The sequence below is a fragment of the Actinomycetes bacterium genome (assembly GCA_022396035.1).
Classification (GTDB): domain Bacteria; phylum Actinomycetota; class Humimicrobiia; order Humimicrobiales; family Humimicrobiaceae; genus Halolacustris.
This window is the reverse complement of record JAIOXO010000008.1, coordinates 1-57,671: the sequence shown is the minus strand read 5'-3', so window position 1 is coordinate 57,671 and position 57,671 is coordinate 1. Positions and strand designations below refer to the sequence as shown.

Annotated in this window: 63 protein-coding genes (1 of these 63 running past the window's edge); 9 read left to right on the top strand and 54 right to left on the bottom strand. The window is 40.2% G+C overall.

Going from position 1 to position 57,671, the window contains the following annotated elements; translation table 11 throughout:
* The 4 genes from K9H14_04140 to xylB form a co-directional block, all read left to right on the top strand.
* Positions 1-301: the end of an IS1634 family transposase gene (locus tag K9H14_04140; GenBank protein MCG9479383.1), read on the top strand. It extends 1,376 nt beyond the left edge of the window; 301 of the gene's 1,677 nt are visible here — the last part of the coding sequence; its start codon lies beyond the left edge, outside the window; its stop codon occupies positions 299-301.
* A gap of 744 nt (positions 302-1,045) precedes the next feature.
* Positions 1,046-1,441 (top strand): cupin domain-containing protein, encoded by a 396-nt coding sequence (locus K9H14_04135; protein ID MCG9479382.1) that lies wholly within the window; start codon positions 1,046-1,048, stop codon positions 1,439-1,441.
* Positions 1,442-1,476: 35 nt separating this feature from the next.
* On the top strand, positions 1,477-2,919 hold the full coding sequence (locus tag K9H14_04130) for an NAD-dependent succinate-semialdehyde dehydrogenase (GenBank protein ID MCG9479381.1): 1,443 nt from the start codon (positions 1,477-1,479) through the stop codon (positions 2,917-2,919).
* Between the two features lie 14 nt (positions 2,920-2,933).
* The gene (gene xylB / locus K9H14_04125; GenBank protein ID MCG9479380.1) at positions 2,934-4,475 is read left to right on the top strand and encodes a xylulokinase; all 1,542 of its coding nucleotides are present in this window, start codon (positions 2,934-2,936) and stop codon (positions 4,473-4,475) included.
* Positions 4,476-4,516: 41 nt separating this feature from the next.
* Here the strand turns inward: xylB and K9H14_04120 are convergent, their stop codons facing one another.
* The 32 genes from K9H14_04120 to K9H14_03965 all read right to left on the bottom strand — a co-directional run bounded on the left by K9H14_04120 (position 4,517) and on the right by K9H14_03965 (position 33,312).
* Complete coding sequence (locus K9H14_04120) at positions 4,517-5,038, bottom strand: hypothetical protein (GenBank protein MCG9479379.1); 522 nt, start codon at positions 5,036-5,038, stop codon at positions 4,517-4,519.
* A 2-nt stretch (positions 5,039-5,040) separates the two neighbouring features.
* The gene (locus tag K9H14_04115; GenBank protein MCG9479378.1) at positions 5,041-6,279 is read right to left on the bottom strand and encodes an HD-GYP domain-containing protein; all 1,239 of its coding nucleotides are present in this window, start codon (positions 6,277-6,279) and stop codon (positions 5,041-5,043) included.
* A gap of 452 nt (positions 6,280-6,731) precedes the next feature.
* Entirely contained in the window at positions 6,732-7,124 is a 393-nt protein-coding gene (locus K9H14_04110) for a helix-turn-helix domain-containing protein (protein MCG9479377.1), read from the bottom strand.
* Between the two features lies 1 nt (position 7,125).
* The gene (locus K9H14_04105; protein ID MCG9479376.1) at positions 7,126-8,025 is read right to left on the bottom strand and encodes an AAA family ATPase; all 900 of its coding nucleotides are present in this window, start codon (positions 8,023-8,025) and stop codon (positions 7,126-7,128) included.
* Positions 8,026-8,387: 362 nt separating this feature from the next.
* Positions 8,388-8,657: a DUF167 domain-containing protein gene (locus K9H14_04100; protein MCG9479375.1), complete on the bottom strand. Its 270-nt coding sequence runs from the start codon at positions 8,655-8,657 to the stop codon at positions 8,388-8,390.
* Positions 8,650-9,408 carry a DivIVA domain-containing protein gene (locus K9H14_04095; protein ID MCG9479374.1) on the bottom strand — a complete coding sequence of 253 codons (759 nt, stop codon included), beginning with the start codon at positions 9,406-9,408 and terminating at the stop codon, positions 8,650-8,652. Before K9H14_04095 ends, K9H14_04100 begins: the two co-directional genes overlap by 8 nt.
* Positions 9,409-9,422: 14 nt before the next feature.
* Entirely contained in the window at positions 9,423-9,710 is a 288-nt protein-coding gene (locus K9H14_04090; GenBank protein ID MCG9479373.1) for a YggT family protein, read from the bottom strand.
* A gap of 3 nt (positions 9,711-9,713) precedes the next feature.
* Positions 9,714-10,532 (bottom strand): pyrroline-5-carboxylate reductase, encoded by an 819-nt coding sequence (proC, locus tag K9H14_04085; protein MCG9479372.1) that lies wholly within the window; start codon positions 10,530-10,532, stop codon positions 9,714-9,716.
* Positions 10,533-10,547: 15 nt separating this feature from the next.
* Positions 10,548-11,018, bottom strand: a complete 471-nt coding sequence (locus tag K9H14_04080) for a cell division protein SepF (GenBank protein ID MCG9479371.1) — start codon at positions 11,016-11,018, stop codon at positions 10,548-10,550.
* Between the two features lie 13 nt (positions 11,019-11,031).
* Positions 11,032-11,706 (bottom strand): YggS family pyridoxal phosphate-dependent enzyme, encoded by a 675-nt coding sequence (locus K9H14_04075; GenBank protein ID MCG9479370.1) that lies wholly within the window; start codon positions 11,704-11,706, stop codon positions 11,032-11,034.
* 2 nt (positions 11,707-11,708) lie between these two features.
* A complete protein-coding gene (gene pgeF, locus K9H14_04070) occupies positions 11,709-12,464 on the bottom strand; it encodes a peptidoglycan editing factor PgeF (GenBank protein ID MCG9479369.1) in 756 nt (251 codons plus the stop codon).
* Positions 12,465-12,504: 40 nt separating this feature from the next.
* Positions 12,505-13,653, bottom strand: coding sequence for a cell division protein FtsZ (ftsZ, locus tag K9H14_04065; GenBank protein ID MCG9479368.1), 1,149 nt, complete (start codon positions 13,651-13,653; stop codon positions 12,505-12,507).
* Positions 13,654-13,670: 17 nt separating this feature from the next.
* Positions 13,671-14,915: a cell division protein FtsA gene (gene ftsA, locus K9H14_04060; protein ID MCG9479367.1), complete on the bottom strand. Its 1,245-nt coding sequence runs from the start codon at positions 14,913-14,915 to the stop codon at positions 13,671-13,673.
* 14 nt (positions 14,916-14,929) lie between these two features.
* The gene (locus K9H14_04055) at positions 14,930-15,580 is read right to left on the bottom strand and encodes an FtsQ-type POTRA domain-containing protein (protein MCG9479366.1); all 651 of its coding nucleotides are present in this window, start codon (positions 15,578-15,580) and stop codon (positions 14,930-14,932) included.
* Between the two features lie 126 nt (positions 15,581-15,706).
* Positions 15,707-16,681: a D-alanine--D-alanine ligase gene (locus K9H14_04050; GenBank protein ID MCG9479365.1), complete on the bottom strand. Its 975-nt coding sequence runs from the start codon at positions 16,679-16,681 to the stop codon at positions 15,707-15,709.
* A gap of 1 nt (position 16,682) precedes the next feature.
* A complete protein-coding gene (gene murB, locus K9H14_04045; GenBank protein ID MCG9479364.1) occupies positions 16,683-17,558 on the bottom strand; it encodes a UDP-N-acetylmuramate dehydrogenase in 876 nt (291 codons plus the stop codon).
* Positions 17,551-18,924: a UDP-N-acetylmuramate--L-alanine ligase gene (murC, locus tag K9H14_04040; protein MCG9479363.1), complete on the bottom strand. Its 1,374-nt coding sequence runs from the start codon at positions 18,922-18,924 to the stop codon at positions 17,551-17,553. Before murC ends, murB begins: the two co-directional genes overlap by 8 nt.
* A 1-nt stretch (position 18,925) precedes the next feature.
* On the bottom strand, positions 18,926-20,068 hold the full coding sequence (gene murG / locus K9H14_04035) for an undecaprenyldiphospho-muramoylpentapeptide beta-N-acetylglucosaminyltransferase (GenBank protein ID MCG9479362.1): 1,143 nt from the start codon (positions 20,066-20,068) through the stop codon (positions 18,926-18,928).
* On the bottom strand, positions 20,046-21,200 hold the full coding sequence (ftsW, locus tag K9H14_04030) for a putative lipid II flippase FtsW (protein ID MCG9479361.1): 1,155 nt from the start codon (positions 21,198-21,200) through the stop codon (positions 20,046-20,048). The genes murG and ftsW overlap by 23 nt, the downstream gene beginning before the upstream one ends.
* Positions 21,187-22,560: a UDP-N-acetylmuramoyl-L-alanine--D-glutamate ligase gene (murD, locus tag K9H14_04025; protein MCG9479360.1), complete on the bottom strand. Its 1,374-nt coding sequence runs from the start codon at positions 22,558-22,560 to the stop codon at positions 21,187-21,189. Before murD ends, ftsW begins: the two co-directional genes overlap by 14 nt.
* 9 nt (positions 22,561-22,569) lie before the next feature.
* The gene (gene mraY / locus K9H14_04020; GenBank protein ID MCG9479359.1) at positions 22,570-23,583 is read right to left on the bottom strand and encodes a phospho-N-acetylmuramoyl-pentapeptide-transferase; all 1,014 of its coding nucleotides are present in this window, start codon (positions 23,581-23,583) and stop codon (positions 22,570-22,572) included.
* 12 nt (positions 23,584-23,595) lie between these two features.
* Positions 23,596-24,975: a UDP-N-acetylmuramoyl-tripeptide--D-alanyl-D-alanine ligase gene (locus K9H14_04015; GenBank protein MCG9479358.1), complete on the bottom strand. Its 1,380-nt coding sequence runs from the start codon at positions 24,973-24,975 to the stop codon at positions 23,596-23,598.
* 7 nt (positions 24,976-24,982) lie between these two features.
* Positions 24,983-26,449: a UDP-N-acetylmuramoyl-L-alanyl-D-glutamate--2,6-diaminopimelate ligase gene (locus K9H14_04010; GenBank protein MCG9479357.1), complete on the bottom strand. Its 1,467-nt coding sequence runs from the start codon at positions 26,447-26,449 to the stop codon at positions 24,983-24,985.
* A gap of 56 nt (positions 26,450-26,505) precedes the next feature.
* Positions 26,506-28,224, bottom strand: a complete 1,719-nt coding sequence (locus tag K9H14_04005) for a penicillin-binding protein 2 (GenBank protein MCG9479356.1) — start codon at positions 28,222-28,224, stop codon at positions 26,506-26,508.
* Positions 28,225-28,232: 8 nt separating this feature from the next.
* Positions 28,233-28,763 (bottom strand): hypothetical protein, encoded by a 531-nt coding sequence (locus K9H14_04000; protein ID MCG9479355.1) that lies wholly within the window; start codon positions 28,761-28,763, stop codon positions 28,233-28,235.
* Positions 28,764-28,767: 4 nt separating this feature from the next.
* On the bottom strand, positions 28,768-29,706 hold the full coding sequence (rsmH, locus tag K9H14_03995; GenBank protein ID MCG9479354.1) for a 16S rRNA (cytosine(1402)-N(4))-methyltransferase RsmH: 939 nt from the start codon (positions 29,704-29,706) through the stop codon (positions 28,768-28,770).
* Between the two features lie 6 nt (positions 29,707-29,712).
* Entirely contained in the window at positions 29,713-30,147 is a 435-nt protein-coding gene (gene mraZ, locus K9H14_03990; protein ID MCG9479353.1) for a division/cell wall cluster transcriptional repressor MraZ, read from the bottom strand.
* Between the two features lie 182 nt (positions 30,148-30,329).
* Positions 30,330-30,569: an exodeoxyribonuclease VII small subunit gene (gene xseB / locus K9H14_03985; protein MCG9479352.1), complete on the bottom strand. Its 240-nt coding sequence runs from the start codon at positions 30,567-30,569 to the stop codon at positions 30,330-30,332.
* A gap of 1 nt (position 30,570) precedes the next feature.
* Positions 30,571-31,929, bottom strand: a complete 1,359-nt coding sequence (xseA, locus tag K9H14_03980; GenBank protein MCG9479351.1) for an exodeoxyribonuclease VII large subunit — start codon at positions 31,927-31,929, stop codon at positions 30,571-30,573.
* A gap of 6 nt (positions 31,930-31,935) precedes the next feature.
* Positions 31,936-32,496 carry a hypothetical protein gene (locus K9H14_03975; GenBank protein ID MCG9479350.1) on the bottom strand — a complete coding sequence of 187 codons (561 nt, stop codon included), beginning with the start codon at positions 32,494-32,496 and terminating at the stop codon, positions 31,936-31,938.
* Between the two features lie 3 nt (positions 32,497-32,499).
* Positions 32,500-32,967: a hypothetical protein gene (locus tag K9H14_03970; GenBank protein MCG9479349.1), complete on the bottom strand. Its 468-nt coding sequence runs from the start codon at positions 32,965-32,967 to the stop codon at positions 32,500-32,502.
* 45 nt (positions 32,968-33,012) lie between these two features.
* Positions 33,013-33,312 carry an FmdB family transcriptional regulator gene (locus K9H14_03965; protein MCG9479348.1) on the bottom strand — a complete coding sequence of 100 codons (300 nt, stop codon included), beginning with the start codon at positions 33,310-33,312 and terminating at the stop codon, positions 33,013-33,015.
* Between the two features lie 151 nt (positions 33,313-33,463).
* On the opposite strand from K9H14_03965, the gene K9H14_03960 reads away from it, so the two are divergent.
* Complete coding sequence (locus tag K9H14_03960) at positions 33,464-33,883, top strand: hypothetical protein (GenBank protein MCG9479347.1); 420 nt, start codon at positions 33,464-33,466, stop codon at positions 33,881-33,883.
* 3 nt (positions 33,884-33,886) lie between these two features.
* Here the strand turns inward: K9H14_03960 and K9H14_03955 are convergent, their stop codons facing one another.
* The 8 genes from K9H14_03955 to hisD all read right to left on the bottom strand — a co-directional run bounded on the left by K9H14_03955 (position 33,887) and on the right by hisD (position 42,633).
* Positions 33,887-34,819: a 2-phosphoglycerate kinase gene (locus K9H14_03955; protein ID MCG9479346.1), complete on the bottom strand. Its 933-nt coding sequence runs from the start codon at positions 34,817-34,819 to the stop codon at positions 33,887-33,889.
* A complete protein-coding gene (locus tag K9H14_03950) occupies positions 34,820-36,178 on the bottom strand; it encodes a 2,3-diphosphoglycerate synthetase (protein ID MCG9479345.1) in 1,359 nt (452 codons plus the stop codon).
* On the bottom strand, positions 36,141-36,947 hold the full coding sequence (locus K9H14_03945; GenBank protein ID MCG9479344.1) for a metallophosphoesterase: 807 nt from the start codon (positions 36,945-36,947) through the stop codon (positions 36,141-36,143). Before K9H14_03945 ends, K9H14_03950 begins: the two co-directional genes overlap by 38 nt.
* A gap of 35 nt (positions 36,948-36,982) precedes the next feature.
* Positions 36,983-38,113, bottom strand: coding sequence for a geranylgeranyl reductase family protein (locus K9H14_03940; protein MCG9479343.1), 1,131 nt, complete (start codon positions 38,111-38,113; stop codon positions 36,983-36,985).
* A gap of 81 nt (positions 38,114-38,194) precedes the next feature.
* Positions 38,195-39,292, bottom strand: a complete 1,098-nt coding sequence (ugpC, locus tag K9H14_03935; protein ID MCG9479342.1) for a sn-glycerol-3-phosphate ABC transporter ATP-binding protein UgpC — start codon at positions 39,290-39,292, stop codon at positions 38,195-38,197.
* A 56-nt stretch (positions 39,293-39,348) separates the two neighbouring features.
* Positions 39,349-40,188, bottom strand: coding sequence for a dihydropteroate synthase (locus tag K9H14_03930; GenBank protein MCG9479341.1), 840 nt, complete (start codon positions 40,186-40,188; stop codon positions 39,349-39,351).
* A 14-nt stretch (positions 40,189-40,202) separates the two neighbouring features.
* A complete protein-coding gene (gene hisC / locus K9H14_03925; protein ID MCG9479340.1) occupies positions 40,203-41,300 on the bottom strand; it encodes a histidinol-phosphate transaminase in 1,098 nt (365 codons plus the stop codon).
* A 1-nt stretch (position 41,301) separates the two neighbouring features.
* Positions 41,302-42,633, bottom strand: coding sequence for a histidinol dehydrogenase (gene hisD / locus K9H14_03920; protein MCG9479339.1), 1,332 nt, complete (start codon positions 42,631-42,633; stop codon positions 41,302-41,304).
* 70 nt (positions 42,634-42,703) lie between these two features.
* Between hisD and K9H14_03915 the strand changes: the two genes are divergently transcribed.
* On the top strand, positions 42,704-43,243 hold the full coding sequence (locus K9H14_03915) for an epoxyqueuosine reductase QueH (GenBank protein MCG9479338.1): 540 nt from the start codon (positions 42,704-42,706) through the stop codon (positions 43,241-43,243).
* A 4-nt stretch (positions 43,244-43,247) separates the two neighbouring features.
* On the opposite strand, the gene lgt is transcribed toward K9H14_03915, so the two are convergent.
* From lgt to K9H14_03870, 9 genes are all read right to left on the bottom strand, one after another.
* Positions 43,248-44,048 carry a prolipoprotein diacylglyceryl transferase gene (lgt, locus tag K9H14_03910; protein ID MCG9479337.1) on the bottom strand — a complete coding sequence of 267 codons (801 nt, stop codon included), beginning with the start codon at positions 44,046-44,048 and terminating at the stop codon, positions 43,248-43,250.
* Between the two features lie 54 nt (positions 44,049-44,102).
* Positions 44,103-44,837 (bottom strand): cytochrome c biogenesis protein CcdA, encoded by a 735-nt coding sequence (locus K9H14_03905; GenBank protein MCG9479336.1) that lies wholly within the window; start codon positions 44,835-44,837, stop codon positions 44,103-44,105.
* The gene (locus K9H14_03900; GenBank protein ID MCG9479335.1) at positions 44,837-45,337 is read right to left on the bottom strand and encodes a TlpA family protein disulfide reductase; all 501 of its coding nucleotides are present in this window, start codon (positions 45,335-45,337) and stop codon (positions 44,837-44,839) included. The genes K9H14_03905 and K9H14_03900 overlap by 1 nt, the downstream gene beginning before the upstream one ends.
* A 16-nt stretch (positions 45,338-45,353) precedes the next feature.
* Positions 45,354-45,962: a flavodoxin family protein gene (locus K9H14_03895; protein ID MCG9479334.1), complete on the bottom strand. Its 609-nt coding sequence runs from the start codon at positions 45,960-45,962 to the stop codon at positions 45,354-45,356.
* A gap of 7 nt (positions 45,963-45,969) precedes the next feature.
* Positions 45,970-46,647, bottom strand: coding sequence for a DUF1638 domain-containing protein (locus K9H14_03890; GenBank protein ID MCG9479333.1), 678 nt, complete (start codon positions 46,645-46,647; stop codon positions 45,970-45,972).
* Between the two features lie 17 nt (positions 46,648-46,664).
* Positions 46,665-48,326, bottom strand: coding sequence for an FAD-dependent oxidoreductase (locus K9H14_03885; GenBank protein MCG9479332.1), 1,662 nt, complete (start codon positions 48,324-48,326; stop codon positions 46,665-46,667).
* 13 nt (positions 48,327-48,339) lie between these two features.
* The gene (locus K9H14_03880) at positions 48,340-48,555 is read right to left on the bottom strand and encodes a cation transporter (protein ID MCG9479331.1); all 216 of its coding nucleotides are present in this window, start codon (positions 48,553-48,555) and stop codon (positions 48,340-48,342) included.
* Between the two features lie 10 nt (positions 48,556-48,565).
* Positions 48,566-48,769 carry a hypothetical protein gene (locus tag K9H14_03875; GenBank protein ID MCG9479330.1) on the bottom strand — a complete coding sequence of 68 codons (204 nt, stop codon included), beginning with the start codon at positions 48,767-48,769 and terminating at the stop codon, positions 48,566-48,568.
* Between the two features lie 104 nt (positions 48,770-48,873).
* Positions 48,874-49,194 (bottom strand): YtxH domain-containing protein, encoded by a 321-nt coding sequence (locus K9H14_03870; GenBank protein MCG9479329.1) that lies wholly within the window; start codon positions 49,192-49,194, stop codon positions 48,874-48,876.
* A gap of 212 nt (positions 49,195-49,406) precedes the next feature.
* On the opposite strand from K9H14_03870, the gene K9H14_03865 reads away from it, so the two are divergent.
* Positions 49,407-50,384 carry a lysophospholipase gene (locus K9H14_03865; protein ID MCG9479328.1) on the top strand — a complete coding sequence of 326 codons (978 nt, stop codon included), beginning with the start codon at positions 49,407-49,409 and terminating at the stop codon, positions 50,382-50,384.
* A 1-nt stretch (position 50,385) separates the two neighbouring features.
* Here the strand turns inward: K9H14_03865 and K9H14_03860 are convergent, their stop codons facing one another.
* Both K9H14_03860 and K9H14_03855 read right to left on the bottom strand, forming a co-directional pair.
* Entirely contained in the window at positions 50,386-51,576 is a 1,191-nt protein-coding gene (locus K9H14_03860) for a DUF362 domain-containing protein (protein ID MCG9479327.1), read from the bottom strand.
* 95 nt (positions 51,577-51,671) lie between these two features.
* Entirely contained in the window at positions 51,672-52,448 is a 777-nt protein-coding gene (locus K9H14_03855; GenBank protein ID MCG9479326.1) for a DUF362 domain-containing protein, read from the bottom strand.
* 179 nt (positions 52,449-52,627) lie between these two features.
* Here K9H14_03855 and K9H14_03850 point away from each other — a divergent pair, with 179 nt between their 5' ends.
* Complete coding sequence (locus K9H14_03850; GenBank protein ID MCG9479325.1) at positions 52,628-54,100, top strand: hypothetical protein; 1,473 nt, start codon at positions 52,628-52,630, stop codon at positions 54,098-54,100.
* Here K9H14_03850 and K9H14_03845 read toward each other — a convergent pair.
* From K9H14_03845 to K9H14_03835, 3 genes are all read right to left on the bottom strand, one after another.
* The gene (locus K9H14_03845) at positions 54,093-55,100 is read right to left on the bottom strand and encodes an MtaA/CmuA family methyltransferase (GenBank protein MCG9479324.1); all 1,008 of its coding nucleotides are present in this window, start codon (positions 55,098-55,100) and stop codon (positions 54,093-54,095) included. The two genes, K9H14_03850 and K9H14_03845, sit on opposite strands and share 8 nt — an antisense overlap.
* 79 nt (positions 55,101-55,179) lie before the next feature.
* On the bottom strand, positions 55,180-56,019 hold the full coding sequence (locus tag K9H14_03840) for a phosphoenolpyruvate hydrolase family protein (GenBank protein MCG9479323.1): 840 nt from the start codon (positions 56,017-56,019) through the stop codon (positions 55,180-55,182).
* 23 nt (positions 56,020-56,042) lie between these two features.
* Positions 56,043-57,269: a Tm-1-like ATP-binding domain-containing protein gene (locus K9H14_03835; GenBank protein ID MCG9479322.1), complete on the bottom strand. Its 1,227-nt coding sequence runs from the start codon at positions 57,267-57,269 to the stop codon at positions 56,043-56,045.
* A gap of 323 nt (positions 57,270-57,592) precedes the next feature.
* Between K9H14_03835 and K9H14_03830 the strand changes: the two genes are divergently transcribed.
* On the top strand, positions 57,593-57,671 hold a 79-nt coding region (locus tag K9H14_03830), incomplete at its 3' end, for a co-chaperone GroES (GenBank protein ID MCG9479321.1).

Sequence of the window (57,671 nt, the reverse complement as noted above, 5' to 3'; positions counted from 1 at the left end):
AATGTTTCTGTTCTTTGTAGCACTGATAATCCAGGGTATAATTGAGAGAAAGGTAAGGATGGCCATGAAGGAAAAAGGCATTAAGTCCTTGCCCATCTATCCTGAATACCGTAAATCATTCTATCCTACTACCTCCAGGATATTCTATAATTTTGACGGCATATCTTCGTATAAAATCTTAAAAAATGGTAAAGTTGTAAAAGAGTTTAAAGACAGCCTCTCCTCTATTCAGAAGATGATACTTGGGCTTCTTGATATGGATGAGGACCAGTATTGGGGGAGGGTTTTCAGTGAGATGTAGCTGAAATTAATTCGGAAAAAATGGGTTTTTAACCTGCGGAAAGAAAGGTTTAATAATTCTAATCCAAATTTTAATTATTTGTCAATTTTTATTTCAGACCCAATTTCCCTTGATTCTGACCATGCTCTGCAAAATCTTTCATAGGCTACCTGACCTTTACCAAGTCAACCCTGCAGCAAACTTTATGACTCATAACTTTTACCATATTTTTTGAATATAGTCAAAATTAATTTCTAACCTGCAACCTTTAATGAGCTTCTACTACTCAACCCCATTTGGCCTCAAAACCATCAAGCTATACCAAAACAGGAGCGCTGCCCGGTGCTGATAAATACATGAATATTATAAGCCCTTTTGGAAAACATTAAAAGAATAAATCAAATTTTATTGCACTAATGCATAATTCTTACCAATAAATGGACTCAATTACCCTACATAACAACATTGCAACCGCTTACTGACCCATGTATACTGGCTAAACATGCGCTATGGTCAGAATATTTTGTTAATTTGAATATGAAAAATATACTGCTATAATAATGCCAATTTAGGAAAGGTTTAGGATATATGGAATCTTGGTTTCAGGCAAAGAACTCCAATAAATCAAATAAACCAATTGATATCAGACAAAATTTGTGTAAAATCTTATTCTGAACCAGGCAGCTTAAAAATAACTTGGGTTATTAGTATAATACAGTTGCCGGACCTTTTAATAATTATATGACTTGTCAGGGAGGAAAAGTAATGAAATATGTAAAAAATATCCAGGATGCAGCTGCTGATATTGATCCCAGATCGTTAAGAGACAGAGTAAAAAACCGGGACAAGGTAGTTCTAAGAGACACCTATTATTTAATCAATCCCCAAGACGAAGGTTGCCAATCCAGAAGATTAACCCTTGGCCACACCACTATCTACCCTACTGGAACTACTACCGGACATTCCCATGATGACATGGAAGAAGTATATTATGTAGTTATGGGAAAAGGAACCATGGTAGTAGGCGAAGACGAATATGAAGTAGAACAGGGTGACGCTCTGTATGTTCCACCTGGAGTTTTTCATACCACCAAACAGTCAGGTAACTTACCACTGATAGTAGTATGGGTAACCTGCAAAATTGATCCCTCAGAACAATAAGTTAAATTTAAAATATCTATAGGGAGTATAGTAATATGCTAAAAAAACAAATGTTAATCGGAGGCGAATGGGTTGATTCCCTGGATGGAGACAAAATAGAAGTTACCAATCCAGCTACAGGTGAAGTCTTTGCTCAGGTTCCTAAAGCTCATAAACCAGATGTTGAAAAGGCTATAGAAGCTGCAAATTCCGCATTTAAAGGCTGGTCTTCTTTATCGCCTTTTACCAGAGGTAGATATCTGAGAAAAGCAAGCAAGCTGGTAGAAGAGAGAAAAGAGGAAATTGCCAGACTTATGACTCAGGAACAGGGAAAACCTTTTAAAGAAGCCCTTGGTGAAGTGGAAAAAGGCGTCAACATATTAAGCTACTACGCCGAAGAAGGAGAAAGGGTTTATGGAAGAATTGTGCCTAATGAGGAACAGGATATGGAAAGCAGGGTTATCTATCAGCCTATAGGAGTAGCTGCGGCCATATCTCCCTGGAACTATCCTATCGAACTTCTGGCATGGAAAGTTGGAGGTGCCCTGGCTTCAGGTTGCACCATTATTGCTAAATTGCCTTCCGAAACCCCTTTATCCCCGCTTGCTTTTGTAAAATGCGTTCAGGACGCAGGGGTTCCCACCGGAGTGATAAATGCCATAACCGGTTCCGGTTCAGAAGTGGGACCAGTTCTATTCGACAGCAAGATAGTTAAAAAAGTTGCCTTTACCGGATCCACCAGTACCGGCAGGCAGGTTTTAAAAGGATGCATTGATACTTTTAAAAAAGTATCCCTGGAGTTGGGCGGAAGCCTTCCTACAGTGATATGCAAGGACTGCAATCTTGATCAGGCAGTAAAAGGAGCAGTAAGAAGATCGTTTAGGAATATGGGCCAGATCTGTATTGCAATTAACCGAATATATGTTGATGAAAGTATCTATGAACAATTTTTAGAGAAATTTGTAGAAGAAACCAGGAAGTTGAGTATAGGAGATGGCCTAAAAGAAGATATCAACTTAGGTCCCATGTGTACGCTGGGCGGAATTGATACGGCCAGACAGCATATAGAAGATGCTTTATCCAAGGGAGCTAAGCTGGCCTGCGGCGGTAATAAACCTGAAGGTGAAAAATATCAGAAAGGCTACTATTTTGAACCCACCATATTGCGTGACGTTAACCACGGCATGCTGGTTATGCAGGAAGAAACCTTCGGGCCGGTAGTTGGTGTAATGCCATTTAAATCTGTTGAAGAAGCAGTGAAGCTGGCAAATGATTCGGTTTATGGGCTGGCAGCAATAGTATTTACGGAAAGCCTGAGCCTGGCCAATAAGTTATCCAAAGAAATTGATTCCGGAAATGTAGCCATAAACAATGTAGACGCTGGAGTTCTTTATGCTCCCTACGGCGGCTGGAAAGACAGTGGTTTCGGACATGAACATGGACCTGAAGGCTTATACGAATATCTTTTAATTAAACATATAAGAGTAAAATACCTTTAAACGAGGGGAGAAAAATGCAAGAACAATATATTATCGGTACCGATATCGGGACCTCAGGCTGTAAGTCTATTTTAATAGACAGCACCGGAAAGGTTATTGCCTCGGCTATGGAAGAATATCCCCTTTATACCCCCAAGCCGGGATGGGCAGAGCAAAACCCGGATGACTGGTGGAAAGCTACTGCAAAAACCATACGAATAATAATGGAAAAAAGCGGGGTAAACCCCCAGGCAGTAAAGGGCATTGGTTTATCCGGCCAAATGCATGGCCTGGTAGCCCTGGACAAAGGCCATCAGGTAGTAAGGCCCGCTTACCTGTGGAATGATCAACGATCACATAAGCAATGCCAGGATATCTATAAAGCAGTAGGGGGCAAAAAGGAGCTGCTGAAATACACTAACAATAGCATGCTGCCTGGATATACCGGGGGGAAAATCTTATGGCTGAAGCAAGAAGAGCCCCAGCACTACAAACAATCAGTAATATTCTTAAATCCTAAAGATTATATCAGATTCAGGCTTACCGGCGAATTTGCCACCGAAGTATCTGATGCTTCTGGAACCGGCTTATTTGATGTTAAGAACAGAAAGTGGAGCCAGGAACTGTTAGAGATACTGGATATACCGCTGGAGCTGCTCCCCCAGGCTTATGAATCTCCCGAAATTACCGGACACTTAACCGGAGAAGCCTCTGAACAGACCGGCCTCCCCAAATCAGTACCGGTCGCCGGTGGCGGAGGAGATGCGGTTATCCAGACTACAGGTACCGGCCTGATAATTGAAGGTATACTGGGAATTACCCTGGGTACAGCCGGGGTCACTTCCATGGGGCTTAATAATTATACTTTTAACCATACCGGTAATTTCCAGGTGTTCTGCAGTAATGCTCCTAATAAGTGGAATATTATGGGCGTAACCCTGGCTGCAGGAGGATCATTCCAGTGGTTTAAGAATAAGTTGTGTAGATTTGAAAATAAAATTGCCCAAGAAACAGATCAGGATGTTTACAAAATAATTGATGAAGCGGTGGAAAAAGAATCTGAACCTGGTAGTAAAGGATTGGTTTTCCTGCCCTACCTTATAGGTGAAAGATGTCCCTACCCTGATCCTAATGCTTCAGGAGTGTTCATTGGAGTTACCCTTAGACATAACCATGAAGATTTTGCCAGGAGCGTTATGGAAGGAGTTACTTTCAGCCAGAAGCAGATTTATGAACTGATGACAGAAATGGATACCAATTTAAAAGCTAAAGAAATCAGGGTATCCGGGGGAGGATCGTCAAGCAAGCTGTGGAGACAGATGCTGGCAGACATATTCCAGCTCCCGGTAAAAACAGTTAGCGGAAGCAAGGAAGGCGGTGCTTATGGTGCAGCCCTGGTTGCCGGAACCGGATGTGGTATCTGGGACACTGTTGAACAGGCTACTGAAGTCATAAAAACAGAAACCGAACTTCTTCCCGACAAATCCAATAAAAAAATCTATGAAGGGTTATTTGAGGTTTACAAGAGCCTGTACCCGACCCTTAAACCAACTTTTGATAAGTTGGCTGAAATATAAATACTCAGACAGGCCGCTAATATTACTAGTGGCCTGTTATATTATAAGTAAAAAATAGAGTAAACCTCGAAACCAATTCCAAATAGAAATAAAACCGCTGTAATGGATATTAAAGCATAAGCCAGCGGTTTATTTCTATTTTTATAGGTTGCCCAGTACTCTCCATAACTTAGCATAAGCATTCTGTAAACAGTTTCTACTGAAACCAGCAAAATAACATCTGCAGGAATGCTCTGTGCATGCCGGATTGTACCAGAGAACAGAAATATTATAATAAAGAATCCGGTAATAAAAGCTAGGGGAAGGCTGGCTTTCAGGTAACCCAAACCCAGGTAGCCAAGAGTAGACAAAAGGTTTCCAAAAAAAATAATAATCAGTGTATAAACCAGAGTCATGTCCTGATCATATTCCCGGATACCGAAGAAGCCCTGCAATACTTTAAATTTATCAATAATAAACACAGAAGGTTCTTTTAAAAAATAAAAGAACAGATAACCCACAACAGCTCCTGCTGCCAGCAGGGCAATGGTTAAACCTAATATTTTATAGTAACCTCTATCCATGCTTATTGCCTGGCTAATACCTTTACCATAGCCTCGGTAACTTCTCCATCAAACTGAGTCCCCGAGTTTCTCCTTAATTCCCCTATGGCCTCTTGTTTGGTCAATGCCCTGGTATAGGGCCGGTCAGTAGTCATAGCATCATAGGAATCTGCTACACACAAAATTTTAGCAAATAAAGGTATCTGGTCTCCCGTTAATCCTCTCGGATACCCACTGCCGTCAACTTTTTCATGGTGATAAAGTATTCCAGAAGCAGCATCTTTTAAAAAGGTTATCTCTTTTACTATCTCATAACCCACTTCTGGATGTTTTTTAACCTCTTCCCAATCCTGCCGGCTTAATTCAGCTGGTTTATTTAATATAGACAAATCAACCTGAATCTTTCCTATATCATGCAGATTGGCGAGGTTTCTAATTATTTCAACATCGTATTCATTTAATTTCATTTCCCTGGCTATCTCTTCACTATAAGTAGCCACTCTCATGGAATGGCTGGCAGTATAAACATCTTTGGCCTCCATTATCTTTACTATCTGTAAAATACTGCTTAACAGGGCTTTTCTCTCTTTTATCCTTAAAAGATAAGTATACTGGGCTATTATCAAGGGCAATGATGTAAAAAGCAGGGTAAAAGGCCCATAAGTAGAATATAGGAAAGATATGGCAACCGCCATTAGAGTTAAGAATATATGAAAAGGAGTAAGCCAGGCAAAATTGAAAACCCAGATATTTAAAAATCCTGCCGATTCACTCAGGGTTATAGCACCTGTAGTCAAAGTAGTATTTAAAAAAAAGAAAATAATGGCAGAAAGAAAAATTACTCCAATATTATTTAAAGAAAGAAAATTACCAACAGACCGGTTGAATAAAGCTTCAAAAACTATGCTGGCCACCCCTATGGATATAAGGTACTGACCCGCATTGAAGAGATGTTTATAGTAGGGAACCTTCTTTAAAAATTCCTTAATATTGAACACAGATATTATGGTAACTATACTGGCAGTAGCTGGACCAAATAGAATTAAGCTGGCCATAGTTATACCAAAATTAACTGATACACTGCCAGTTTTGGGGAGTGGTGATGATAGATTGTCTGATGCAAATACCAGAAACCCGAACAGCACCACTCCCACCAAGGAAACATTGCTATACTTTATAATCACCAATGATAGCAAGAATATGCCAATTATAAAGACAGCATGAACATAAACCTGTAAAATCAACTTTTTAGTATTGCTCACTAATTTCCCTTTTAGTTCAAATATAAAAAATTATACCAAAACAAGGCGATTTAATATAATTTTTCTACCATCTTACTGTAGAGCAAATACCTACTAATGAACCTAGCGCGATCAATACTCTCATTAACTTTTTCACTTTATTTCACCTTCCTTTCTTAATAGAACTTTCTTCTTTTTTCTACCATCTTACTGTAGAGCAAATACCTACTAATGAACCTAGCGCGATCAATACTCTCATTAACTTTTTCACTTTATTTCACCTCCTCTTAAAAACTTTATCTTCTTGCTAACCACTCTCATACCAGGCTTTTAAAATTTCAAGATACTCCATTAATTGTTGGTAAAAAATCAGTACCAGTATCACAATTATTAAAAAAATTATTATTAGAATTGATGCCTTCTCCCAAAAAGTAAGGCTCTTTTTTTTCTGTCCTTCCCCCTTCATTTTTCCCCTATACGCTCTTCTGGGTTCTTCTCTCAATGAACTCTTCAATACTGCCCTGTGGAATCCTCCAGGAGCTTCTTCCTTCTCTGATTTTAAATCCCTTTAATTCTCCGGTTTTTAAAAGATTCCATATATTATCCACCGACAATTTCAATATTTTTGCTACCTGTTCTGCAGTATATAGTACTGGAGCCTCCTCTTCAGATTTACCGGCAAGCTCCTCTTTGCCTATAAAATTATTTAAGAACTCCTCCAGATCATTTTCATTTATTCTTATTGCCTTACCCAGCCTTATAGCTGGTAATTTTTTTAACATTACCATCCTTATTATCTCGGATTCACTTATACCCACCAGTTCTGAAACTTCCTTAATGGTGTATAATTTTTTTTCCTGTTCCATATTAAATAATCATCTTTTCTAAGCAGGATAACTGAGGCTGCATATCCAAAAAACCATTAATCTTATGGCTTTTTTCCATACTAGGAATTGATCCTGCCAGATTTATATTAAGTTGCTGTTGGAATAATTCTATTTGTTCCTCATCCTCATTGGCTTGATTCAATAAAGCCTCTCTATCCTGGTGTCCGGATAGAAATTTTAAAAATTTATTTATTCTATGAGTTGCCACCATGGTTGGAGTAAAGATGAAGATAATCTTGGTGGAAAGATTTAGCATTTCAAATACATAATTTTGGTAATTATGGGGTAGATCTACCAGTATATAATCATATCTTTTTCTGGCACTATAAATAATTTCATCAATTATATCTATGGAAATATTGTCACTCTGCTCGATAGTTAGAGGCGCCTGAAGTATATCTGTGCCTAACTTCTTTACCGGTATTATGGAATCCCATAATGATTGTGGACTATTTTCTGTTTCCTGTAAAAATTTACCCATATTGGGGTATTTGGGTATATTTAAATCATAGGCTAGATCTGTTTGACCTTCGCAGCAATTTAAATCAATCAGTAAAACATCAAGCTTTTTTGCTTTGCCCAGATAGTATGCCATATTAAAAGCAATATTGGTTCTGCCTACCCCGCCCTGAACAGAAAATAATGAAGTTACCTGCTGGTTAATTACCTTATATTCCGATTTTTCTTGTTCCAGCTTGCTTATTATATTCAATATCTGGTCCAGATCTTCTATACACTGTAACTCTTGGACCTGAATACAGCCGGACCGTGTTTTGTTCTTCCCGGCAATTATTAATTCACTATCTGTATTATCGGATATATAATCTCTTAAATCATCTAAATTCTGCAAATCTTCAGCTATTATAATATATTTCGGCATATATTCCTGTATTATTGCTTCAATGTTGTTTTGATCTGTTTTAATAATTATATTAAAGTTTTTTATATGCCTATTTTTAGCTTTCTTTGCTACTTCTTTATTTTTGGTTATTAATAAAATAAAGTACATTTTATTATAGTATATTATGGTTTATATTGATTTAATTCTTACTTTTTAATACTAGTTTATTGTTATTATAATATATAGTTAGCTAATATTTGTCAATTTTGATTAATTTTTTATATTATTATATATTTTTGGTTTTATATATTATAATATATTTTTATTACTATAATATCAGCTATAATATGGTTTAAAGATACAAAGATTGAATAAAATTAGAAATTCATTAAATTTTTGAACTAACTATTAAGTAATTTACTTATAATGTCAGATCTATGGGGGGTTTTAATCAGTATCTTTTTATAATTTGATTTATTACCAGATATTATGGCAACATTCTGGGTAGGTAAATTTAATTTTGAAGCAATAAGGCCTATTAATGCCTGATTGGCCTTACCTTTTTGTGGTGGTTTAGATAATCTTATTTTTATATGTTCCCCATACCATCCATCAACACAGTCTACGGAGGAACCGGGCCGGACATAAACTTTAATAACTTGGTCATTCATCCGTCTTGAAAAAGTCATCAATTATATCAGGATTAGCTATATCAAGGCCCTTGCCCTTCTTCCCGATATTAAAATCTTCATCTTCGTCATCTTCCTCTTCTTCCTCTTGTTCTGCCTCATCATGATCCTCTTTTTCAGGTTCTTCTTCTTTTTCTTCCTGGCCGGGCTGAGAGTTTTGGCTGCCTTCACTCTTTTCCTGGTCCTGCATATTATCTTGTTGCAAATTCTTTTCATCATCTATTGTTTGTTCCTGGCTTTCGGTTTCTGATACTACCTCTTCCTGCATTGGTTCTGGTGGGGACTGGTTTTCACTTTTCTCCTCAAACCCCTCTATGTTTTGCAGTGCATCCTGCAAGTACTTCTTCAGGTTCAGGTATTTTTCTTTTACTCTCAACATACCCTGTTCTATATTTTGCTTCTTTAATTCCAGTTCTTTCAATTTATCTTCTGCTTCTACTTTACGCTGATTATAAATATTTTCAGCCTCTGCCTTGGCTTTTTGTTTGATATCCTCTGCAACCTTATGCGCAGATACCAGAGCGTCCTGCAAAACCTGCTTCATCTCGTCAGACTCATTGGTTCTTTCATACTTGAGCTTATCTATAGATTCCTGTAATTCCTCATTCTTCTTGGCCATTCGGTCAAATTCTATAGATATCATGTCTAAAAACTTATCTACTTCTTCCGGCTTATAACCTTTGAATGCAATATGAAATTCTTTCTTTTGAATATCTCCTGAACTTATTGGCATAGCATTTCCTCCTGTCAAATTATTACCCTATACATAATTATTCTCAATAAAAATATTATAAACTGTATGGCTAAAACTGCTACTATAAAAGATAAATCCAGATAAGCCCTTCCTACCCTTATAGATGGAATTATTCTTTTAAAAATCTTCAAAAAAGGATCGGTTATTTCTGCAATAAATCTATACACAGTAAGCCATACACCCCTGGGTCTGATATTAAACCAGCTAAGTATAGCTCTTAATATAATAATCCATACATAGATTTGCAAAAAATAAATCACCAAATCAAAGGCAAGCCTCATACTTTACTCCTCACTGTCCTGTAATCTTTCCAATTCATGTGCTCTGCCAATAGCGCTCTCTATAGCGCTTCTTACCATTTCTTCAATATTCCATGCCCTAAATTGCTCCAGCGCTTTCTCTGTTGTGCCCCCCGGTGAAGTTACCATGTCTATCAGCTGGTCCAGTTCCCGGCCGCTTTCTTTAATCAAAGCTGCAGAACCAGCCATGGTTTCCACCACTAACTTTTTGGCTACCTGCCTGTCCATGCCCTTTTTTTCGGCGGCATCTATTAAACATTTACAAAAAAGGAAATAGTAAGCCGGACCACTGCCGCTTAAGGCTGTAGCCAGATTTTGAAATTTTTCTTCTACCACCACTGCCTCTCCCAGATTGGAAGTTATCATCCTAGCAAAATCAAGATCCCGTTGAGAAGCATACTCGCCCCTGCTGATAACCAGCATACCTTGTTTAACCAGAGCTGGCGTATTGGGCATAATCCTAATAACTGAAAGCCGGCCAAGCTTTTTTTCAAAGTATCCGGTAGGTATGCCCGCCAGGATACTTATAATATTTTTCCCCTCCAGCTTAATCTCTTTAACCTGCTCTATAAATTCATGCAAGTTCTGGGGCTTGATAGCCAGAAGTATATTCTCAGAGTCCAAAGTATCCTTTAAATTATCTGATAGGTTAATAGAGTATTGGGATTTTAAATAACTTCGCCTGTCTGAGTCTTTGTCATAAATTATAATTTCTTCTAAACCAACTGCATCCGAGTCAATAATTCCTTTTAACAGGGCTTCCCCCATATTTCCACAGCCAATTATTCCCAGTCTATAAGTCACAACTAAAAAATCCTCCTAAAATTGATTAAACAACCCTTTTTCTTTTAGCAGCTCCCTGTCCTCCGAGGTAACCTCTACATTGTAGGGAGTTATAAGGAATACCCGATCTGCAACCTTTTGAATGTTTCCCTCCAGGGCAAAAGACAGTCCGCTGCAAAAATCAATAATTCTTTTGGACAGTTCTGTATTGGTATTCTGTAAATTAATAATAACCGGAATAGTGGATTTAAAATTCTGTCCAATAACCTGCATATCTTCAAAATTATGGGGTTCGGCAATAAATACCCTGGACTTTGGTTCCGGCTTCACACCGGTTAAAAAGGATACTTTTCTTTTGGCCCTGCTGGAACCAATACGGCTGCCATAGTACTTCTCTTTTACATCATATTCATCGTTATTTTCTTCGTCTAGGCTATGTTCCCCTTCATACTCGTCCGGATCAGAAAAACCCAAGAAAGCAAATGTTTTTCTTAATATACCACTCATTATTACTCCTTTGCTACTTAAATAATACAGAGCCCACCCTTATCATGGTGGCCCCTTCTTCTACAGCTATGCTATAATCATTGCTCATGCCCATAGATAACTCAGTTAAGGAATACTGCTTAAACCTTTCATTTAAATCATCTCTTACGTCCCTTAATTTTTTAAAAATAGCCCTTATCATTTCCCAATCTTTAGTTAATGGAGCCATAGTCATAAAGCCCCTTATATCCACATGCTCCAGAGTAGTCGATTGAATTAAAAAATCCTCTAGCTGTTTGCAATCCATACCATACTTTGATTCTTCTCCTGAAACATTTACTTCAATGAGAACCTTCTGTTTTTTATTTATTTTGTCTGCAACTTTATTCACTTTCTGCAGAGTGCTTAATTTATCAATTGAATGTATATACTCTACTGCCGGAACTACTGTTTTTGCTTTCCTGCTTTGCAGATGGCCGATAAAATGCCAGGTTAGATTATTTTTTACCTTATTTTTCTTTTCCATCAGGTCCTGTGCCCTGTTTTCACCCAGATGTGTAATTCCGCAATCTACCACCTTCTGTACTATTTCTGCAGGTGCATATTTGGCAGCAGCAATAATAGTTACTTCCCCGGGTTTTCTGCCCGCTCTCAGACAGGCTTCTTCAACCTTCTGTTTGAGCTGAGTTACCCTGAGTTTATAATCCATTGCTATCCCCTTATCATCCCTATTGCAGCCTGCCTGCCGGTAACTTTATTCCTCCGGTAAGAAAAAAATCTTTCATCACAAAACGTACATATCCCTGAATCAAATATATTATTATCTATCAGACCTGCATCCCGGGCCTGCTGAATATTTAATCCCGTTAAATCCAGATAAATATTATTGTTTTTCCGGTAATAATAATTGCCTTCCCCGAAATTCTTGACAAACCTTTCCACCAGATCTTCTTTAACTTGATAACAGCATTTTCTTATGCTGGGGCCCAGGTATAGCAATAGATTCCCGGCAAAACTGTCATATGACTGTTCTAGATGACCAATAGTTTTTTGCAGTATTTTTTTTAAGGTACCCTTCCAACCAGAATGAACAGCAGCAATAACTCTATTTTTGGTATCAACTACCATCATTAAATTACAATCAGCGCCCATAACCATAACCGCTCTCTGATCAAGACCGGTAACCAGGGCATCTGCCTGTATCTTTGACTGCCCAGCATGCTGATAATTCTCCCGGCCCAGATCTACTATTTTATCTGAATGGACCTGCTTTATATCATAAATCTGCTGGCCTAATTTCAGCTCTTCTAAAACCGTCCGGCGGTTTGCGGACACATCGCCATAATCATCTCCCACATGATAGGCAAGATTTAAAGAGTGGTACGGGCTGCTGCTGGTGCCTCCCAGCCTGGAAGTAAAATACAGGTCAATACCATATTTTTCTTTTAGTCTGAATGGACTGTACATCAACATATCTCCAAATTTTATCTCCCGGATATGGCACATTCTATTTTTCTTTTTCTTTTCTTAAAAATGTTGGTATATCCAGATAATCATCACTCAGTGATTCAAATTCATCAGCTTCCGGTTTCTCCTCTTTCTCCTCTCTGGGTTTCTTCTCTTCAGAAACAAATTCCTTTTCAAAAGCCTTTTCCGTATCTTCCTTTTCTTTCTCTTCCTTTTCCTTCTTTCCCTTACCCACAGTTTCAATTATTTTGTCACTGAAACCGGTAGCGATAATGGTTACCTTTATCTGTTCATTCATGTTTTCATCAATAACCGCTCCAAAAATGATATTGGAATCCGAACTGGAAGCATTCCTGATAATCTCAGCAGCTTCATTTACTTCAAACAGCTTAAGGTCCGGGCCACCAGAAATATTTAGCAATATGCCCTTGGCACCTTCTATGGAAGCCTCTATCAGGGGACTGTTTATCGCTTTCTGTGCAGCTTTTATTGCCCTGTTCTCACCGGATGCCACACCATCGCCCAGCAATGCATTTCCAGCATCCTTTATGACTGCTTTCACATCCGCAAAATCCAGATTTATAAGGCCGGGCAGAGTTATCAGGTCAGTAACTCCCCTTATACCTGCTTTAAGGACATCATCAGCCAGCTTAAAAGCATTTAGCAAAGTAGTATTTTCATCAGATATCTCCAGCAGCTTGTCGTTAGGGATGATTATCAGGGTATCCACCTTGCCGCTTAATTCCTTGATTCCCTCTTCAGCAGTAACCATTCTCTTGCCGCCTTCAAAAGTAAAAGGCTTGGTTACTACTGCTACGGTCAGGCATCCCATCTCCTTAGCTACAGAAGCGATAACCGGTGCTGCTCCGGTACCTGTTCCCCCACCTTCTCCGCAGGTTATAAATACCATATCCGCATCCTTTACCGCCTCTTTTATAGAGTCTATGGATTTTTCTGCCGATACTCTTCCTATTTCCGGATTTGAACCAGCCCCCAGACCGGAACCTCCTATAAGTATCTTTTTATCAGCATTAGACATCATCAATGCCTGGGCATCAGTATTTATAGCAATAAATTCACAACCATTTATGTTATCCTCCATCATTCGGTTAACTGCATTACTTCCTCCACCACCGATACCGATTACTCTTATAACTGCATAGTAATTCTTATCGAACTCAAGATTCACCTTATTCCCTCCTAAAATCAGCTTTTTAATATCTTATATATAAATTCCCTGAACCTGGAAAGAAAATTGCCATTGGACCTTCTGTCATCAAAAGATTCTGCGCTGGCAAAATTCTTTAACTGAAAGGCATATTTCAGCAGCCCCACACTGGTAGAATATATTGGATCATTTACAATATTTGAAGGACCCTCAACATCACAGGGTATCCCCACCCTTACCGGAAGATTAAATACTGAATTAGCCATAGCAGCTATTCCTTTCATCTGGGAGACACCGCCGGTAATAATCACCCCGCAAGGTATGGAATACATAAATCCGTAGCTTTCAATTTTTTCTTTAATCAGCCGGAGCAACTCTTTTACCCTTGAATTTACAATGGTGTATAACCTTATATTCAGGGTTGCCTTGTTCCTGTCAATTTTTATATCACTCATATTTACCCGATTTAAAGATTCATAGAAATTATAATCAACATTAGCAAATTTTTTCTTTATCTCTTCAGCCTTGGAAAAAGGTATGTTAAGCCCTATGGATATATCATTAGTTATGAGGTCTCCTCCTACCGGCAGGCAATAGGTAAACACCATCTTATTGTCTTTGTATACCGCCACATCGGTGGTTCCCCCACCTATGTCCAGAAGTATTGCCCCACTTTCCTTTTCATCGGCAGTCAATACTGCTTCACTGGAAGCCAGTGCTTCCAGTATTATGTCCTCTACCTCAATATTGGCTGCCCTGATACTGTTTACCGTATTCTTTATAAGGGTCCCGGAACCATATACTACCAGGAGCTCAACTGCCAGCTTGTCAGTAGCCAGCCCCACCGGATCCACTATTCCTTTTTCATCATCTACCACAAACTGCTTAATAAGGGTGTGGATGATCTCGTTCTGTGAAGGAAGACTGATTTTATTAGCATGGCCCAGCAAACGATCCAGGTCTGATTTTCTTACTATCTTATTGGGCGAATTGATATTGGTTTCACTCCAGTTGTTGACCACAGAGATGTGTTTTCCGGTAACTCCTATATAAGCAGCATCTATAAATAATTTAGTATTTTTTTCAGCCGCCTCGATTGAATTCAGAATAGATTTAGTAGCTTCAGTAATATCTACAACTATCCCTTTTTTAATTCCCTTACAGGCCGAAGTCCCGTAACCTTTTATCTCAAGTATATTATTCTTCCTCAACCTTCCTATCAGAGTAACCACCTTGGTGGTACCTATATCTATAGCCGCAATATAATCGTCCTTAACAGGCAAATCAAACCTCCAAATCAGTTTATTACCGGATTCTCAAAATTAGTTAAATCTATTATATTATAATTTACATCATCTTTTAATAATTCTTTTAATATGCTTAATTTTTGAGCAGTATCGTCGCTGCTGCCAAAGACAATCCGTTTGTCTTCGGTAGTTATAAAAACTATTTCCCCAAAATTATCTCCCAGCTGGGCCTGCCTGAATATTGATTTTAGTTCATTATCCATGCTCATGAATATATCACCACAGCTTAAAGCATTCTTTTTTGCCACCTTATCCCCTATTTCCGGTTTGAAGTCCAGGGCATTGGTTACCAGAATCAGGTTATCATGCTGTTCGGGTTTTTCGTTCTGGAAATGTTCGAGAACTATTCCCTCACTATCCAGTAAAAAAAAGTTACTCCGGTATTTAGTTAAGATAAATGGTTTTCTTTCAACAACTAACACTTTCATTTTATCCGGAAACACCTTACTGAAATCAACCTCCTTTATCCAGCTGCAGTTTTGAAATAAAACCTGTTCTACCATTTTTTTATCTATTTCAAAAATATTTTTGCCCTTAAATTCATTCAAGTAAGACCTCAATTCTTCCTGGCTGTAATGCTGATACCCCTCAATTTCTATTTCTTTTAATTTAAAATATTCACTGTTATAAAAATAATTCAATCCATATACAGCTGCTGCCAAAAAAACCAGTAATAGAAAAAATCTAAAAAAATACCAGAATCGTCTTAATACAACTTTCCTTCTGCGTGCTGCTATTTTTTTGTTTTCTTTCCTGCTATTAGGCATTTATATTTTCAAATCAGCAAAGTTTAGGATAATTTCCACCAGTCTCTCAAAACTAATGCCGGCTGCTGCAGCTGCCTTGGGAACCAGGCTGGTGGGCGTCATGCCCGGCATAGTATTAACTTCAAGAATATAAGGGATGTTCTGATCGTCCAGTATAAAATCTACCCGGGATATTCCGGTGCACCCCAGCAATCGATGGCTTTTTAAGGCATACTCATTTATTCCTTCAGTTAAACTATCCTCCAGCCGTGCAGGAACCAGATACTCGGTCATATTAACCGTATATTTTGACTGGTAATCATAAAACCCGCTTTTAGGTTTTATCTCTATTATGGGCAAAGCAACCGGCTGATCACCCAGTATACTGACCGTAAGCTCCCTGCCAGATATAAATTTTTCTATCAGCACAACCTTATCATGTTTTGCTGCTTCTTTTATACCCATAGCTGCCCCCTTCCGGTCTTCAGCTATGGTAATACCTATGGTTGAACCCTCACGGTTAGGCTTGATTACCACCGGATAACCTATTCTGGATTTGATGGTTGTATCTATCTGATCCATATGCTCAAGGCCGGAACGGTCCACCGCAATATAGGGCGGAGTTGGAATATTTTCACACTGCAATAATCTTTTAGTTAACACCTTATCGATAACTATTGCACTGGAAAGCACGCCTGATCCAGTATAAGGGATACCCAGAAGCTCCAGTGCCCCCTGTACCGTTCCATCTTCTCCATATCTTCCGTGAAGGGCCAGAAATGCAATATCTATATGGTCCAGTTGACGGGTAAAATCATTTTTAAAATCTATAAATACGGACCGGTAACCCATTTTTTTAAGAGCTTCAAATATTTTGGTTCCGGTTTTCAGTGAAACTTCTCTCTCTGCAGAAACTCCCCCGGCAATTACTCCCACGGTTATATGGCCTTTTTTCTCTTCAATAGTCAGATGCTTGAAATGATCTAATGGTTTCATGCTAGAACCCTATTACCTTTACTTCGTTTTCCAATCTTATATCATATTTCAAGAATACTATTTCACTTACTATCCTGGATAAAACATAAATATCCTCTGCAGTAGCCTGGTTCTGATTTATTAAAAAATTGGCATGTTTGGTAGAGACCATCGCATCCCCGTATCTTACTCCCTTGAGACCCGCATCCTCAATAAGCTTGCCCGCCGAATAACCTGCAGGATTCTTAAAAAAACATCCTGCATTTTTAGTGCCCACAGGTTGAGTTTGTTTTTTTTGCTTTATTGTATTCCTGATTTTTTCCATAACCTCGCCTTTATCAGTCCCGGGAAGCCTAAGCTCCAGAGATAAAACAGCAAGCACCCTGTCAGTATTAAACTGCCGGTACCCATAACTGGCCGGGTCCAATTTTAAACTATCTACCTGTCCATCTTTAGATAGATACTGGATACTGTCAACAAACTTACAGATATCGCCGCTGTTACCCCACAGAGCGCCGCCCATGGTTCCAGGTATGCCCGCCAAATCTGATAAATCCAATCCATGTTTTGCGCATTTCACCACCACCGTATTCAATCTGGTAGCTGCTCCTGTCACTACTCTGCTGTTATCCAGATTAATATATTTAAAATCCCTGCCCAGCTTGATAACTGCCGCATTAGTAAAATTCTGCTTAAAAAGAATATTGGTTCCATCTCCCAGAAACATCATCTCTGTCTGGTGGCTGGTAAAAAAATCATATGCTTCCATTAACCTGTCCATACTGTCTGCTACAGTAAAAGCAAAAACCCTGCCTCCCGCTTTAAACGAACATTGTTCCGACAGGTCATAATTAAACATTATGTCTTCAGTTCTCTTCTCAACAGTAGTACTATTCAATTTTACTGCCTTTCAGCAGATCTTCGGTAACTCTGGTTATATCCCCTGCACCCATGAGTAAAACCATGTCATCCTTTTCAATATTTATATCAAGATATGCACTTATCTGGTCCAGCTGGGGAAAATAAGCTAAACGTTTGGCATAACCGGACTCTATTATTTCATCCACCAAAGCTTTGCCGGTAATTCCCGGTAATGGCTGCTCACCGGCCCCATATACATCAGTTATTATTAAAATATCACTGTGCTTAAAACAGGTTCCAAATTTACCCAGCAAATTGGAAAGCCTGCTGTAGCGGTGAGGCTGAAAAACGGTTATCATCCTGTTTTTTTTATCCTGGAAAGCAGCTTCCAGCGTAGCGGAAACCTCTGAAGGATGATGAGCATAATCATCAAAGATTAATGCTCCCCTCTTTTCACCTTTCTTTTCAAACCGTCTTTTAGCACCGGTAAAGTACTGCAATATCTCCACCGACTTGCCCATATCCAGGCCCAGACAGCAGCAGACAGAAAGGGCCGCAAGGCTGTTTCTGACATTATGTATCCCGGGTACACTCAGTTTTACATTCAACCTCTGTAAATTTCCATCCCGTTTGAACACCAGCTGGTAAGAGCTTCCAAAATTCTTGTATTTTATATTTTCTGCATACATATCATTCTCTTTGCTGATGCCATACAGCCAGATATTTTTTCCTAATTTCCTATCCTTTAGTTCCAGGCAGTCACCGTCAGCTATGATAAAACCATCCTTATGGGTGTTTTTCATAAATCGGTAAAAACTGTCCTCAAGAGCTTTGTAATTTTTGTAATGGTCTATATGATCATCCTCTATATTGGTTACTACAGATATATAAGGGTTATACTTTAAAAAAGAGCCATCACTCTCACATGCTTCTGCCACTACATACTTGCCCTCACCATATCTGGCATTGGACCCCAGCTCATTTAACTCTCCCCCTATAATTATGGTAGGATCAAGACTTAGACCCCTGAGCAGCAGGCCCACCATGGAAGTAGTAGTGGTTTTACCATGAGTTCCGCTTATGGCAATACCGTTTTTGCTGTTAAGTATCTGGGCCAATGCATCTGAACGGGCAATCACCTCAAACTTTTCTTTCCTGGCTTCAGCCAGTTCCACATTATCCTCAGGTATTGCTGCAGAATAGACCACTATTTCATCTTGCTTTAGGTTACTGCTTTTATGACCTATTATTACTTCTACCCCTTCATTCCTTAAAAGATGGGTATACCTTGATTCTTTCATATCTGAACCCCTGACCTGATGGCCCGTCCCTTTAAGGACCAGGGCAATGGCACTCATGCCTGCCCCTCCTATTCCAATTAAAAAATATTTTTTTCTATCCAATTTAACTTCCCACCAAACCTTCTGCTATAACTTTATGGCTATCAATCCTGTCTATGTTTATTCTCCTGGACAACAGCTGATTATAATTTTGTTTATTATGTTCAATCAAACCGCGGATATTGTCAATCAATAAATCAGAACTTAACTCCTTTTCAGTTATAAGTATTGCTTTTCCATTGTCTGCCATAAATTTTGCATTGAAATACTGATGGTTTTCCACTGCATAAGGATACGGGATCAGTATTGCCGGTATACCGGTAGTAATAAGCTCAGCAATGGTATTGGCTCCTGCCCTGGATATAACCAGATCCGCAATTCGATAAATCTGGTCCATCTGCTGTATGTATGGAAGAATACTTAATACTATCTTATGGCCATTTTTTGCCGATTTTTCTCTTACCTTGCCAAAGTCCTCATAGAATCTTTTGCCGGTTATCAAAAGGATTTGCAGGCCATCATGGTCCTTAAAATAATTATATAAATCTATTATTATGCTGTTTAATTTACCGGCGCCCAGGCTTCCCCCGAAAGCAACAATGGTAAACCTGCCTTCCCTTAGTCCCCATTTACTGTAATTTTCTTCTATCCTGTCACAGTTTCTAATCATTTTTCTTACCGGATTACCACTATAAACTGTGCTGCATGAGGAAGGAAAGTATTTTTTAGTATCCCTGAAACTGATAAAAACCTTTCGGGCATATCTGGAAAAAAACCGGTTTAGCCTCCCCGGTATATAATTTTGTTCATGAAGCATAAATTTTTTTCTCAACACCATGGCTGCCAACAATACCGGGGCACACACATATCCGCCCATGCCCAAAATTATGTGGGGCTTAAACTCCATCAGTAGTCTTAAGCTGGCAAAAAAACCTATAAATGTAGAAACCAGAAATCTGGTTATCACCAATACCTTTTTAAAATAATTATCAGCCGCAGAAAGGCCGCTGGCTCTTACACTCTTAAAATTTATACCCAGAGGCGGTATAAACTTTTTCTCCATTCCTTTACTGGTGCCCACAAAAAGCATCTCTGTCCGGGGGTAGCTCTCTTTTATTTCCTCAATTACTGCTATAGCCGGATACACATGGCCTGCAGTTCCTCCCCCGCAAATAATTAATCTTTTACTGGTCTGGCTGCTCTTCATCCTCTGTCTCTCCTACTATCATATTTTGTCTGGAAATATTAAGTAAAACTCCTACACTGACCATGGATATCAACAATGAAGAACCGCCTGAACTTATAAAGGGAAGAGTCAATCCGGTTACCGGCAATACTCCTACCACCACTCCAATATTTATAAGGGCAGGAATAGATATAATAGCGGTCAAACCGGCAGCCAGAGTCCTGCCAAAATAATCCCTGGTTCTTACACAAACCCTGATTCCAAAAAAAGTAAACAATATAAACATAGCTATAACCAGTAATGTACCCATCAGACCCAGTTCTTCGCCAATAATAGCAAATATGAAATCGGTATGGGCTTCCGGCAGATATGAATATTTCTGTACGCTGTTACCCAGCCCCAGACCAATTATGTTGCCCGAACCAAGGGCAATAAGGGACTGGTTTACCTGAAAATTGGCGGCATCCAATTCACTGGAACGGTTAAGAAATGCAAACAACCTCTCCCTCCGGTACTCCTCTAAAAACATATACCCCACAGTAAGCAGGGCGCCGGTAAAAGTTATGCCTACAAGATGACCAAATTTAACCCCGCCTACAAACAACACCGTAAATACCAGAATCCATATAACCACTACCGTTCCCAGGTCCGGCTCCAAAAATATCAAAAAGGTGATAACCAGTAAAACCAGAAACCCCGGCAAGAACAAGTGTTTCGCCCTGAAAGTCTTTATATATTTTCGGCTCAAGGTATCTGCAAAAAACAATACCAGGGCAACCTTGGCAATCTCCGATGGCTGGATATTAAAAAACCATAAATTTATCCATCTCTTGGCACCCCCTATTTCTTCCCCTACACCGGGTATCAGCACCAGGGCCAGTAAGGCTATGGAAATAAGAACCAATAGCCCCGATATCCTGCTGTAAATCCTGTAGTTTATTTTGGACACTATTATCATGGCAATCATGGAAAGAACCCACCACATAATCTGTCGCCTGAAATACCAGTAGGGATCACCAAAATACCTCTCAGCAATAACCGTGGAAGCACTGGATATCATAATTATTCCCAGTACTGAAAGCATAAATACCAGCACAAACAGTATATAAAAATCTACATTTATCTTTAGTATATTTCTTCTATCTACGGTCATTTATTCTTTCCTCTATCATGGCCCTGTACTGATTTCCCCTATCTTTATAATCTTTAAACATATCCATACTTGCAAATGCCGGGGACAATAGCAATATTCCGCCGCTTGGCGTTAGTGACAGGCCTGTATCCACCGCCTGCTTCAGAGATTTTGCCATATGCACATTAAAAGTGCTTTGTCTTTTATCTAAAACTTGCTGTATTTTCTTTCTGGACTCCCCCAAAAGAATAAGATGGGAAACCTTTTTATCTATAGCCTCAAACAAATCATCTAAATCCATTCCCTTGTCTTTGCCTCCCAGAATAAGGGTCAGGGGTTTGCTGAAATTATCAAGAGCAGCAATTGTGGCATGAGGATTGGTTGCTTTAGAATCATTATAGCAATCAATCCCCCGGCAATTTCCCAGGTACTCCAAACGATGCTTGAGGGGCATAAAATCACTGACAGCTTTTTCTATTATATTATCTTCAATCCCAAGAATTACTGCTGCCGCTACGCAGGACATAATATTTAAAATATTATGTTTGCCCCCCAGATTGGCCTTCTCTATGCTGATACGTCCTTGTTTCTGGCCAATTTTATAAACTACATAAGGCCGGTCATACCGTAGGTTAAGACTCTTATCTTGCTTGAGCCCATAGGTTATAACTCTGGATCTAAGGTTAATTCCGGATACTGTCTGGGTAATTATGGGATCATCTCTGTTTAAAATAGAAAAATCTGACCTAGTCTGATGCGAAAATAATTTAAACTTGGTTTCAGCATATTGTTCTATAGTTCCATGCCTGTCTATATGATCGCTGCTGATATTAAGCAGAATGCCAACAAAAGGAGCAAAGCTGTTTGACCGTTCCAGTTGAAAACTGCTAACCTCTATTACCCTAAAAATTCCCTTTTCATCCACTGTATTAATAATCGGATCACCAACATTTCCACATACCTTAACCTTCAAGTTATTTACTGACAGCATACGTCCCAGAAGATTTACAGCCGTAGTTTTACCATTGGTACCAGTTACCGCTATGGCCTTCTTTTTTTCTTGCAGAGGTAGCAAGCTCCAGCCCAGCTCCAGCTCACTCCAAATGGGAATATTTATTTCCTGGGCATATTGTATTAGGGGATGGCTCCCCGGGATCCCCGGGCTGGTAATAATGATATCGACATCATCCAAGACCTCTTTATTACTTGCATCATTGCCCAGCACAATCCTTATACCCTTCTCTTTTATGTTTCCAGTTTCAGCCATGGGATTGTCATCAACAGCAATTATGGTATCTGCCAACTTGTGCATTCTATCTATTACCGCAAGGCCGGTTTTACCCAGGCCCAACACCAGCAAATTTTTGCCTTCTAAAAACATAAATGCCTGCTAGTCTATAAATTTTACATAATACATAAAGAATCCCAGCCCTGCTAGCAGAGCTCCCACTATCCAGAACCTTATGATCACCTTTATTTCCGGCCAGCCCATTACCTCAAAATGATGGTGTATGGGAGCCATTTTGAATACCCTCTTTTTAAACATTTTAAACCAGAGCACCTGTATAATTACCGAAAGGGTTTCTATTACAAAAATTCCTCCTATAACCAGCAGCAATAATTCCTGTTTTAAGATAATAGCCACAGCAGCTATCAACCCTCCCAGCCCAAAGGAACCAGTATCACCCATAAATATCTCTGCCGGCGCAGTATTCCACCATAAAAACCCGATACAGGCAGCAATAGTGCCCCCGCAAATGACCGCAATATCGATTCCGTAACTTATATCAAAGATGGACCATTCCAGAAAAGCTATAAATAAAAACATACCTAACACAATAGAAGAAGTTCCTGCAGCCAGTCCGTCCAGGCCATCGGTTAAATTTACTGCATTGGTAGCACTTATTATGATAATTACCACCAGGACATAGTACCAGTTTCCCATATCCCATACTATAGAGGTCGAAGGCAGACCAATAGTAGTGTCCAAGTTCAGTACCCATATCCCGACAATCACAAAATAGAGGCAGACCAGGACCAGCAAAAATATCTTAACCCAGCCCCGCAAGCCCAGTGATCTCTTTTTTTTCAGAGAAATATAATCATCAATAAAACCTATCAGTGAACACATTATAAATACTGAAAACACAAAGATACCTTCATAACTGAACTCCTGGTACCTGAAATACTTTATAAGGCTGGCTGCAGCAAAAGCGATAAGAGAAGACAACACAAATACCATCCCTCCCATGGTGGGAGTGCCAACCTTTGCCGAATGGGTTTTAGGGCCATCAACCCTTATACTTTCACCAATCTGTTTGCTTTTTTGAAACTTTATGAATACCGGTGTTGCCACCAGCGATATAAGCCCGCCAATTATTATTGATAAAAAAATCCAGTTCATCTATGTTCCCATCTAAATTTTGTCTATGATATCTTCCATCCGGTTTGCCCGGGAGCCTTTAATTAAAACCACATCACCAGCTTTAATCAAGCCTCTTATGGCCTCCAGGCAATCCTGCTTATTTTCAAAATAATAACTGTCCTTCCCGTAACCCTGGTTGATGTTTCTGGCTATCTTACCAAAAGTTATAAGCAGGTCAATATTGTTTTCCGCAATTTTTTTGCCCATTTCATAATGAAGTTGGTCTGAATCCGGGCCAAGCTCAAGCATTTCCGCAAGTACGGCTACTGATCTTGCCTTCTTCATATCAGCAATTTGCCTTAAACTCTCCAGGGCACAGGCAACCGACAGGGGATTTGCGTTATAGCAGTCATCTATAACAGTAATGCTGCCCTTTTTTAAAACCTGCATCCTGTCTTTCTCAATTACAGCTGCAGCCAGGCCCTTCCGGATATCCTCTACAGAAACCTGGAGATAATGGCTTACTCCCGCCGCTGCACAAGCATTATAAATATTATGGTAGCCGGCAATGGTTAAGTGTACTGTAGCCAGCCTGTTTTTCCGGTTGCAGAAATCAAAACCAAAGCAACCTCCGCTATCCATGCTCTCATTCTTAAAATTATAATCCAGGTCATGGTTGCGGCCGAATTGTTTAGTTCTACAGCCGCATATATCTTTAATCAGGCCAGTCCATGGATTATCGTGATTTAAGAACAGTACCCCCTTATTGCCGGATAGCTCAGAAGCAATTTCTGCCTTGGTTCTGGCAATTTCCTCTACACTTTCAAAGAATTGCAAATGAGACTCGCCAACAGAGGTAATAATCCCGATATCCGGCCCTATGAGCCGGGACAGCTGTTTTATCTGACCCTTTTTTCTCATGGCAATTTCCGCTATGAAAAAATCGGTATGCTGCCCTAAATTCAAAATAGCTTTAGGCACACCTATTTCATTATTATAGTTTTTAGGAGTAAATCCTATATCATGGCTCTCACCCAGAATGCTTGCCAGCATATCCTTGGTAGTAGTTTTTCCTGCACTGCCGGTAATACCTATAACCACAGGATTGATCATCCTGATATAATGGTAGGCCACATCCTGCATAAACTTCAGGGTATCTTTCACCGACAGTACTATTTTATGGGCATATGAATCAATATCTATACCAGCTGCATATGAGTTTTCAATAACGAATCCAGTGGCACCTTTTTTTATGGCTTCCGGTATAAATTTATGGCCATCAAAATTAGGGCCTTTTAAGGGGATAAAAAAATCACCGGCTCCAACGCTTCGGCTGTCAGTGGAAATTGAACCAATGAATTCACTACCGCCACCGGCCAATTTCCTGGATCCAGTCCACTTTATTATCTGGTTTAACTCAATCTTTTCCATATTACCACTATAAAATATTTCTTACTATTTCCTGGTCACTAAAATGTATCCGGTAATCTGCAAATTCCTGATAATCTTCATGCCCCTTCCCTGCTATTAAGACTATATCATCGGTTTTGGCCAGATGGAGGGCTTCCCCTATCGCTTCTTTCCGGTCGGGAATAACTAAATAATCATTGCTGCCGGTAAAACCTTTTTCTATCATGGCTATTATAGCCATGGGGTCCTCGGACCGTGGGTTATCGGAGGTAATTATGCTTATATCAGAATACTTACCGGCAGCAGCACCCATTATTTTCCTTTTTTTCTGATCCCTGTCTCCGCCACAGCCAAAAATAGTTATTACCCGGCTATTTTTCTTTTTTAATTGCTGGATGGTAGACAATACATTCTGAAGGCCATCCGGTGTATGGGCATAATCAACAATCACTGTAAAATCCATATCTGTATCTATCTTCTCAAACCTTCCCGGCACCCCTGACAGTGCTTCCACTCCCTGTCTTATAACTTGGCGGTCAATTCCCATATTGTTAACAACCCCTACTGCCGCCATAATATTGTAAACATTAAACCGGCCGGAAAGCCTGGAATTTATGGCCAGAAACTTCTTACCTTTATAATACAAATCAAACTTTAAGCCTTCTATGCTGTTTTCTATATTTTCTGCCTTCAGCTCAGCTGATTCATTGTTTAGGGAATAACCGGTGGTTTCTAAATCAGTTGCCTGATATAACTTTTGACCGTAATCATCGTCAATATTTATAACCGCAAATTTTCCCCCATAAAGTTTTCGATTCAAAGGTTTGAACAATTTTTGTTTTGCCTCAAAATAATTATCCATAGTGTGATGATAATCCAGATGATCCTGGGATAAATTAGTAAATACAAAACCTTCAAAGCATATATGATTTACCCTTTTTAAATCCAGGGAATGTGAAGACACTTCCATAACCGCTGCTTCTGCCCCCTGCTTTACACTATCATCAAAAAAACGGTTGAGCTCCAGGGCATCAGGGGTGGTTCGGTCAAACTTTATTTCTTTATCCTTTATAAAGGACTTAACCGTAGTTATCATAGATGAATTTTTGCCAGCCTGTCTGAATATTGAATTTATTAAAAAACAGGTAGTAGTTTTGCCATTAGTGCCGGTTATTCCCACCAGCTTCATTTTGTTGCTGGGGTGATTAAAAAAATTAGCAGCTATGCCGGCCAGGCTAGCCCTGCTGTCCTTTACTAAAACCTGGAACAGGGGTAAATCCTGCGCGGGTTTTCTCTGCAAAACCACAGCTTCAGCCCCATTATCAGCAGCCTGTCCTATAAAATTATGCCCGTCGGTTTTAAATCCCTGGATTGCCACAAACAGGCTTCCGCTTTTAACCTGTTTGGAGTTAATACATACATCCTTTATATCCTGGTCCAAACTTCCCTTCAGCAGCCGGTAATCTAATCCCTCTAGTATCTTTTTTAACTTCATATTGTTCCTGAACTTATAATAATTTGGTTTAACATAAAAATCAAAATATCCAAACCCTAATTTATCATGCTTAGTCTCTGTAGAGAAAACTTCATTAATTTGCTGAAAAGGGGTGCTGCAACCGTTCCACCCCAGATCTCATTTTCTCCTCCCTGGGGTTCATCTATTACTATAAGAATTGCTGCCTGGGGATGTTCATAAGGAGCATACCCTATAAATGAAGTTATAACCCTTCCCTCATCATAACCTGCTCCATTTTTATTAGCTTTTTCCGCAGTACCGGTTTTACCGCATACCTTTACTCCTTCCACCCCTGCATTTTGCCCCGTCCCCCCTTCAACTACTGCCAGCATCATGTCCTTTACCCGATTGGAGGTATCCTGGTCAAGAATTCTTACCTTACCTTTTTCATTGTCAATTTTCAGTAAATCCTCTTTCTTACTTATTTCTTTCACCAGGTTGGGGGTTACCAGATAACCACCATTAGCAATGGCACTGGCAGCCCTCAGCAGCTGTATAGGGGTAACTGTAATACTCTGACCAATAGCCATGGCCCCTATGGTTGATTCCGGCCAGGTACGGTAGTCATACATATACCCTGATTCTTCCCCGGGATAATCGATTCCTGTCTTTTGCCCAAAGCCAAATTCTTTCACGCTTTCCCAGAACAACTGTCTGCCCATAGCAAGAGCGACTTTTACTGCCCCTACATTACTGGAATTTTTAATTATATCCTTGGTGCTGTAATCGATAGGAGCTGTCCTGAATATTTCTTTAATAAATCTGTCTCCAACCTGTATCTGGGCAGGAAGATTAAATAACTGCTCACTTCCCACGCGCCCATTCTGCAGAGCAGACGCAATATTTATAATTTTAAAAGTAGAGCCGGGCTCATAAGTATAAGAGGTCCCCAGCAGTTTATAGGTTTCCGGATCATAGTCTTCATAATCATTGGGGTCAAAAACCGGATAATTGGCCATAGCATATACTTCACCGTTATCCGGATTCATTATAACTACCATGCCCCTTAACGCACTATAATCTTCTACTACTTTTTGAAGTTCCTGTTCGGCAAAATATTGGATCTGGGAATCAATGGTAAGCATAATATCGTCTCCGTTAATGGGTTCTATATAGGTTTGCTTGTCCCCTGGAATAATATTGCCAAATACATCTTTCTCGGCAATAAATTTACCATCCACGCCCCTGAGATTCTTCTCATATTGAAGTTCAATTCCGGATAAACCGTTATTATCAATACCCGTAAAACCAATTATAGCCGCCCCCAGGGTATCCTGGGGATAAAATCTTTTAGCTTCATTCTGTATATAGATTCCCGGTAAATTCAATTGTTCTATCTCCTCGGCAACCTCTGTACCTACTTTTCTTTGCACATACACAAACCCCAGATCATCCTGGCTTAGTTTTTGAATAATTTCTTCCTGGTCCAAATCCAAAATATCAGATAAAATGGCAGCTTCAGTTACTGTATCTGCTACCCGTTTTGGATTGGCATATACCGTTTTTTCAATCAAACTTACTGCCAGTTCTATCCCGTTTCTATCCAGTATCTTGCCTCTTTTGGCACTTAGAATAGATTCATCGGTATGCTGGTAATCAGCATAACTCTTGTACTTTGAAGCATTAATATATTGTATATCCACCAGTTTATAGGCAAGAATAAAAAAACCCAGTAAAAACAAAATAAACAGGAAATAAATTCTTTTCCTGCTTACTTTATGGTCCTTTTGCCTTCTCATTTGCTTGTTTTTCACATCTTATATCAGGGTATAAAAAATGTTAAAACGCTTTCAGATACCACCATTACTATATCCTGCACATAATAAATAGTGCCCATAAAATTATTGTATTGCTCGGCTGCATCCGATGGCCCCTTAGCCAGATACTGCTGCATCTGTTCATTGGTCTCAATATCTGCCTGGGCAACCTCGATTACTTCCATATTCTCGGATATTTCCATACCCAGACTCTGGGAAGCTACATCCAGTATTCTTTTTGGAGACTTGAGTTCAGATACTCTAAGCAGTAATCTGTCCTGTCTTTCTTCTTCGACGGAGATCATCTGGTTTAAATTCAGAATCTCTTCCTGGTAGTTTATGTTCTGTATTTTTAAACCAACATTAAACAATGCTCCCATACAAACCATTATAACTGCAGCCACTATCAAATAAAACAGACTGCTGTTGGAATACACAATTTTTTGCTTACCTTTCTGGCTTTTATCCACCAGATAAAGCAGAGGATAAGACCTCCTAGAGTACACATTTTCTTTTTGTGCTAATTTTAAACCCATGTTCCTATATCTTTTCTATTACCCTTAATTTTGCACTACTAGCCCTGGGATTTTTCTCAACCTCTTGTAGGGTGGCTTTTACCGCTTTTTTAGTTAACAGGTTCGCTTTCTTTACTGCCCCACACCTGCATACAGGAAAATCTGGGGGGCAAGTGCACTTGCCTTTAAAATCCAGAAACTTATTCTTGACTATCCTGTCTTCCAATGAATGATAAGATATAATAGCCATTCTTCCGCCTTCGGATAATACTTCAAATCCATCATCAATTGCAGTACTAAGGTTCTTCAGCTCTTCATTTACTTCAATACGTATGGCCTGAAAAACCCTTTTGGCCGGGTGACCCTTTCTTGGTTTTCTGCTGCGCGGTATCGATTCAGCTACAATTTCAGCCAGCCTGCCAGTAGTCCGGATTTCTTCTTTCTCTCTTTTGCTGACAATGTTAGCTGCTATCATCTTAGCCCACTTCTCTTCCCCATACTGGTAAAATATCTTCTTCAGGTCTTCTTCCCGGTAATGATTTACCACTTCATAAGCACTTAATCCCCGGGATCCGAATCTCATATCCAGTTTCTCATCTCTGATATAACTAAAACCTTTGCCTGATTTTTCAATCTGATAGGAAGATAACCCCAAATCAAGCAATATCTTGTCCACTGTGATAAATCCAAGCTCCTCCAGAATACTTTTAATATTGGCAAAATTATCATTAACCAATATTACTTTGTCCTTAAATCTTTCAAGTTTTCTGGTGGCGGTGCTTATGGCCTGGCTACTTAGATCTACTCCAATTACTTTGCCTGTGGGGGCAATTTCTTTAATTATTGCTATAGTATGGCCAGCACCGCCAAGTGTTCCATCAAAAACAGTATCGCCTTGTTTTAAATCTAGATAACTTAAAACCTCCTGTAAAAGAACCGGTTCATGATATTCATTTATTATCATGTCCTTTTAAAAACCTAAATCTTCAAAAGTTGTATCTTTACCCATAAACTGGTCATCTGCCTGCCTGTAGTACTCATCCCATACCTCTTTTGCCCATATTTCGGCCCTGTCTGAAACCCCGACCAGTACAATATCTTTTTTTATCTGTGAATATTCTATTAAACTCTGAGGAATTTTTACTCTTCCCTGCTGATCCATTCCTTCCTCAGTAGCTGAAGAGAAAAACCATCTTGAAAACTTCTGGGTATTTTTTTTGGTTACCGGCATGGATATAATTCTATCTCGAAGCTTGGTCCAGCCTTCCCTGGAAAACAAAAAAAGGCATCTCTCATCAAAGCCTTTTGAAATAATAACCCCACTAAACAAATCTTCCCTGAACTTGGAAGGGATAAATATTCTTCCTTTTTTATCTATAACCCTCTTATATTCTCCCAGGAACATTGGCCAGCCTCACCATTTTTTTGTTAAATAGAGGTTTTTCTATGTACTTTTCCTCCACTTTCCTCCACATCACACCATAAAGATACCACATTACTACATATTTGTCTACTTTTTTTTATTTTCTTTTTAAGATTATTGTGGTGAAAGTATTATTACTTTTTCCTACTTTTGGTGTGCAGGATTTATTCCTCTATCTGGAGTTCCCTGGTTATCAGCTTTCCGTCATCGGATTTGGAGAGTTCTTCTATTTTCTTTTCTGCCTGGTTTAATTTGTTTAAGCAGAGAGAGGACAGTTTTATGCCTGTTTCAAACTTTTCCATGGCGCTTTCCAAAGAAATGTTTTCATCTTCCAGCTCTTTTACGGTTTTTTCTAATTCCTTTAATGCTTTTTCAAAATCCATGTTTTCAAATTTTTTATCCATATCAACCTTGCCCTTCACTCAGTTTTTTCAATACATTGGATATAAGAGACCCATCGCTAAGCGTAACTTTAATCCTCTGGCCAATCTGCACCTGATTTATGCTTCTTATAACTCTTTTCTTTTCATCGTATACTATACCAAAACCTTTGCCAAGTATATACGCTGGACTGTTATGCTGAAGACTTTTTAAAAATAGCTCAACCTGATTTCTTTTCTTTTTGACTATCCTGGAAATAGAAGATTCTAAACGGTTATGATAACCTTTTAGAATTAAATTCAGGTTATCAATCTTTTGTGTCAAACTCCTATAGCTCAATCTGCCCGCAGCTATTGATAATTTATGGCTCTTGGAACCTGTCACTTCTCTGGTACGGGTAATCAGCTTCAGGTGATAATCGTCCACCAGCTGCCAGCTTTGAGACAGAATTGATTGTGGCTGCCTAAATACCTTCCGGTCTACAAGGTAATGTAATTCCCTCATATTTTGTTTTATTATGGAACCAGCAATATCGTTTAGCTTAGCCTTCAATTTTTCTATATCTTCTATAGCTTTGGTTTTATCCAGGGTAACCATCTCCGCTGCCACCGAAGGGGTGGCAGCCCTTATATCGGCTACAAAATCAGAAATAGTATAATCAGTCTCATGTCCAATCGCAGAAATAATGGGGGTATTACAGCTTATTATCTTATCTGCCAGAATCTCGGTATTAAACCCCCACAGATCCTCCAGGGATCCCCCACCCCTGGCAATTATAATTACATCTACCCCATAATTGGATAAATCGTCAATAGCTTCACATACATCTTCTGCGGAAGCAGGGCCTTGTACATTTACATTTCTTATTATCAGGCGATATTTACCTGATCTGCGGTTAAGGACCGAAATTATATCCCTTATAACTGCCCCGCCGGTAGAAGTGGCCAATCCTATTTTTTGGGGAAGCAGCGGTATCTGTTTCTTTATTTCGGGATCAAAGTATCCCCCTTTTTCCAGTTTCTCCTTAAGTTGCTCAAAAGCCAGAATAAGCGCACCCTTGCCTACCGGTTTTACATCAGTTGCAATTACCTGGTATTCACCTCTTTTTTCATAAAGGGAAACATACCCGTTAACCAGGATATGTAATCCATCAGCAATATCAAATAAAAGATTCTTATTTTGCTGATAAAACATTACCACTTTTATCTTGGAATATTCATCTTTTAAATCAAAATACATGTGACGGTTATTGTGGAAATAGAAGTTGCTTACCTCCCCTTCCACCCATATATTGTTGAAGGATTGTTCCAGTGATTTTTTTATATTGGAGTTTAATTCACTAACCGAATAAATTCTGGGCCTGGATATACTGTTTTCTTCCATTGGTACCTAAAGATTCCAGTAGATAATCATAATATCTGTTTTGTTCTCAGCCATGGAATTAATCAAAATATTTACCACTCTATCTCTCTGATTGCTGTTATAAGTAAACTTTGCGCTTAGGCTGGAAGCCTCGCCATCCAAGAATTGTTGTTCCAAAGAAAGTGTGCTGCTTTCAAAAATATCGGACTGGGACCATACAGACTGTACTTTTTTACTTTTATAAAAGTCCTGAACTGTTCCAAAATCTTCATCAGTTTCTAACTGTAAATACAGCAAGTCCTCGTCCTGTTCAATAACTTCAAAAGCCTTAATTTCTGAATCAGGGTAATAGAAGCAGGAGAAAGTATCAATAAGATCCTGGTTGCCCTCCAGCTGGTCATATAACTGGTTATCGTCCTCTTCTTCTTTTTCCTGTTTCTCGGGCACGATAATCTGGCTGGTTGCGCCCTGATTATTTAAATTACCCAGTATCTGAGGGATAAATATTATCAGTAATACAATAAAGGCAACGCTAATTACTGTCCCTATTATCACTGGAAGCTTTTTAGTTGTCTTCTTTTCTGCCACTGGTTAAAAGACCTTGTATTTAATTAATGTCTTTATAAGTATATATGAACAAAAAACAATTTCAATAGAAGCCATAACCAGGTTGAGCTTCCTTTCAAAACCCTGTGTTTTCTGCCTTAAGTATTGGGCCGGTTTCTGGAAGAATTTTTTTACCCTGGGTATAAATTTTATCAGAGAATAAATGGAATAGCCTACCATTATGGAACTTCCAATTTTGGTAATAAGGTCTGCAAACACATATACACATACCACAAAATAGGCGATTTCTATTAGGTTTAGAGAGATTACTGTTCCCAGGGAAAATAATACCGGCAATGACTTTAATGAAATATCCTTCTTCTCAGGCATCTCCTGTTCAAGCTTTTCAGCATTATCAAGAATTGCGCTATTATTTTTTGCCGCTACCAGAAATCTCAGGCTGGACAGCTGAACCCATATTAATATAAAGGATAAGATTAATAAAAAAATCATTTGAAGTAATTATAAATAGAATAAAAATTTTTTACAAAAGCAGACTTAAGCAGAAGACTTGGCTGATTTGGTTGCTTCTTTTTTAGAAGCTTCAGTGTCTTTTTTTGTATCTTTGCTTTTTGTTTCAGTTTCAGGCTTGGCGCTGCTGGTAGCAGAAGTCTTTGACTTTGAACCATAATCAGTTTTATAAAAACCTGAACCTTTAAATATTATTCCCACAGGAGAAAATATCTTAATTGCTTCTCCTTCGCAAAATTCACATTCAGTTTTGCCGTTTCCACCAGGTTTCTGTAATTTATCAAAAACTTTTCCGCAACTGGTACACTTATAACTATATATGGGCATTATTCCTCCTTAAGAATTATTTAGAAAATATAGCCCATAAAAAAGTTTAAGTCAAATAGAAAAGGATAAGCCTGTTATAGAGTTTTTATTTCACCATTAGAAAAATTAACTAATACCACTTATAATAACCTAAAAATTAGACTAGGAAATTATGACCAAGAAAAGTATCATAATAATTATTGTTTGTACATTTATTCTCATTGCCATCTCTGTTACTACCGTCTACAAAGAGCCCAAAATTAAAGGCATCTATGTTTCCAGTCAGAACAATATGCCTGAAAACAGCATCCTTGATCCCCTATTCTCTTCTGATTCTATAACCGATATATTCCTGTTGATCGAAGCAGAAAACCTGAAACTAGATAACATGATAGAGGTCAGCTGGAAAAAATATGAAGATGGCGACTACATAGCTGTGCAGCATGATACCATATATCCAGAAAATAGCGGTTCGGGAATAATAACCATAACCATGGTAAAGAGAAACGGTCTGGTGCCGGAGGGAAAATACAGGGTTTCGGTCAACCTTGTAAACCACCCTGTCCTAACCACTGAATTTGAGATAGAATAAATACTAATTTCCTACCTTGCTGAACTCTTTTTTTACCATAGCAAATATAACTTCCAGCACCTCAGATACAGTGCTGTCCAGGTCGTAATTAACAATTTTCTTGACCCTGTTTTTTGAAGCTAATTCTTCAATGTATGCCTGTATTTTTTGAATCTTGTCCAGATGCTTAATATACCTTTGCATTGGCCTGGAGCCCTGAGTTTCATAGGTTCGCTTGGTAAAATGCTCCTTATGTACTTCCTTATCTGGAACTGAAATTACAATCTCGATTATAAGGGCTTTGGAGGCAAACTCCTCAATATCTAAATAACCAGGGACTACATGGGCTCCCTCTATCACAATGTCAGATTTCTCTTCTACGCTCCTCCTTATAATTGCCTCTACTCCCACCGCTACAGCCATTACCTGCTCCCTGAAACCAAGGATTACCGGTTCCACTCCTGAAGGCGGCAGAGTAAGGTTTTTATATGCATTATAAGAAGACCCTCTCAGCGGCCGGATCAATTTATCCGAAACCGAAGCCCTCATAACTTCCCTGATAGCGTCAGTGGATACAATCCTGGTTATATTGAGCCTGCTGGCAATAAGGGTAGCAATAGTTGATTTGCCTACCCCTGTGGCTCCGCCTATTAAAATTATGGTAGGTTTTTTGAGTTTGCCTACCGACTGCCACAACAGATATTTTTCAGCCTGCTCCAGCCCCACTTCCTCTTTTATAAACCTGAAAGCCAGGGATCTAAGTTCTTCCAGCGAGACTGAATTTATTTTATTGTCTATAAAATATTCCTGAATATCTAAAGCAATCCGGTGGGAAGTAGCATAATCCAGGCCAGCTACTGCTATGGAAGAAGCCAGTATGCCCTTGGAAAAAGGCAAACCGCTTTTTTTGTCCGATATTACTATTACATTGGGTTCCGGTGGATACCTTTTTTGCATTTATTTGTTTATCCTTCCATAAATATTTAACAATTCCTGCTCAAACTGGATAGAGTCATTCATAATGGGGATATTATTCATATAAACAATAAGTTTTTCATTACTGAAAGCAAAATCAGTAAGTACATCTACGGATGCTGCTTTAAGTTCAGTTAGTATAGTATCATACCCCTCAGCAGTCTCCAAATCCCTTCTCAGCCGTTTTCGGTTAGAAAGATTAAATGAAATATATTTTACCCTGCAGCTAAATTGTTTTTCTATATAGGTTTTAATTTCCTTCTCGATATTATGTTTTGCAGTCATGGCTACAAAAACCTGCCTACCCTTTATATCCTGTAAGGGCTGGGGCCTGAACACAGAAGTAAATACTTTTGCCGAAGGGTTTAATAAGGCCACCTGCTGTTTGAGAAAATCTATTTTGTTCTGGTCTGCCAAAGGTGATTCACACATGGTTATCACCACCATATCCGATACCATTATTCTATAAAGGCCCAAGTATCCAATTATACTATCCCAGTCCTGGTAAGCCCCCATAACACAGATAGCAGCATCGGTCTTTACATCAGGTATTGAAGCCCCGCTTCCCTCCACTATTGCCAGATGAGGATCTATCTGTTCCACTTTCTTAATACCCTGTTTTATATTGGTCAAAAATATCTTACCGCCAAATCCCCCTCCACATCTTCTGCAACCTACAGTAGTAATACTGCTCATTAAAGCATCTTCAAGATAGTCAGAACTGGCATGGAGCCCCTTGTGGCTCAAATCTAAAAGGAATTCCGGGGTTATCTTAACATCGCCTCCCTTAATTACCTGGGGCTGGGCCGGGCCGCCCCTTCCCATAGCCAGGACGCAAACATCTATATTGTTTTTAACCATCTGTTTGGATATATAACCACTTATAGCTGTTTTGCCCAGCCTTTTGCCGGTGCCGATAATGGAAATAGATGGCTTGCTTATACTTAATGATTTAGGGCTATATTCAAACAAGAAATCAGGACCCATATAACTGCAACCAGCAGCCATACAGTAGGAAGCTATTTTCATTCTAATCCTGTAATTTACTACCGGTTCATCACTCAGATCATAGGCTATATCCGGGTGGAACACATTTAGGGCCTTGCGGAAATCAGAATCAAGATCTTTTATAACGAATAATTTCTCCCCGAAATATTTTTCCGGGTCATCCATAATCAGCTTTTCTGTTCCTCCCAGAAAAATAATGCCCACTACCTCACCAGGGAATAAGTCCCTGAGTTTCTGTATGGCATCGTGAGTTACGTCGGGATAATGCTCGCCATCTATAAGCGCTACCAGACGCTTATTTAAGTTCTTTTTTCTCTTTAACAAATCTATCATTAATTTTTTTCTTTTCAGTCCTTCTCTTTAAACCCAGGACTTTCTCCACTTTGTCAAAAGGAAATCTTCTGTAGATGTCTATGGCTTCATCTCTTATTTTTATAATATTATAGCTTGGTTCAATTCTACCCCTTAACCGCAAACAGGAAACAGTGCCGGCAGTAAGAATATACATATCCTCCACGCTCCAGATATAAGGAACATGCTTGTGGCCGCAAAGTACCAGGTCAACCTCGCATTCAGCCAAAACCTCTAGAACATCTCCGGCATCAGTTACGATATTCCTTTCCCTTCCGGTCTTGGGTATAGGTATGAGATGATGGTGCATGCTGAAAATTTTATATTCCTTTTGCTGGCATTTACTGAATTCATTTCTTATAAACTTATAATATTCTCTTCCTATCTGTCCATTATCCAAATCCGGTTCACTGGAATCAGCAGCTACCACAGTTACTCCCCTATCTCTGAAACTTAAGTACCTTTCCCCATATATATCCTCAAAATGCATATAGCCAACATTCCTGGAATCATGGTTGCCGGGCTGTATTATTATATTGGCGCATTTTATGGGTGCCAGGTAGTTTTTAACTGTGTCATACTCTCTTCTAAAGCCATTGCCGGTAAGGTCCCCGGTAATTATCACCATGTCAGGGTCTACTTCATTTATCTCGTCAATAGCCCTGGTTAGAAGACTGGGAACAAATTGAGATTCTCCTACATGCAGGTCCGAAATCTGGATAATGGTAGTTTCGGTATTTTTATCATCCATAACTTTTCCTTTCCAAAATATCTAAAAACAACCTCTCAGTATTTAAAAATTTTTAATTTTTGTGCCAGATGTTTATAACTTTTATCTCCCCGGAGTACCTGGCAGCATACGTCAAATATCTTATCATTTTTTTTGAGTATATTATATATTAGAAAGGGAAATAGGAAAAAAAGCTTGGAAAACAGCATGGAGATCCTTATATCTTCATAAACTATATCAGCAATTTTTCTGCCATAGTCTTCAAAAGTAAAATTTCCCTGGGTCAAAGCCCTGTTTATGCTTTCACTGGCTAAAAGAGCACTCTTAAAACAATTGAAGAGTCCTTCGCCGGTAAATGCATCTCCCAGCCCGGCAGCATCCCCTATGGCCAGCACCCGGTAATCACAAATAGGCGTATCTGCTTTTCTAACTGGTATGCATTGGCCATAAATTTTGACATCGCTAATAATGTCTTCAAACAAGACGTATCGGGAAAGAAACTTCTTAAAATATTTTTTTATGTGCCTGGCATCATAATGTGGCCCTCCAATACCTATGGATAAATTCTTGTTTTTTGGAAATACCCACGCATAACCCCCTTTTACTCCTCCAATATCAATGGCAATATTCCTGTTTAGGTTCAGATGGCCGTTCACCTTATTTCTGCCTAGCTCAAACTCGTAGCCGATTATCTTAAACAGCTGTTTATTGGACACTAATTTTCTATGTACCATACCTCTTGCGCCATCAGCTCCCACCAGCAGCCTGCTGGTAAAAACTTTTTTCGGGGTTTTTACTGTAATATAATTATTGCTTACTTCGTAATCTGTAGCCGGACATTCATAGTGGTAATCACTTCCTGCCTGCCTGGCTTTTTCTGCCAAAAATTGGTCGAATTTTGCCCGGTCCAGCATATATATCAGTGGAACATGGTAAGTTCTATCAAAGATATGCTTGGATCTATAGGAAAAGTAAACGCCGTAAATTATCTTTTCAACCACCGGGTCAATACTAAAGGGCAATAATCTTGCAGCCCTGTGCTGCAGACCCCCGGCACAGATCTTGGGACGTGGGAAAGATTTTTTCTCCAGCACCAGGGTTTTAATATTGATTGAAGACAGCAGGAAGGCAAGCAAACTTCCAGAAGGTCCGGCCCCTGAAATTATTACATCATATTTAAGGCTCATATAATTATTTTACTTAAAATATAGTAAAGCACAATATATTAAAATATTGTGCTTTACTTTCCATTTGGCTATTTTATTCTATTATATATATGCTGCTTCAGTCTTTCTATCAAACAAATGTACCTGGTTCATCTCCACAAACAACTTTATATCTTCTCCATCTTTCACTTTTGACCTGGGGGATACCCTGGCAGTCATCAATACCCCTTCAATATCTATATATACATAGATCTCTGCGCCCATGGGCTCCGTAACTTCCACCCTGGATATCAGGGTGTTGCCCTCTCCGGCTTCCGAAATAAAGTTACTGTCTTCAAGATCTTCAGGTCTTATACCTAAAACCACATCTTTTCCTACCAGATCATTATTCTTTATGACCTTCTTTATTTTTTCAGAAGTATCCAGAGTAAAATTCTTATTGAATAATTTTAAATCATCGGTCACCTTTACATCTACAAAATTCATAGCAGGACTTCCAATAAATCCAGCAACAAACATATTGTTGGGATGATCATATACCTCCTGTGGAGGACCTATCTGATGTACCAGGCCATCCTTCATGATAATAATCTTGTCAGCCATAGTCATGGCTTCAGTTTGATCGTGAGTTACATATATGATGGTGGCACTGAGTCTCTGGTGAAGCTTGGCAATCTCTGTTCTCATCTGAACCCTTAATTTGGCATCCAGGTTAGACAGGGGCTCATCCATTAAAAACACCTTGGGATTCCTTACTATTGCTCTTCCCAGAGCAACCCTCTGCCTTTGGCCTCCAGATAGTTGCTTGGGCTTTCTTTTAAGCAGCTCCTCTATTTTTAAAATATTTGCTGCCTCCTGAACTCTCCGGACTATTTCAGCCTTGGGGGTTTTCCTCAGTTTTAGCCCAAAGGCCATGTTGTCATAAACATTCATATGGGGATAAAGAGCATAATTCTGGAAAACCATGGCGATGTCCCGGTCTTTGGGAGGGACATCGTTGACCAATCTGTCTCCGATATATATTTCCCCTCCCGTTATTTCCTCCAGTCCCGCTACCATGCGGAGAGTGGTAGTCTTCCCACATCCAGAAGGTCCTACCAGAACCACAAACTCCTGATCTTCAACCATTGTATTCATTTCGTTGACTGCAACTACATCATCGAATTTCTTGGTTAGGTTTTTCAGAGTAACCTTGGCCATTTTGGTCTCCTTTATAAAGAATAGTAATTACTAAAAGATTATATACCAAAATGAAGCTATTTTCTATAATCAGCTATGTAATTCATGCCATAGGGATCCCTTCCCGACAGAAAATCCGCAGCTTTCATTGCTGTTTTCAAGCCTTCTGTTAAAGGATCCGCAATAGGAGCACAAAGGCCGTTCAGGATGGACATGGTTATAAAATGAATATTTAACAGGTTCCGGTTGGGCATCCCGTAACTTATATTGGAAGCGCCCATGGTAGTTGAAACCCCAAACTCTCTGGTTACCTTTCTCATAGTTTCCAAAGTTATTCTGGCTGAATTTGAGTCAGTAGAATTGGTCATAACCAGACAATCAAAAACCAGGTTTTCCCTGGGTATCTTTAATGACTCTGCCTTTTCCAGTATCCGCTTTGCTATATTGAATCTGGTTTCCGTATCCTTTGGTATACCTTTCTCGTCACAGGTAAGGCAAACTACGGCACTGCCGCTTTCTTTTACTACCGGTAATATTTCCTCCATGGATTTTTCTTCTCCGGTTACCGAGTTTATGAGCAGCTTATAAGGACATACCTCCAGGGCTGCCTTAAGGGCCTGGGGATTTGAAGAATCAATGCATACAGGCCGGTCAGTTACTTCCATAACTGCCTTTACCGCTTTGGGAAGAAGCTCAACTTCATCCACTCCTACCGCTCCCACATTGATATCTATAACCTCTGCCCCCGCTTCTGTTTGTTGTCTGGCATCCTCTTTTACCATATCCAGCTTGCCTTCTTTTAACTGCTGGGCTAATGCTTTTCTACCTGTAGGGTTTATTCTTTCAGCAATTATTATCGTAGGCAAATCCAACCCAAATTTAACCTCACACTTATTTCCAGTTAAAACGGTTTCCATATCCACCACCTTGTTTATTGATTATTATATTTTTTATATATTTTAATAAATTGATCTAAAAATTTATCATTTATATCGGGAACCGATATGGTTACTCTTAGGTAGCCGTCAACTCCTAAATTATAACCCGGCCTTACTATAAACCCCTTGCCAAGCAGATCTTCTATAATCTGTGAAGTCTGGCTGCCAGTTTCAATCAGTAAAAAATTTGCGCAGGATTCTATATATCTTATTTTATTCTGGCCCAGCCTTTTATAAAACTTGTTTTTCTCCTTGTCTACCCGTTCTCTTACGCTGCTTATGGATTCCCAGTTTCTCAATGCAGCTATGGCTGCCGCCTGGCCCAGCGAATTTACATTAAAAGGTAACCTTATTTTATTCATACTGGAAATTATATTTTCGTTCGCAACTCCATAGCCCACCCTCAGCCCGGCTAACCCAAATATTTTGGAAAAGGTCCTAAGTACCACCAAATTAGGGAAACGGTCAAGGTAACTAACACTATCCAGCCTTAATTGTTCCGGCACATATTCAAAATAGGCTTCATCTATGACCACCAGGGTCTGGCTGGAAGCTTCTGTAAGCGCATACTCAAAATCTTCTCTGCTGATATTGGATCCGGTTGGATTATGGGGACTGGTTAAAAATAATATTTTTGTATGGCTGTTCATGGCAGATACCATACCCTGTATATCCTGCCGGTACTCGATCAGGGGTATTTTTTTTACCCTGCACCCGCATTTCAAACTGGCTTTTTCATAAATTAAAAAAGTAGGGTCTGCAATAACTATATTATCACCATTACCCACAAAGCAATCACACAGCATCTCAATTATCTGGTCGGTGCCGTTACCCACAACAAGGTTGTCTTTACCCACCTTCAGTACTTTGGACAACTCTTCTCTCAGCCGGGTGCAGTTTGCATCAGGATAATAATTAACCCTGCTGGCAGCCTGGCATATAGCCTCCACAACTTCTTGGGAGGGGCCTTCCATATTTTCATTGGATGCCAGCTTATACACTTGCTCTAAATTATATTTGCTCTTTATCTCTTCCAGGGTCCTTCCCGGTACATAATCAGGTATATCTTTTAACCATTTTTTTATTTCCATCTCAATCCTTTTCAAACCTTATTTTAACTGAATGGTTATGGGCATACAGTCCCTCAAATGCAGAGAAATCCTGTATGTACTTTCCTTCTTTGCCCAGCATATGTTGGTCATAATAAAGTACACTGCTCTTTTTTAAAAAATCATAAACTCCCAGGGGAGAAGCAAACCTGACATTGGCAGAAGTGGGTATTATATGATTGGTTCCCCCCATATAATCCCCTACCGCAACCGGGGTATAATTCCCCAGAAAAATTGCTCCGGCATTACTTATCTGTTTAAGGATATCCTCCGGCTTTTTACACATTATCTCTAAATGTTCCGGACCAATCTGGTTGGATGCCTGTATCAGTTGGTCCATGTCCGGGTGGAATATAACTTTACAGTTGTTTTTAAGTGAACTATGGGCCGTCTCCAAATTCTGCTTATACTCGGAAAGTAGCCCCATCTGAACCCCCAGAGAATCTATCACAGAATTTGCCAGTTTTCTGCTGGTTGTAAGTAATATGGAAACTGCCCGGGGATCATGCTCGGCCTGGGACAACAAATCAGCAGCCACAAACCTGTGGTCTGCACTTTCATCTGCAATTATGATTACTTCACTGGGACCGGCCAAACTGTCTATGCCTACCTCTCCAAATACCTCTTTCTTGGCGCAGGTTACATAAATATTTCCCGGACCTACCACCTTATCCACCCTGGCTGTCTCTTCACATCCATAGGCAAACAGTCCAATAGCCTGGGCACCTCCTATTTTATAAATTTCATCAATACCCAGTTTACGGCAAAGATACAGTAAGGCCGGATTGGCCGCCCCGCCGGGTGAAGGAGGACTGGCTACAACCATTTCCTGTACCCCGGCAATTTTTGCCGGAATGGCCGCCATTAATACCGAGGAAGGATAAGGGTACCTGCCTCCGGGAACATAAATGCCTATCCGGCGCAGAGGTTTAACCAGCTGTCCCAGCTTCTTTCCTTCTTCGGGGGTGATAAACCAGGTACTGGGCTCCCTTTTAAGCTGTTGACGGTGGTAATAAGTAATATTGTCTACAGCTGTTGACATGGCTTTAACCAAATCCGGATAATACTGCTGAGTGTATTTGTAACCTTCTTCAATTTCGGAAGGGTTTACCTTTAAATCAGACCACTTACTTGGCTGGTATCCATCCAGCTTGCCCACATAGTCAATTATTGCTTCCTGGCCTTTCTTTCTTATGCTGGAAAGAATATTTCTCACCGTTTCCTCTACCGCTAATGGTATTCCTGCTGTGGGTTTGGGTTCCTTGTCAGAAGCCAGGTCCTGCAGACTTTCAACCTTTAAAAAACTTAAATCCATGGGCTATTTCCTTTATAACTTGTTCTTGTTAATATAGTAAAAAAAGTTAATTTATACAAGATAAATTAAGATGCCTACCAAACCAACAATACTTATGCATGCTTGCTGCGCCGTATGCGCCATGCATCCCTTTCAGTTTTTGTCGGCCCATTATGATTTGACTCTTTACTATTATAACCCCAATATTCACCCGGAAGAAGAGTATGAAAGACGACTGGATGGGATAAAGTTTATCAGCCAGAAATATGATATACCGCTGATTATAGGAAAATATGATCCTGAACGCTGGTTTGAAGCGGCTAAAGGCCTGGAAGACGAACCGGAAGGTGGGGCCCGGTGCCTAAGATGTTTCCGGCTGAGGTTAAAAGAATCTGCCCGTAGAGCAAAGGAGCTTGGTTTTACCATCTATGGAACTACCTTAAGTGTAAGTCCCCATAAAAATGCTGAAGCCATAAATAACCTAGGCAAGGCTGAAGCAAGGTCTTTTGATATTGATTTCTATACAGCAGACTTTAAAAAAAAGGATGGCTTTAAAAAAACCATCCTTTTATCCAAGCAAATAAACTTATACCGCCAGAACTACTGCGGCTGCCTGTACAGCCAGAAATAAATTTCTATTCCTGCTTTTGTTTATCCTTAAATCTGGTAATCAGGTAATTAGCAATTATTATGGCAGCGATAATAGCTAAAAAGTTCAATACATACACTACCTTTATGGGCCCAAAATAAGTACTGTCTACCCTGTAGGCCTCAATGAAGGTCCGGTACAGGGCATAAATTGCCAAGTAAGCACATATGATTAAGCCGTCCGGTAAACGGTTGGGTCTCTTCTTGTAGTATCGGTGCAGCAGTAACAATATGCCAAAAAGTATAAAGTTGGCAATGGACTCATATAAAAATGTAGGATGGAAATATTCAGAACTTGCATATGCGGCAGGACGGTAGGCAGGGTCAATATAAATTGCCCAGGGCAGGTCGGTGGGCAAGCCAAAGGCTTCCTGATTGAAAAAATTTCCCCATCTGCCTATAGCCTGGCCCAGTACCAGGGCAGGAGCTATAATATCTGCCCAGGTCCAGAAACTTAGCTTCCTAACCCTGCAGAAAATAGCCAGGGCTATCAGCCCCCCCAGCATAACTCCCTGAATAGCCAATCCGCCTCTCCGGAAAGCAAAAATATAGCTGGGGTTGGAAGCATAATAGGACCAATTTACAACCACATGCAGCACTCTTGCTCCAATAATTCCAGCAATTACCGCAAAGGGAGCAAAATTTATAATCTCTTCCTCCTTGCGGTTACGGTATCTGGCTACCATATAAGCAGCCAGTATGCCCAGTAAAAGGCCTACTGCAATTATAATGCCATACCAGCGTATTTGAAGATTTCCTATATAAAAAGCCACCGGATCAACAGACACTTTGCCCTCCCTCTGATAAATTTTTATTTCTGGGAAATAATACCATAAAAACCGTTAAAAATTAATTCTATTCAAGAAGGGAAATACCCTGGTTACCCATCCCATTACTAAAGTCATGGCATCAGCTACAAGAACTATCCCCAGAGCAATTAAAAATACACCACTTATTATAGATACCAGGTTTAGATGCCGGTTAAGCCTTTTAAGTATCCGGGAAAAGAAACCAATAAATATTGAGGCCAAAATAAAGGGGAGACCCAACCCTATTGAAAAAGCAGCCAGCAGGCTTATCCCCTGAAGCAGGGTTTCCAGCTGGCTGGCCAACAGAAGTATGCCTGATAATATTAAGCCCACACAGGGTACCCAGCCAAAAGAGAATACCAGGCCTATTAGAAAAGAGGAAAGGTATCCGCTTTTTAGGCTTGTTGGCAGTTCAATCCTTTTTTCAATATTCAAGAATTTTAATTTAAATACCCCCATGTAATGCAGGCCGAATATTATAAGAAAAACTCCGCCCACTCTAGCTATAATACTGGAATACTCCCTCAGGACCTGACCGATGAAAGTAGCAGTGGATCCCAATAATATAAATATCAACGAGAACCCGGCTACAAATAAAAGGCTGTTAATAAACAGGTACAATCTTTCTGATACCTTTATATTCTTATTCTTATATATTGCCTTATTAGACATCATACTGATATAAACAGGTACCAGGGGCAACACACAGGGAGAAACAAAAGCCAGGATACCCGCCACAAATGCTGATACTATACTTATCTGTAACATTATAGCCGCTTTTCTATCTCATCAATTAGTTTTTGCTTGGTTAGCAGCCCTGTAAAATCAGCCAGAACAGTCCCGTCAGTATCCAGAATATAAGTTGTAGGGATGGCTCTTATTCCCCATGCTCCCATAATAGTATCTACACTGCCGTCTATGAGTATAGGGTAATTTATACCATAGTCTTCAACGAAGGGAACCAGCTCGCTCTTGCTCTCATTAGATACTCCCACGAACTGGACCCCCTTATCCTGATACTGGCTGTAAACTTCTATAAAATCAGGAATTTCAGCTTTACAGGGAGGGCACCAGGTAGCCCAGAAATTAAGGACTACTAATTTTCCTTCATAGTCCGATAATGAAACCTCCTCACCTTCAAGATTGAGGAGAGTAAAATTATTCTTATAACCACCTTCGGAACCGGTACTTGCCTCAGCCTGAGTTTCCTGCTGGCTGCTGCAGCCTGCAACTACCAGTACCATAATGGATATTATTGCCAATAACATAAAAATTCTTTTCATCTTATTTTTCACCAACCTTTAATAGATCATAAAATTGCTTGCTTTTTCCCCATTCATAGACCTGGTTTAAGGCCCGGGGGTGTTTGTCTATATCTCCCAGCTCGTCAATCTGATTAAAAACATAATCCGAGTGATAATTTATATAGAGCACATCAAAAAAGGATCTGATCACCTTTCTGGCACAATCAAAAATTGAATCGGAATCTGACCCGGCGCAGGAAAAAAATATACCCTGCCTTTCTTTGTGTATTATTCGACGCTTGAGTTCATATTTTAAGGACCAGTACCTCTGGCACCGGTCTACTACTGCCTTAAGATAGCCGGAAACGGTAGTAAAAAAAATAGGGCTGGCCACCGCTACCAAATCCGCTTTCTCCAATAGACCGTATACATCCTGCATATCATCCTCTATTATGCACTGTCCGGTACGGCTGCAGTTCCTGCAACCCCTGCAGGGAGAAATATTAAGCCTGGCTGCAGCCACCTTTTCAATATGCAGATTATTCCCTGCCGGTCCTGACTTTGTGCCGGCTAAAAAACTATCCATTAATTTTTCTGTATTACCCCTTTTTCTGGGGCTGCCGTAAATAGCAACTATTGTCTTCTTCATAATTTCTCTAATTATCATTAAGAAACATATCCAGACTTAACCTCTGGCCTGGCTCAAGCACTAAAAAATTACTGTCAAATTCACCTTTAACCAACTTATTAAAATAATGGTTGCTTCCCTTTATTTCTTCAAACCTTAATCCCAGTTTCCCGGCTTCCTTCTTAGCTATATCCCGGTAACAGTCCGGCTTATAATTTCCGGTATTTATAAATACCAGTCTTTTATAATTCTTTAAAAGCTGGCCTCTGATCCAATCCCAGGTTTGCTGGTCATACTTTTCTCTGAGCTGCTGGAATCCTTCCATGGAAAAATCATCTGAATCCCCCAAATAGCCGCGGGTAAGATAATAGGTGCCCGGTTCCTGCATATGCTGTTTTTTGTACTCTTCTATGGAGCCCAGAAGCATGGCTATGCAGTCATCACACCTGGAAACTACTAGGTGTGTATTTTCCGAAGTAAGGCCTTCCACACCTTTCCCGCATAAGCCGTAACCCAGGATTATTACATCATGTTTTTGAAATTTATTTATTTCCTGCTGCAACCTGTTCCTGAGCTCATCACTTCTCTCATGCAGCTTTTTTTCCAGGTTAACCACATTCCAGTCCGCCGGTATCCTGTCCTTTACTTCGTCATAAACAACATCACAGGCAATAAATGCCACCTTTTTGTCATTAATTTCCACCATCAGTTAAAAACCCCTTCTTAAATCTTCCTATACCAGCTTAAAATTGATCCATTCAGCAGTTTCACCCTGTAACCCCTGTTGTACAGGATCCGGTAAGCAATATAAGCCCGGTATCCGGTAAGACAATAAATGATAATCAGCTTGTTCCGGTCTAATTTGTCCAGATTATCCCGCAGCTGGTCTACATAAATATTTACGGATCCCTCTATATTTTCCTTCCCGTATTCCTTTGGGGTACGCACATCCAGCAGTATAAAATCCTGCCCCTGGCTTTTCAGTTGCTCAAGCTCACTGCTGTCGATAAAACCTACTTCTTTCTTTCTGATATTATCCCCAATCATTCCCAGTATATTTATCGGATCCTTGGCTGAACCGTATTCAGGCTGATAGCACAGGTCCAGATTATCCAGTTCCCAAGCTTTCATACCATTTTTTATTGCTACAGAAACTACATCTGCCCTCTTGTCCACTCCCTGTCTGCCAATAGCTTCCATTCCCAGCACACGGCCGCTGTCTCGGTCATAGATCAGCATCATATGCATTATCTCGGCTCCCGGGTAATAACCGGCATGGTTTAGATAATGCAGCTCTATATTACCGGCATTTATGCCCTCAGATTTTGCTTCGCTTAAGCTGATGCCAGTTTTGGCTATAGCTATATCCAGTACTTTTATAATCGAGGTTATATTGCTGCCATTAAAGGTATCTTTTCCGCCTGCTGCATTATATCCGGCCACCCTGCCCTGCCTGTTGGCTATGGAGGCCAAATTATATGGGTGCCACTGCCCGGTTATTTCATTAAGGCATTCACAGCAGTCACCGGCTGCATACACATCTGCCACATTGGTCTGCATATACTTATTCACTGCAACAGCTCCGCTGTTTCCCAGGGCTATGCCCGCCTGTTTGGCCAGACCAACCTCGGGCCTGGTACCTATTCCCATAAACACAAGGTCTGCCGGCAATTTCTTGCCGCTAACGGTATCCACAGAAATAATTTTATCTTCTTTAGTGGCCACCCCTGCCACCTGCTCACCAGTCAGCAGCCGGACCCCCCTGTCAGCCAGATAATTATGCAGATATTCTATTATCTGTTTATCAAACATGGGCAGAAGCTGCTCTGTTTTTTCCACTATAGTTACCTTCATCTGCCTTTTTAAAAACGCCTCTAAGAGTTCCAGTCCAATAAATCCACCCCCTATTATCACCGCATGGGGATTTTTCTTATCAAGGTTTTCCATGTATTTCTTTAAGCTGAGACTGTCTGCAATGGTCTTTAATCCAAAGACATTCTCAGCATCCATCCCCGGCATATTAAGAGTGACAGGCTTGGAGCCGGTAGTTATAATGAGCTTGTCCCAGTTTTGAACAAATTCCTTGCCGCTGCTTAATTCCCTTACTTTTACAATTTTCTTGTCCGTGTCTACAGCAGTTACTTTATGCCGGCTGAAGACCTTCAGATTAAACCGTTTTTCAAAATTTTCTACTGTGTTTACCAGCAGGCTGGACATATGCTTTATGGTACCGGATACAAAATAAGGGAGCCCGCAGGTTCCATAGGATATATATTTATCCATATCATAGATCAAAATTTCTGCATCTTCATCGGATCTCCTTATTTTAGCTGCTGCTGAAGTGCCGGCTGCTATAGCCCCGATGATTACATAGGTTTTAGGCAAAATAATCCTCCTGTCAGGTTATCATTTCATAGCCAATTTTTTTTATAACTTCAGATATCTCTTCAAGGCCTATCTTGTCTTCATCATATTCTATAGTTAAATTCTCGGTAGCCAGATTAACCACCGCTTCTATGATTCCATCCTGCTTCTTTAATACTGTCTCAATTTTTTTTACGCAAGATGCACATTCCACACCCAATAAAGGATAACTGTCTTTTTTTACTGTCATTTTTCCTCCCTTATTTGCTTTTTTCAATAGCCCCCCGCAGGCAGGCACCTATACACTTAAAGCAGCCGCCGCAGAGACCCCACATCAGGGGAGGTTGCCCTGCCTGTTCCTGCTTCAGACTCTTTTTAGTACAGGCCTTTACTGCCTTACAAACTGATCCGCATTCCTCCGGTCTGCACTTATAGTAATTTATAATAGCAACTTTCTTATTCATATGGTACCTGTTAATTTTCAGCCATATTTTGATATTATTATATATTAACTATCTAATATTACAACCATGAAAAAAGCCCCGCCTGGCAGGGCTTTTAAAGGGTATTATTTTGTAGCTTCCTTCTGTTCGGCAATCAGTTTCTTAATAAACTGTACTTCTTTTTCAGTTAATTGTTTTATCTTCTTATAATTGGCAATAACGTTATTCTGTATCTCTTCATACTTTTTCTTGGTAAGGTTTTTTGCCTTTCCTGTCTTATCTTCTACCTGATCTCGGATATCTGTAGCAATCTTCCTTATATCTGACCGCAGCTCTTCTCCGGTTTTGGTGGTTAGCAGCATGGCAGTTACCGCCCCGGCGGCAAAGCCTAACATAAAACCTAAAAATGTGGTCAAAGCACCATTATCATTATGGCTATTGTTCATAAAAACATCCCCTATTTATTGTTTGTTTAATATTAAATGCATATTTATAATAACATCTATGGCTAAAATGATAAATGTTTTGAAATTTTACTCTGTACAGCAGCTGGATCAATAATTATGGATTTTTTAAACTATTATAAATTTAAGCCGGCTAAAAAATAAGATATACTGCCCCTGGCACTTTTTTGGTAGTATGTGTATTTAATAATGTTATGAAACTTTATGATTACAACCAACAGGATAGCGGGCTGACCTTTGATCTAAAAGAGACCAGGCCAACTCCGGGTATTCCGGATGCCTTTACCTACAAATTACAATACCGGTCCCCCTACGTGACCGGAAACAAATTAAATGATAGGGTATATTGTGAGATCTATTCCCCGGATAGGCTGCAACAGCCTTCCAGGCTGCTTATATTCCTTCATGGCTTTTCTACCAGAAAAAACAAGATGGATAATTACTATCATTTTATAAAACAGGCGGTAAACCATGGCTACACCTGCGCTTTTCCTAATCTACCCCTTCACCTTAACCGGGCCCCCGAAGATTCTCAAAGCGGAAAGGAGTTAATATATTATGATGACCTGGACACCATGGAGTACTTTCACCAATGCGTGGTGGACATCAGGCGCCTTATAGACATAATGCATAACTGGCCGGTTACCACAATACATATATGCGGCCTGAGCATGGGAAGTATAGTATCGGTTTTGACCATGGCCCACGAGCCCAGGATAGATAAAGGGGTTCTGCTGATAGGGGGTGCCCACTGGGAACAAATTCACTGGAATGGAATCTTAAGGTTTGTACTAAAGGGAAACTGTGCCGATCATGGAAAAATAAACAGAAGTAAATGCCACAGCTATTATAGTCATTTCCCTGCTTTTCTCAAGCAATTTAAAGCCTCCGGCAATGGTGATATTGATACCGAAAAGTTAAAGTCGGATTCTCCTGATTTGGCCAAAATGTGTTTTTTATGCGACCCCTTAGCTTTTGCCCACCGCCTGGATCCCCAACAGATACTGATGATTAATGCCAGGTTTGATTTCTACTTTTCCAGAAAGTCTACCCTAATGCTTCATAAGGAATTAGGTCAGCCGGAGATTCACTGGATGGCCAATTTTCATTCCAGCAAGATTCTTACCGACAGCAGGGTTATAAATAAAATATTTTCTTTCTTTAAATCCTAGGTTATTTTTCAGATTTTCCTGACCAGCCTATTTTATTTATTAAGATATCAGCCAGCCATTTATATTTTATATCGATGGCTCCTTCTGGACATAGCTCGCTGCAGCAGAAACACCTTATGCATTTACTGTAATCATAGTTTACCCTGCCTTTGGCTATGGTGATGGCACTGTTGGGACAGACATCCTGGCAGACCTCGCAGAGGGTGCATTTCTCCCGGTTGGTCACCGGGAAGGGATTAAACAGGTTTCTGGCCAATGGCATAAGATGCCGGTTGGCAAAACTGCTGTCTACCAGCTGTTGCCGGCCAATGTTTTTAGGCAGCCTGAAATCCTCTATCCTGTAGTCTGCACCGACATCACCTGCAACTTCAATATCCTGTATGGAAGGAATGCCTTCCAGTTTGAGCAGGGGAAATGTTTCGGGACTCAGACCCATAAATCCAGCTGCTATAACATCCAGAGCCATTGCATCTCTGCTGGCCAGAATAAGGCCTATATGCCTTGGGGTGCCCCTTGCCCCCGGGCCTTCGCCTTCCATTCCCAGAACTCCGTCCATTATATTTATGGATGGTTTTAAAAATTGGGCAATATCCACCAGCATCTGGGTGAAGGCTTTTATTTGTGTGAACCTCAAATGATGGCCCAGTTTGGTATAGCCCGGCACTGCTCCAAACATGTTTTTGACCGCTCCGGTCATAGAAGTAAGGTTATGGGTTTTAAACTTGCACAGGTTAATTATCTTATCCACTTTAAGCAGCGGGTTTAATATATCCACTTTCTTAATAGCTTTTCCGTCCTTCAGGGTACAGCTGCTGTAACTGGTGTCAAAGTTAAGCAGGCAGCCTGTGTTTTTTGCTACCTCCATCATCCCCGTAATCCGGTACACTTTCTCCAGGTTGTCCCGGTTAAAAGGGATACCTGCCCCGGGGCTATCAGCAATAGTTATCCTGCTTATATCTGTATATGATGCAAGGATCTCAATCAGAGCTTCTAAAAATTTGGGATGTGTGGTTACCGCCTTCTCCGGACCGGCTGCCAGCAGCAGGTTGGGCTTTATAAGGACCCTGTCATCCGGCCTTATGTCTTTGAACCCGCCCACCATGCCAACTACCCTGTTTAAAGCTTCCACCGTATCAGTTTTTAGATAACTGTCACACTTTACCGCACTAACTTTTTTAAAATCTGTAGCCATATTATCTTTCTTTCCAGCTATTTTCAGATAAACGCCAGGGTATTTCCTGTTATTATACTGTACTTAAAAAAGCATGTATATGTAATATATGTAAGTTATATTAAAGTTTTTTCAATAAGGGACAGGTGCTTTACTGTTTCCGGGTCTACCCCCAAAAGCCGGCAGCCGGCTTGGTCCACTTCCAGAATGCTGTGCCCGCCCACAATCTTCCGGTGGGGCGGGCTGCAGGCTTTGCCTCCCCGCAGATGGCTGTCTGCCTGTCCTGTAGCCGCATCAATTATTGCCAGGTCTATAGGCACATAATTGCTGAGATCATATATGGCTTTTTCTACCCCTACCCGGTGAACATCACTTCGGCGGTAATGCCAGTAGCCCCCATAGTGTTTTTGGGCAAGCAGGCCTACCAGATTCTTGTAGCTTAAGGTTACCCGGGTAATGGTATGGGCTTTCAGCACCGGAACTGATATAAAATAATAATTTTCAAAAAGTATCCGGGGAAGGTATATCTGCCGGTAAGCCAGGGCATTATCATTAAATTTTTTAACCAGCTGGCAACGGTCCACATCTATCAGCCTGATTCCGTACTTTTCTGCAAGCAGCTCATATCCCAGGGCCTTGAATGCTTTTTGCGTATCGCACCCTCCTGAGCCCTCAATTACCGCTATCTCTGCGCCCGGCCTGCAGTTTCTTATGTACTCGATAATCGCGGCCACGCAATCTTTGTGGGTGGTACAGGGAGGCGGGACATCCTCCAGGAGATTGGGTTTTATAAGGATTTTATCTACCTGTTCCAGGGTCCGGCTAAAATCCAGCCGGCCCAGCAACCGGGTTACTGACTCCTGGTAATTTTTCAAATCAATTACTTCTACCATAAACTGTAATTTTAACTCTAACAATACTTTCTAAGAATTATAGGGTAAATATCCAAAAAGGCAAAACCGGGCCAAAATCTGGCTTAATTGTAATAAACCACTATATTTGGTAAACTGCCACATAGTTTTGTCTATATATAGGGGGTAACCCCTAAAAAATAAAAGGGTGATAATAAAAAATGAGCGGTATAGCAGGAATAATAAAAAAAGAGGGCCACAAGCCCCAACAGGAACAGGTAAAAAAGCTACTAAAGAAAATCAGCCACCGGGGTGTCAGGAAAGAAACCTTGCTGGCCCAGGACGGCCATTGCCTGGGTATGATATCCAATTACTCCACCCAGAAGAACCCCCAGGTGCTGATAGACGGTAGAATTTACAATATCGATAAGCTGTTTCGAAAACATGGTACAGATAACAGCAACAGTCTTTCGGATTCAGAAAAGATTAGCCAGTTGATCAACAAGACGGGTCCATCGGTTATAAAACAGTTTCAAGGGGCTTTTTCGCTGGTGGCTACAGATGAAGATAATAATACTTATCTGGCCCGTGATACCATAGGGATAAAACCATTATATTATGTCCATGATGACCAGAGTGTCACTTTTGCTTCAGAAATTAAGTCTTTGCTGGAATACGGAGACCAGATAAATGAATTTCCTCCTGGCCACTTAATGAAGAATAATTCCAGGCCCCAGAAATATGACAGCATAGAAGTAGCTGACTATGACTTTCTATCCCGGACTGATACCAAAGAAATAGTAGATAAGCTGGATAGTATGCTGCAGGATGCAGTAAAAAAAAGAATAGATGGATATAAGGGAGAAATCGGAGTCTGGTTAAGTGGCGGAGTGGACTCCAGTCTGGTAGCAGCACTGGTACAGAAATTTACGGATAAGGTATATACCTTTTCCGTAGGTTTTGAAGGCTCCCCTGACCTTGAAGCCTCCAGGGTGGTAGCCAAAGCTCTGGGTACAGAACATATTGAACATCAGTTAAACCTGGATGATCTTTATAATACTATACCCGAAGTCATATATCATCTGGAATCTTTTGATGCTCCCCTGGTCAGAAGCTCGCTGGGCAATATGATAGCCTCCAGGATTTCATCGGAAGCAGAAATTGTATTTTCCGGAGAAGGAGGAGATGAAGTCTTTGGCGGATATAATTATTTCTTGGACTACAAGTCTTCAGATAAAATACAGAAAGGGCTGGTTAAGGCTATAAACAGCCTTCATAACACTGCCCTGCAGAGGGTAGACCGGCTAGCCAATGCCCATAATGTAAACGTAAGGCTTCCATTGTTGGATGAGAGCCTTATAGATTTTGCCCTGACCATACCTACCGACCAAAAGATTAAGCCCTCTAAAAACATATCCAAGTATGTTTTACGCAAGGTAGCAGAAAGGTATCTGCCCCATCAGATAGCCTGGAGGGGCAAAGAGAAATTTTGGGAGGGTTCAGGAATCCAGGATTCCTTAACTGAAAAGATTGAAGAAAATATTGGTGATGCCGATTTTAAGAAAAACCGCCAGCTGGATAACGGGTTCAGGTTAAGAAATAAGGAAGAGATGTATTTCTATAATTTGTTTAGAAAATACTTTGGCGATGTAAATATTGAAAACATACTTTCTTTTACCCAGGACTTTAATTAGAGTCTAATTTATGGTTCTTGGTAGTTTTGGCTATTTGCTTTAGATTTTCCAGCGGTGTCCTTAGGGGCACCGCACATTCAGGCCCAATTATATCCACACCACATCCTATGGCATATTCTACTTTTTCCGCCACATCTGTGGGAGTTCCAAACAGCAGTGTCTGAGGATTATTGATATTACCTATAAGGACTATCCTGCCTCCGGCCAGGTCTACTGCCTGGCAGGCATCTACTTTGGATTCAAAATGAAAAGAATTTAAACCGGTCTGGCATATATATTCAATGCGGTCTGAGGTATTTCCGCAAATATGAAGAATAGTGGGAACCTCTATATTTTTAGCCAGATAACTGTGCACAGGAATCAAAAAATCCCGGTATGACTGGGGGCTGCATAAATCCCGGGTTGCATGATCAGCAATGGTAACAGCATCTGCTCCTGCCTCTATCTGGGCTTGCGCAAACCAGAGAGTTATATCGGTTAATTTATTGAGTATATCCTTTACCTCACCGGGATCGGTTATGGTTTTTATAAGAAAATCTTCAATACCAAAAAAATGATAGCTCAAGGTCCAGGGCCCGAATACCTTACCTACTATAAGGACCTGGGGATATTTTTCCTTAAGCATAGATATGCACTCCAGTACTGCTTTTACGGCATGATTGTCTAAAAAGCTTTTATCAAACTCTATATCCCCGTAGCCACTCCATAATTTTCCCTTCACCGTAGGCATCTTATCCAGCTGCCCCCAGTCTACCTTGCAGCCCACTGCATAGGATTCAATAACCACTGAAAATAAAGGCATTATGGCATCATACTCAAGGATTTCGTAGCTTGCCCGGGAAAGTTCAAACATGTCTTTAGCCCGGGTATGGGCCTGGGGGAAAAATGAGCCCATCTGTTCCATCTGTTCTACAGTAATCGAAGACACCGGATTAAATACAGCCTTTCGGGGTGTCTTATTGCCCCACAGCTGGTTCAGAGCTATTTCTCTAGGATTCATGTTGCTTAATTAATTGAATTAACAAAATAGTTTTGCTTATAAAATATTGTATTACAGTCAGTATGTCAAACCTAAAACTTTATTTACCGGTCTTATAGGACTTAAAGTTCTTTACCGCTTCTATTACTGCATTTTCAATAGGTATCCTTTCAATGCTGGACGCTCCTACAAATCCAGCAGCATCTGTGTGGCGGTAAAGATGTTCAGTGTCTTCAGGCTGGGCAAAAGGTCCTCCATGGGCCAGACATATTATTTGGGGATTTATCTTTTGGGCAGCAGAAATCATATCCTGAATTACCCTGGCTCCCTCATTATAATCTACTGTAGCAAATCCCTGAAGCCCCCCTGCTGTTCCACCCGCATGGGGTACCAAACAATCCAGGCCTGCATTAGCCATATCTTCAGCCTCCTGGGGAGTAAACACATAAGCCATGGTAAATATATCCTTACTTCTGGCGATTTTTACCAGCTCAATTTCCCGGCTGAAGCCAAGCCCTACCGATTCCTTCATATTTCTCCACAGGGTATTGTTCTCAAACAGGCCAATGGTGGGAAAATTTATAATACCTGAAAAACCGGCATCCATAAATTTATCAACCAGATACTCCAGGTCCCAGCTGGAAGCATCACAGGCCTCTATTCCGCATATAACCGGAGTGCCTTTAACCACATTAAGGATCTCATCAGCCATATCCAAAGTCATCGAATTTGAATGGCCCAAATTATGGCTGGTAGGCAACCCCTTTAGCCTGGATATGCCGGTGCTGTAAACAATAATTAAATCTGCGCCCCCGATTTCAGCACATTTGGCCACCAGCCCGCAACTGCTGCCGGCGCCAATTACCGGTACTCCGTCCCCGATTCTTTTTTTTAGCCTTTCAATTATTTCTACCCTCTTAAATTTTTTACCCGGTCTCAATATTCCTCCTTCTCATCATAAAATTATTCATTCATCATAGCTTCCAGAGCTTCTACCATATCTGATGCAAACTGCTTGTCATTTATATGGCAGCCGCACTTAATGACCTTAATATCAGGCCTTAGGTTTTTTTCCAGTGAATTTATAAAAGCCTGATCTGCTTCCGGATCATAGAAAGGGCCGCCTTCTATATCATAGGAGGAAAAGCCCTTTAGCGGAATAAAAAATGCTACCGGTCCCCGGGAACTATTTAATTTTTCGGCCATTACCCGACCTGCTTCCATATTTTCCTGCTGGTTGGTGCGCATCAGCACTGCTATGGGGTTGTGCTGGTAAAATTTTCTAGACTCAAACCCGGCCGGTATATGGCCGGTCCAGAAATTCACAAAATCAATAGCTCCGCAGGTCAGTACCTGGGGCAACCCCAACTGCCCTGCAGTTTCAAACCTGTGGCTGCTGGCGGGGAAAATCCCTCCAGCCACTGTGTTGATGATCTCGGTAGTGGTAATATCCAACACTCCCTGGACCAGTCCCTCGCCAATGAGGTTTTCCATAGCCCTTCCCCCGCTGGTTGAAGCGGCAAAGGCCACTATTTCCATCTTTTTATCCTCAATTATTTTTTTAGCAAAAGTTACACAATCAGTAGTGGTGCCCATCATGGTTGCTGATATTAATGGCCCCCTTTCTTTCTGCTGCTTACCGGCTGCAGTTTCCTGCGGGTTTGCTTTAACCATCCCCGCCATAGCTGCTGCCCCATTGGATATAATCTTTCTGATAATAGGGTTTAAGCCCAATATATCGGCCACCGAAAAAAGCATCATTATATCTTTGTCCTGTATAAAAGGCTCAGTGTCGCCAGATGCCAGAGTGGATATGACCAGCTTGGGAAACCCGAAAGGCAATGCCCTCATGGCCGCACAGGCCAGATTGGTTCCGCTGCCCCCGCCCATGCCCATTATTCCTGAAATTTTTTCTTCATCATATAGCTTTCGGGCAATGCTGACTACTCCCGCCATCATAGCCTCCATGGATTTTCCCCTGTCTTTTTGCTCAATCAGCCTGGCTATATCTTTCCCGCCGGCCCGAGCTACCTGACTTCTGCCTATATCCGGCTCAAATGATGGCTGGCCCAATACCCCTGCATCCATTACCATGGTCTGCAGCCCTGCAGCCTCTATACTTGCTTTTAGATACCCGAACTCTTTTCCCTTGGTATCCAGAGTTCCTATCAATAAAATTTTTTTATCCATCCCAACCTTCTCAAATTTACCGGTTAATCTTCCCGCATGAAGCTATTTCCCCTTATTTTAACATAAGCTCCCCAAGGCTGATATGATTACAGGCAATAATTTTATAGTTTTTATTTATCTGTAACCAGTTCTGCCAGCCAAGATTTTTTAAAATAAAGGATTTTTAGAAAGATTTTATTAAAGACTTATTTTGTATTAATAAATATATTGCTTTTTAATCTTTTTTGATGTATTTTTATCTTAAATTAGCAGTCTGTAGGGTAGAGTGCTAATTTTTTTTTACACTTTTGCATAAATGTTTATATTTTTTAAAGGAGGTAACCATGAACTACAAACCACTTGCAGACAGGCTGCTGCTTAAGGTTAAAAAAGCAGAGGAAAAAACCAAAAGCGGCATAGTAC

Excerpts from the sequence above, each read along its gene's own strand:
- K9H14_04135 (MCG9479382.1), top strand. The coding sequence starts at position 1,046 with ATGAAATATGTAAAAAATATCCAGGATGCAGCTGCTGATATTGATCCC.
- K9H14_04130 (MCG9479381.1), top strand. The coding sequence starts at position 1,477 with ATGCTAAAAAAACAAATGTTAATCGGAGGCGAATGGGTTGATTCCCTG.
- xylB (MCG9479380.1), top strand. The coding sequence starts at position 2,934 with ATGCAAGAACAATATATTATCGGTACCGATATCGGGACCTCAGGCTGT.
- K9H14_04120 (MCG9479379.1), bottom strand. The coding sequence starts at position 5,038 with ATGGATAGAGGTTACTATAAAATATTAGGTTTAACCATTGCCCTGCTG.
- K9H14_04110 (MCG9479377.1), bottom strand. The coding sequence starts at position 7,124 with ATGGAACAGGAAAAAAAATTATACACCATTAAGGAAGTTTCAGAACTG.
- K9H14_04105 (MCG9479376.1), bottom strand. The coding sequence starts at position 8,025 with ATGCCGAAATATATTATAATAGCTGAAGATTTGCAGAATTTAGATGAT.
- K9H14_04100 (MCG9479375.1), bottom strand. The coding sequence starts at position 8,657 with ATGAATGACCAAGTTATTAAAGTTTATGTCCGGCCCGGTTCCTCCGTA.
- K9H14_04095 (MCG9479374.1), bottom strand. The coding sequence starts at position 9,408 with ATGCCAATAAGTTCAGGAGATATTCAAAAGAAAGAATTTCATATTGCA.
- K9H14_04090 (MCG9479373.1), bottom strand. The coding sequence starts at position 9,710 with ATGAGGCTTGCCTTTGATTTGGTGATTTATTTTTTGCAAATCTATGTA.
- K9H14_04080 (MCG9479371.1), bottom strand. The coding sequence starts at position 11,018 with ATGAGTGGTATATTAAGAAAAACATTTGCTTTCTTGGGTTTTTCTGAT.
- K9H14_04075 (MCG9479370.1), bottom strand. The coding sequence starts at position 11,706 with ATGGATTATAAACTCAGGGTAACTCAGCTCAAACAGAAGGTTGAAGAA.
- pgeF (MCG9479369.1), bottom strand. The coding sequence starts at position 12,464 with ATGTACAGTCCATTCAGACTAAAAGAAAAATATGGTATTGACCTGTAT.
- K9H14_04050 (MCG9479365.1), bottom strand. The coding sequence starts at position 16,681 with ATGAAACCATTAGATCATTTCAAGCATCTGACTATTGAAGAGAAAAAA.
- murG (MCG9479362.1), bottom strand. The coding sequence starts at position 20,068 with ATGAAGAGCAGCCAGACCAGTAAAAGATTAATTATTTGCGGGGGAGGA.
- ftsW (MCG9479361.1), bottom strand. The coding sequence starts at position 21,200 with ATGACCGTAGATAGAAGAAATATACTAAAGATAAATGTAGATTTTTAT.
- murD (MCG9479360.1), bottom strand. The coding sequence starts at position 22,560 with ATGTTTTTAGAAGGCAAAAATTTGCTGGTGTTGGGCCTGGGTAAAACC.
- mraY (MCG9479359.1), bottom strand. The coding sequence starts at position 23,583 with ATGAACTGGATTTTTTTATCAATAATAATTGGCGGGCTTATATCGCTG.
- K9H14_04015 (MCG9479358.1), bottom strand. The coding sequence starts at position 24,975 with ATGGAAAAGATTGAGTTAAACCAGATAATAAAGTGGACTGGATCCAGG.
- K9H14_04010 (MCG9479357.1), bottom strand. The coding sequence starts at position 26,449 with ATGAAGTTAAAAAAGATACTAGAGGGATTAGATTACCGGCTGCTGAAG.
- K9H14_04000 (MCG9479355.1), bottom strand. The coding sequence starts at position 28,763 with ATGGGTTTAAAATTAGCACAAAAAGAAAATGTGTACTCTAGGAGGTCT.
- rsmH (MCG9479354.1), bottom strand. The coding sequence starts at position 29,706 with ATGATAATAAATGAATATCATGAACCGGTTCTTTTACAGGAGGTTTTA.
- mraZ (MCG9479353.1), bottom strand. The coding sequence starts at position 30,147 with ATGTTCCTGGGAGAATATAAGAGGGTTATAGATAAAAAAGGAAGAATA.
- xseB (MCG9479352.1), bottom strand. The coding sequence starts at position 30,569 with ATGGATAAAAAATTTGAAAACATGGATTTTGAAAAAGCATTAAAGGAA.
- xseA (MCG9479351.1), bottom strand. The coding sequence starts at position 31,929 with ATGGAAGAAAACAGTATATCCAGGCCCAGAATTTATTCGGTTAGTGAA.
- K9H14_03970 (MCG9479349.1), bottom strand. The coding sequence starts at position 32,967 with ATGATTTTTTTATTAATCTTATCCTTTATATTAATATGGGTTCAGCTG.
- K9H14_03965 (MCG9479348.1), bottom strand. The coding sequence starts at position 33,312 with ATGCCCATATATAGTTATAAGTGTACCAGTTGCGGAAAAGTTTTTGAT.
- K9H14_03960 (MCG9479347.1), top strand. The coding sequence starts at position 33,464 with ATGACCAAGAAAAGTATCATAATAATTATTGTTTGTACATTTATTCTC.
- K9H14_03955 (MCG9479346.1), bottom strand. The coding sequence starts at position 34,819 with ATGCAAAAAAGGTATCCACCGGAACCCAATGTAATAGTAATATCGGAC.
- K9H14_03950 (MCG9479345.1), bottom strand. The coding sequence starts at position 36,178 with ATGATAGATTTGTTAAAGAGAAAAAAGAACTTAAATAAGCGTCTGGTA.
- K9H14_03945 (MCG9479344.1), bottom strand. The coding sequence starts at position 36,947 with ATGGATGATAAAAATACCGAAACTACCATTATCCAGATTTCGGACCTG.
- K9H14_03940 (MCG9479343.1), bottom strand. The coding sequence starts at position 38,113 with ATGAGCCTTAAATATGATGTAATAATTTCAGGGGCCGGACCTTCTGGA.
- ugpC (MCG9479342.1), bottom strand. The coding sequence starts at position 39,292 with ATGGCCAAGGTTACTCTGAAAAACCTAACCAAGAAATTCGATGATGTA.
- K9H14_03930 (MCG9479341.1), bottom strand. The coding sequence starts at position 40,188 with ATGGAAACCGTTTTAACTGGAAATAAGTGTGAGGTTAAATTTGGGTTG.
- hisC (MCG9479340.1), bottom strand. The coding sequence starts at position 41,300 with ATGGAAATAAAAAAATGGTTAAAAGATATACCTGATTATGTACCGGGA.
- hisD (MCG9479339.1), bottom strand. The coding sequence starts at position 42,633 with ATGGATTTAAGTTTTTTAAAGGTTGAAAGTCTGCAGGACCTGGCTTCT.
- K9H14_03915 (MCG9479338.1), top strand. The coding sequence starts at position 42,704 with ATGCCTACCAAACCAACAATACTTATGCATGCTTGCTGCGCCGTATGC.
- K9H14_03905 (MCG9479336.1), bottom strand. The coding sequence starts at position 44,837 with ATGTTACAGATAAGTATAGTATCAGCATTTGTGGCGGGTATCCTGGCT.
- K9H14_03900 (MCG9479335.1), bottom strand. The coding sequence starts at position 45,337 with ATGTTATTGGCAATAATATCCATTATGGTACTGGTAGTTGCAGGCTGC.
- K9H14_03895 (MCG9479334.1), bottom strand. The coding sequence starts at position 45,962 with ATGAAGAAGACAATAGTTGCTATTTACGGCAGCCCCAGAAAAAGGGGT.
- K9H14_03890 (MCG9479333.1), bottom strand. The coding sequence starts at position 46,647 with ATGGTGGAAATTAATGACAAAAAGGTGGCATTTATTGCCTGTGATGTT.
- K9H14_03880 (MCG9479331.1), bottom strand. The coding sequence starts at position 48,555 with ATGACAGTAAAAAAAGACAGTTATCCTTTATTGGGTGTGGAATGTGCA.
- K9H14_03875 (MCG9479330.1), bottom strand. The coding sequence starts at position 48,769 with ATGAATAAGAAAGTTGCTATTATAAATTACTATAAGTGCAGACCGGAG.
- K9H14_03870 (MCG9479329.1), bottom strand. The coding sequence starts at position 49,194 with ATGAACAATAGCCATAATGATAATGGTGCTTTGACCACATTTTTAGGT.
- K9H14_03865 (MCG9479328.1), top strand. The coding sequence starts at position 49,407 with ATGAAACTTTATGATTACAACCAACAGGATAGCGGGCTGACCTTTGAT.
- K9H14_03860 (MCG9479327.1), bottom strand. The coding sequence starts at position 51,576 with ATGGCTACAGATTTTAAAAAAGTTAGTGCGGTAAAGTGTGACAGTTAT.
- K9H14_03855 (MCG9479326.1), bottom strand. The coding sequence starts at position 52,448 with ATGGTAGAAGTAATTGATTTGAAAAATTACCAGGAGTCAGTAACCCGG.
- K9H14_03850 (MCG9479325.1), top strand. The coding sequence starts at position 52,628 with ATGAGCGGTATAGCAGGAATAATAAAAAAAGAGGGCCACAAGCCCCAA.
- K9H14_03845 (MCG9479324.1), bottom strand. The coding sequence starts at position 55,100 with ATGAATCCTAGAGAAATAGCTCTGAACCAGCTGTGGGGCAATAAGACA.
- K9H14_03835 (MCG9479322.1), bottom strand. The coding sequence starts at position 57,269 with ATGGATAAAAAAATTTTATTGATAGGAACTCTGGATACCAAGGGAAAA.